Below are 57671 nucleotides of genomic sequence, written 5' to 3' on the forward strand. Positions count from 1 at the left end.
CGCGCCTATATCTATGGTGATTCTGCTTTGGTCAAAGATTATGAAGAAATGCTAAATGCTAAGCGTTTTCCGATGAAAGTTGCGTTTTACAATGGTGAAGAGATCACTGTTTCTGCAAGTAATCCATTGATTATTAAAGATAAAGAACAATGTGGCGAACTGGTTGTCTTGGTGTACGACCAGATAACCGTTGAACCGGAAGGCAAAGTAATTTGCTACACCAATGGCAGGATTGAAGCGAATGTCATTCAAGGGCTTGGAGGCGGGCCGCTGCACTTTGTCCATAAAGGGCGAGATGGAGAAATGGGTGCTCCTGGCGCGGCTGGAAATAGCGGAACGAATGGCATTGATGGTTTACCTGGTCGTAAGAAAAAAGATACCTGTGTAACTCCCCCTACACCGGGTACCGATGGAACTGAAGGTTCTCCGGGAACGAAAGGATCGGATGGAGAACCAGGTGGAGTAGCGGAGAAATTAAGTGTCACAACTGCTCATCTGGATGGAGAGGTATATTTGGTGTCTGAAGGAGGGGCTGGGGGAAATGGAGGGGGTGGCGGTGATGGTGGCGGTGGGGGGAACGGTGGAGATGGAGGCTTTTGTTATAATGGTGCCGATGGGGATTGTTCTGGTGGTCATAGTTATGTTACTACGGACCCACGTTATTTTTCTGGGAATGGGGGGGATGGAGCAAATGGAGGGGCGGGCGGGAATGGAGGTAATGGGGGGAATGGTGGAGATGGGGGTGACATAGAGTGTAACTATTCTACTGGTAATCCAAACATGAGTTATTGGTCAACAGCAGGTTTGCCAGGGGCTGGTGGTAGAGCGGGAAGGGGAGGGAAAGGCGGTGATGGTGGTTCTGCGTGGTGTGATATGAAGGATAGAATTAGAAACTTAAATTGTTCTGGAATTCCTGGTAAAAAGGGGATTAATGGAGAGTCAGGGAGGCCAGGGATGCAAGGAAAGGGGGGGCGGATATATATCAATGGCAAATTACGTTGAAGGAAAATTATGTTGAACGTTCCGTTTTCTAAACATAAACTGTTTGGAAACGATAAATATAAAATCGAAATTTTCAATTGGCATCTATTAAAAGGTAGTGATATATCACGGAAATATTTTCTATAATTAATGGAAGAAATGGTAATTTACATTAATATTTTAAATTGATAAATTCCAATATTGTATCTAATGACTTTCTGTAAAGTAAATAAATATTTACCTAATTAATTCTCGTCGCAATTATTTTTCTGGCCTGCCGGTTGTTGAAATGGTTATACCCTTTGTCAGAAAAAATCGATGTTTTTGCTCCGGCTAATCTGATGATTAGTCAGGGGCAAAATTCTGACTATTAGCTATTTAGTGACATAACCGGTAGTGATAGTAGTAGAGATTTGGAAACTTGGTCAGATGGATAATTGATATATGAAGTTATTCTAAACGTATAAATTTAAACTTAGGAGAATTTTCATGGAAAAAATAAGAACGGTTGCTGAGACGTTGGCAATATTACATCAATATCATCATCCGTTTGGTCTGGAACGACAGCTAAAGCAGCTTAAGACCGCCGACTTTGACGGGCCGGTAATATTTTCTAACGATCTGGAAACGGCCACTGTGCCGCCTGCATTTTTTACAGTGCAAACGATACAAGAGCTGAAAGCACTCAACGGTGTGCCTGATAATCAGTATAGCTCTGGAAAAATGGAATCCCATCATCCGTTACCTGAACCATTTTCTGCTGAACGGCTGGCAAATGCCCCTGATAATCATATTGATTTGTGCAAAGCCTTTAGTGCTTATATCTATGGTGATTCTGCTTTGGTGAAAGATTATGAAGAAATGCTCAATGCTAAACGTTTTCCGATGAAAGTTGCGTTCTACAGTGGCGACGAGATCACGATAAGCAAAGATAATCCGTTGATTATCAGAGATAAAGATCACAGCGGCAAACTGGTTGTCTTGGTGTATGACAAGATAACTATTGAACCGGAAGGTGAAGTGATTTGCTACACCAATGGCAGGATTGAAGCGAATGTCATTCAAGGGAACTCGTATCACTTTACCAATACAGCGGACTATGGAAAAGATGGTGCTGCTGGTACAGATGGAAACAGTGGAGCTGATGGCGCTAAGGGTAATCCTGGTATTCAGAATAAACATGAGTGTACAACGGACGCAGCACCAGGCTCTGATGGAACTAACGGTTCTTCGGGAGCGCGGGGAGCAGATGGTGAGCCTGGTAAAGCGGGGGAGAAACTAACTATCGCATGCCCTTATGTGAGAGGTACAGTAAATTTGTGGTCGGCGGGAGGTAATGGGGGTAATGGTGGTGATGGCGGTCATGGAGGTAATGGTGGTAAGGGAGGAGACGGGGGTTATGGTAGTGTTGATAAGGCTGTTGGTGATCATCATGATTATAATACTACTACCTCTCTGTGTAAGTCTGGGAACGGAGGGAAAGGAGGAGATGGAGGCGATGGAGGGGATGGGGGGAATGGAGGTCATAGTGGGGATGGGGGGGACATATATTTTAGCTATTCCGAAGGCAATCCGCTCATTAAATGTTTAGCATCACCAGGTATTCCGGGAGCTGGTGGTCATCCGGGAATGAGAGGGAAAGGTGGTGATGGTGGCTCTACATTGACTAACTCTGGGGGTGGAGGTACAACGTCGAGTATTACCGGAGAATTTGGTCAAGCGGGTACTGATGGAAAGCGGGGAGAGCCAGGAGAGCAAAAAGGAAATGTGGGGCGGATCTATGTTAACGGTAAATTGCAAGATAGCCAATAAAGAAAGTTTATTTCCGTTTCCTAAACATCAACTGTTTGGAAATGAGTGAGTTCGGGTTTTTTCGTCTGTATCGCATTAGTTTATTGGATATGGTGATATTTAAACTTGTTTTACTTAGAGAAAATTTATTGGCCAACAACACGCTATCTGAAATTTTCGATGATGCGAAAATACCCTGTTTTTTAAATAGGTTTATCAGCAACCTGATGTGTAGCCATTTCCAATGGCTACACTGTATCGGGATAATTATTGCTCCGAATCTATTGTTGATTCAGTTATTTTGATTTACTGTTTATTTCACTAGGGCTATTTTATTGACCTTTTTGTTGGTCATTTTAGGCGTCTCTTTGTAAAGTGAGTTTTTTAAAAATTGGATTTTATTGGTGAAAGAATCTTTTTCTTGTAAAGAAGAATTATTTTCTATCTTTAATTTAAATTACATTCATAATTTCATTATTCAGTAATATCTGTAGGTTTATATTTTGCTGTGATTTTTTAAAATTAAAATAATATTATTATTTCCTAATAATACAATGAGGAAAATATAGAGTTGAAGTTTTTAATTAGCATCTGTTGAAAAGTAGTGATGTATCACAGAAATATTTTCCATAATTAATGAAAAAAGTGGAGGTTTATATTAATATTTAAAATTGTGTAATTTAAATATTGCATCTAATTGTTTTCTGTAAAGTAAATAAATACTTGCCTGATTAATTCTCATGGGAGTTATTTTTCTGGCCTGCCTGTTGTTGAGGTATCCATATTCTTTGCCAGAAAAAAATCGATGTTTTTGCCTTGGCTAATTTGGTGATTAGCCAGAGCGAAATTCTGACTATTAGCAATATTAGTGACATAACCGGTAGTGATAGTAGTAGGAACTTTTCAACTTGGTCAGATGGATAATTAATATATGAAGTTATTCTAAACGTATAAATTTAAACTTAGGAGAGTTCTCATGGATAAAATAAGAACGGTTGCTGAGACGTTGGCAATATTACATCAATATCATCATCCGTTTGGCTTGGAGCGACAGCCAAAGCAACTTAAGACCTCTGACTTTGACGGGCCGGTAATATTCTCTAACGATCTGAAAACGGCTACTGTGCCGCCTGCGTTTTTTACAGTACAAACGATACAAGAGCTGAAAGCACTCAACGGCGTGCCTGACAGTCAGTATAGCTCTGGAAAAATGGAATCCCATCATCCGTTACCTGAACCGTTTTCTGCTGAACGGCTGGTAAACGTCCCGGCTAATCATATTGATTTATGCAAGGCCTTTAGTGCTTATATCTATGGTGATTCTGCTTTGGTCAAAGATTATGAAGAAATGCTCAATGCTAAGCGTTTTCCGATGAAAGTTGCGTTCTACAGTGGCGACGAAATTACTATAAGTAAAGATAATCCATTGATTATCAGAGATAAAGATAACCGTGGCGAACCGGTTGTCTTAGTGTACAACAAGATAACTATTGAACCGGAAGGCAAAGTGATTTGCTACACCAATGGCAGGATTGAAGCAAATGTTATTCAAGGTAGCTCATATGACCTTACCAGTAGAGGGAAAGATGGAAAAGATGGTGCTGTTGGTACAAATGGAAACAGTGGCGCTGATGGTGCTAAGGGTAATCCTGGGCTTCAGGATAAACATAAGTGTATAACGAACCCTTCACCAGGTTCTGATGGAACTCATGGTTCTTCGGGAGTGCGGGGAGCGGATGGCGAATCTGCTAAGGCGGGGGATAAACTAACTATTGCATGTCCTTATGTGAGAGGAACAGTAAATTTGTGGTCGGCGGGAGGTAATGGAGGTAATGGTGGTGATGGCGGTCATGGAGGTGATGGTGGTAAGGGGGGAAATGGGGGTTATGGCAGTTTCTTTGAGGTTATTGACTCTAATCATCGTCATATTACTACTAACTCACTGTGTCAGTCTGGGCTTGGAGGGAACGGAGGAAATGGAGGCGATGGCGGAGATGGGGGTAATGGAGGTCATAGTGGGGATGGGGGGGACATATATTTTAGCTATTCCGAAGGCGATCCGCGCATCAATTGTGGGGCATTCCAAGGTTTTGCGGGAGCGGGCGGTAGGCCGGGATGGAGAGGGAAAGGCGGTGATGGCGGTTCTACATTAACTAATACTGGGAATGGAGGTACAACATCGAATATTACCGGAAAGTTCGGTCAAGCGGGTGTTGATGGAAAGTCGGGGGAGCCAGGAGAGCGAACAGGAAATGCGGGACGGATATATGTTAACGGCAAGTTGCAAAACTGATTGCGATAAAGAAAGTTTGTTTCCGTTTCCTAAATACAAACTGTTTGGAAATGAGTGAGCTAGAGTTTTCGCCTGTACCGCATTAGCTTATTAGGGATAGAGTGAGATTGACTACTATTAATAGTGCAACGATTTGTAATAGTGCAACGATTTGGTTTAGCTGGCGATAAATAGCAATCTTGTTCCAGGCAATCCAATTTATTTGAACACAACGACAGAAGACTTGGTATCTATACCAGCAGATACAGTGATTGAGGTGAATAATTTGGATGATGTTGTTAGAGTGTTAAGTTAGTGTTGGAACGTGCATCGTTGATTACCTATCTAGTATTAAAACAACCGTAGTTTGTAGTTAATTCAGTGCACCATATGGTTAATGTGTGCACTGAATTCTGAACGCTCTCAAATTTTCGAGAAAAGTTATTTCAACCAACCTTTCTTCTGTGCGGTTTCCAATTGCGGCAGCAGATACTGCCATAATTCAGGATAGACATCGGCAATAAATTTATTGTGGTTAATTACTTGCTCAAAACGAATACCATCTTCTACCCAACTCTGCCCTTGATTATACAGATTCATCAGCATCGGCATGAGTCTATCCAGTGTAAGAGCAAAGCGGGCGTCTTGGCTTTCTTTGGCTTCATACTCTTGCCAAAGTGACATAAAATGACTTTTCTGTGGTTCGGGGAGTAAACCAAAAAGACGGTGGGCGGCTTTGACTTCCTGTTCATGAATGGCCTCACGGGCTGCTAAATCGTAAACCATCACATCACCCGCATCAATTTCTACAATATCGTGAATTAATGCCATTTGAATAACCCGCTGGATATCCACCCCTTTTACATAGGGCGCAAAACTCATTGCGGCGATAGCAAAATGCCAACTATGCTCGGCTGAATTTTCCCGGCGATAGTTATCCAGCAACTTAGTTCGTCGCTGAACCTTTTTCAGCTTATCCAGCTCCATCAAAAAACCGATGACATTCGTAAAAGGGCCAAAATCAACGGTAGGTACTGCTAACGACATATAAACCTCATCAATTATTTTTCTTCATCGAGAGAATAAGGCAGAGGCTGAATGGCGAGTGAATGCCCTTCATCGTCACGGACACGGAATACACTGTGGCTTTCCATATCATTATTCATGACAACTTGTACCCAGACACTATTATCATTCAGCTTAACGGCAGCCAAAACGGTACCGGTTCTCCGCCACTTATCTCCTAATTGCCATTCCAAATCATCTCCAGCCATAGGAGTTTTGGTAGCACTGCCCGCCAGCCAGTACATAGCGCGTTTATTGGCGCCGCGATATTTGGCGCGGGCCACCATTTCCTGACCGGTATAACACCCTTTTTTAAAACAGATACTTCCTGCCAATGCCTGGAGGTTAGTTGCTTGAGGAATAAATTGCGCGCTATTTGCGGCATCAATGACCGGGAAACCAGCTTCAATATCCAGAGCTAACCACTGTTCGCTGTTATTAAGCTGAGCTTGAAGTTTTTCTGTTAATTGTTCAGCGGTTGCGGTGTTTGTTACCAAGAGGAAACGTTCAGACGGCAAGGTAAAATGGAGCAAAGTCGTAGTTTCATGTTCAACGACAGCATTATCGGCATCGGGTAGTGTTGGGAAAATATTATTTAGCGCCTCGCGGCAGTTTTTACCTGCAACACCGAGCAATACCGCGTTTTCATCTTGAACTAGTGTAATTTTAGAGAATACGGCATATTTTTTCAGTTCTGTAAACTGGTTTTCCAACACACTGCGACGTTCAATATAAGCAAGGCTTTCACCACGATGGAAGAGGCGCAGATTACTCCACATTTTGCCTTTTGCATCACAATGCGCACTAAGTACATGCTGATTCGTTGCAAGTGCGGAAATATCTGCTGTAACCTGACTGTGTAGATATTTTTCTGTATCCGGTCCAGTTGCGGTTATCAGGCCCCAGTCATCCAGTGATATTAATGTCAGGGGAAGGGTTGATGAAGACGATGGAGATTGTGAAGAGAACGGAGTTTTATAAGCCATGACACATCCTGCCAGTCAGATATTTGAGCCAATGATGCATCAATGGTAAAAGAGCTGAGGCACAATGCAAGTAGTTATTATTGCTATTAGCTGGCATGATGCATGAGTTTGCCGGGCGAACTTAATGGCTAATGGCGTTAAAACTAACAATGAGAATTAAAAAGGGGATTTTCTGAACATGGATATTGATAATAAAGCACGTATTCATTGGGCATGTCGACGTGGAATGCGTGAGCTGGATATTTCAATTATGCCGTTTTTTGAGTATGAATATGACTCACTCAGTGATGATGATAAACGACTTTTTATTCGTTTGCTTGAATGTGCTGATCCTGATCTATTTAACTGGTTGATGAATCATGGACGCCCGGCAGATGAAGAGCTATTTCGCATGATTAAACTTATTCAGAATAGAAATAAAGATCGTGGTCCTGTGGAGGTGTGATCTCAGGGTATCTTGGCATACCCAGTTAATTTCCACCTGTGTTCATGGTGTAATCGCGCTTATCGTGCTACTTGCCCCGTGGCCTGCGGATGGCGCTATTTTCTGGATTTTCTGGCTTCCTTTAGTCCTGTTGATTATTGCCAGTTGGGGGCGTAGCCAGAAAAATATCCGTAAATCACAAGGGCTTTTAGTTCTGTTCAGTGATAATAAGTTGCAATGGAAGAAACACGAGTGGCGAATTATCCGGCGCCCGTGGTTATGTCGCTATGGCATATTAATTACGGCTCAATCTTTTTATAACCAGAAAAAAATCCGTTTATGGGTTGCATCCGATGGTATGTCACAGGATGAATGGAGGCATATTAATCAACTGTTGTTGCAATATCCTGATATCTGATTGAGCTGAAGTTTTTCTGAATTTAAAGTAGAGGCTCCATTTCTTGCAGGATTTGCATACACCATTGCGATAAACGATCATCAGTTTGTTCATACTGGTTTACGTCATCTAATGCCAGCCCGACAAATTGTGTGCCATTATCCGTTAATGGTTTCGGGCTGGTAAATTCATAGCCTTCGGTTGGCCAGAAGCCAATGAAATGGACACCTGAAGGGCGTAAATGGTGATATAGCATACCGAGAGCGTCAAGAAACCAATCGCTATAATCAATTTGATCGCCCATACCATACATGGCGACGATTTTCCCCTGTAAATCGAGGGAAGGAATTTGCTCCCAAATATCCAACCAATCTTCCTGTAATTCGCCAAAATCCCATGTCGGAATGCCAAGAATCAGTACAGCGTACTCTTCCATTAATTCAGGTGTTGTCTCTTTGATATTGTGGAGATCAACTAAATCTTCACCGAGGATATCGCGAATTTTCTCTGCTACCATTTCGGTGTAGCAGGTGCTGGAGCCGTAAAAAAGACCAATCTTCATCATTAATCATTATGGTTTTTGAATATCTGGATTGGCATTGTAACAGAATAATTGCTTTTTCAGGCATAATAGCCGACAGAGATGTGCAGATTTAAGGGAAGTATTTCGTGTCAAAACAACCAACTCAGTTGACTAATCCACTGATAGAACAATTTCTTGATGCTATCTGGTTGGAACATGATCTCGCGGAAAATACGCTTGCTTCTTACCGGCTGGATTTACAAGCACTGGATAACTGGTTGATACATCATGGTCATAATTTATTATCTGTCCAGACGATAGATTTGCACTCTTTTCTGGCGGAACGCATGGATGGCGGGTATAAAGCCAGTAGCTCGGCGCGTTTACTCAGTGCTATGCGCCAGTTGTTTCTCTATTTTTATCGGGAAAAAATGCGGGAAGATGATCCGACAGCGCTTTTGTCCGCACCGAAATTACCAAAGCGATTGCCTAAAGATTTGAGTGAAAAGCAGGTCGAGGATCTACTTAATGCGCCCTGTACAGATCAACCGGTGGAGCTAAGGGATAAAGCGATGCTTGAAGTGCTTTATGCCTGTGGTTTGCGAGTATCTGAGCTAGTAGGGTTGACCCTTTCCGATGTCAGCTTGCGTCAAGGCGTGGTGAGAGTGATTGGTAAAGGGAATAAAGAACGGTTAGTACCTTTAGGGGAAGAGGCGATTTACTGGCTAGAGCATTATATGGAGTATGGAAGAGCCGGGTTACTGAATGGCGCAACGCTGGATGTGCTTTTTCCTAGCAAACGGGGGCGACAAATGACCCGGCAGACTTTCTGGCATCGTATTAAACATTATGCGCTGTTGGCTGGAATCGATACTGAACGGTTATCTCCCCATGTTTTGCGTCACGCATTTGCCACACATTTGCTTAATCATGGCGCTGATTTGCGAGTTGTGCAGATGTTATTGGGGCATAGTGATCTATCCACAACACAAATATATACTCATGTAGCAACAGAACGGCTTAAATTGCTACATCAACAACATCATCCGCGTGGGTGAGCACGGATTTAAAGGAACCGAAAATGAAAAAAAGCGTGTTATGTTTCCCTCTGTTACTGGCCTGGTTTAGCGGAAATGCGCTTGCTGATGATGATGCTGTCCATAGAACGATGCAGAAACTAGGGATAAAAGCAGAAAACATCCAGCCATCGCCTATTGTTGGTTTAAATACGGTAGTGACCGAGCAAGGGATCATTTATCTCTCTGATGACGGGAAATATTTATTGCAAGGGCCAATTTATGATGTCAGTGGCAGCTCTCCTGTGAATGTCAGTAATCAATTGTTGATGAAAAAGCTGGAAGCAATGACAGATCAAATGATTATCTACAAAGCGCCAAAAGAGAAGCATGTCGTTACCGTTTTCACGGATATTACCTGTGGTTACTGCCATAAATTGCATGAAAACATGCAAGAGTACAATAAACTGGGTATTACTGTGCGTTATCTGGCGTTCCCCCGTCAGGGTATGCAGCACCAATCTGCTAAAGATATGCAATCTATCTGGTGTAGCGCAACACCGCAGAAATCATTGGATGCTGCGTTTAAAGATGGAGATGTTTCGCCAATCAAGAGCTGTAAAGTGGATATTGCTAACCATTACAAATTGGGTCTCCAGTTTGGCGTCCAGGGAACGCCGGCGATTATCCTTAAGGATGGCAGTCTGTTAGGTGGATATATGCCGCCAGAGGCTTTGGCAGCGGCATTGGCGCAACGTGGTAAATAAGTTTAGTGAATATTGAAACACAACTCCGCCGCCGCCCGGTGGTGGATGACAGTCATCTTCCACAACAGATTCATCCATTACTGCGTCGTTTGTATGCCATTCGTGGTATCCAGCAAGCGAATGAATTGGAACGTGGCGTTCAAGGCTTATTGAATTACCAGCATTTGAGTGGCGTGGAACAGGCGGTGGCGCTCTTGTTGACAGCACTTCATGAACACTGGCGTATTGTTATTGTCGGTGATTTTGATGCTGATGGGGCAACGAGCACGGCATTGGCGATCCGATCGTTACGCTCGATGGGATATCGCCATCTGGATTATCTGGTGCCAAATCGTTTTGACGATGGTTATGGTTTAAGCCCGCAGGTGGTGGAAGAGGTCGTCAAAAAAGGCGCTGACCTAATTATTACCGTGGATAATGGTATCTCTTCCCATGAAGGAGTTGCGGCTGCTCATCAGCACCGTATGAAAGTAATTGTTACGGATCACCACTTGCCGGGCGATATTTTGCCGGCTGCCGATGCCATTATTAATCCCAATTTATCCGATTGCTCTTTCCCATCTAAATCTTTGGCAGGGGTTGGCGTTACGTTTTATCTGATGTCGGCTTTAAGGGCGGCATTGAGAAAAGATCAGTGGTTTGAAAAGCAAGGAATTGCTCTGCCGAATCTGGCAGAAATGTTGGATTTGGTTGCGTTAGGTACGGTTGCCGATGTTGTACCTTTGGATGCCAATAACCGGATTCTGGTTTATCAGGGATTGAATCGCATTCGTGCAGGGCGTTGCTGTGCGGGAATTCGGGCATTATTGGAAGTTTCCAAACGTGATGCCTATAAGCTAGCAGCCAGTGACTTAGGTTTTTTTCTGGGGCCAAGACTGAATGCCGCCGGTCGCCTCGATGATATGTCCATTGGCGTCACTTTATTGCTAACTGACGACATGGCAAAGGCGCGCCAGATAGCTTGCGAACTGGACAGTCTTAACCATACCCGGCGTGAAATAGAGCAGGGAATGCAGCAAGAAGCCCTGCAAATCTGTGACAAACTTGAACGTACCAGCACTGAGCTGCCTTATGGGCTGGCGCTTTATCATCCAGAATGGCATCAGGGAGTCGTCGGCATTCTGGCTTCTCGCATTAAAGAACGTTTTCATCGGCCTGTGATCGCTTTCGCACCGGCAGGGGACGGTATTTTGAAAGGTTCTGGTCGTTCAGTGCAGGGGTTGCATATGCGTGATGCGCTTGAACGGCTTGATACGTTGCATCCGGGGTTGATACTTAAGTTTGGCGGTCACGCAATGGCTGCCGGTTTGTCACTTGAGCAGGATAAATTTGAACAATTTCAGCATCACTTTTCTGCGTTAATGGCGGATTGGTTAGATATTTCGCAACTTGAAGGTGTTATCTGGAGTGATGGTGAACTAGCGATCAATGAACTGTCGTTGGACATTGCAGAGATGTTGCGTGATGGCGGTCCTTGGGGGCAGGCATTCCCGGAGCCGGTTTTTGACGGAAAATTCAAACTACTGCAACAGCGCATTGTTGGAGAACGTCATTTAAAGGTGATAGTGGAGCCATTAAACGGTGGCCCGATGCTAGACGGGATCGCGTTCAATATCGATCCTACCCGCTGGCCGGATAACAGTGTCCGTGAAGTAGAACTTGCCTATAAACTGGATATTAATGAATTTCGTGGCAACCGTAATGTACAGCTTTTGATCCAACATCTCTGGCCTTATTAACCGCGTGATCAGTAGGTAGCCAGTTATTGTCATGTACGCTTGTATGAATGCGTGACAAATCTGTTGAAATGCTATAAACCCTGTGTCGAATCCGCTACAATATGCGGTTCGAAAATTATCCATTTATCTACGACTACACAACGTAAGACACGAAAATATGTTTGAAATTAATCCGGTAAAAAACCACATTCAGGACCTGTCTGAACGGACAACGGTTCTGAGGGGGTATCTTTGACTATGATGCCAAGAAAGAACGCTTAGAAGAAGTTAATGCTGAATTGGAACAGCCTGATGTTTGGAATGAACCGGAGCGAGCACAGGCTTTGGGTAAAGAGCGCTCTTCACTGGAAGGGATTGTTGAGACTATCGATCAGCTTGAGCAAGGTCTGGAAGATGTACAGGGCCTGCTGGAATTGGCAGTAGAAGCTGACGATGAAGAGACTTTTAATGAAGCAGTGGTAGAGCTGGGACAGCTTGAAGACAAGTTGGGTGAGTTAGAATTTCGCCGTATGTTTTCTGGTGAGTATGACAGTGCGGACTGTTATCTTGACTTGCAGGCCGGCTCTGGCGGCACCGAGGCTCAGGATTGGGCAAGTATGCTGATGCGTATGTATCTGCGTTGGGCTGAATCCAAAGGTTTTAAAACTGAAATCATTGAAGAATCAGATGGTGAAGTTGCTGGCTTGAAATCAGCGACTATCAAGATCATGGGTGATTATGCTTATGGTTGGTTGCGTACTGAAACTGGTGTGCACCGTTTGGTACGTAAAAGCCCATTTGATTCTGGCGGTCGTCGCCATACTTCATTCAGTTCTGCTTTCATCTATCCCGAAGTGGATGATGATATCGATATTGAAATTAACCCGGCGGACTTACGTATCGACGTTTATCGCGCATCCGGCGCGGGTGGTCAGCACGTTAACAAAACAGAATCTGCGGTGCGTATTACCCATATTCCAACCAACATTGTGACTCAGTGTCAGAATGATCGTTCTCAGCATAAAAACAAAGACCAGGCGATGAAACAGCTAAAAGCGAAGCTGTATGAACTGGAAATGCAGAAAAAGAACGCCAATAAACAGGAAATGGAAGAGAATAAATCCGATATTGGTTGGGGTAGTCAGATTCGCTCTTATGTTCTGGATGACTCACGCATCAAAGATTTGCGCACCGGCGTTGAAACACGTAATACACAAGCGGTGCTGGATGGCGATCTCGATAAATTCATTGAAGCAAGCCTTAAAGCTGGCTTATGAGGAACTAAAATGTCACAACAACAACAGGGTGCTGAACAGGCTCCCGATTTAAATAATGAACTGCAAACTCGCCGCGAAAAACTGGCTACTTTACGGGAAAATGGTATTGCGTTCCCGAATGATTTCCGTCGTGAAAATATTTCAGAAGATTTGCACGCCAAATACGACGACAAAACTCAGGAAGAGCTGGAAGCACTGAATATTGAAGTGACGGTTGGCGGTCGTATGATGACTCGCCGCATCATGGGTAAGGCTTCTTTTGTAACGCTACAAGATATGGGCGGTCGTATTCAGTTATATGTTGCCCGTGACGATCTGCCTGAAGGTATTTATAACGAACAGTTTAAAAAATGGGATCTGGGAGACATTCTGGGTGCGCGTGGCAAACTGTTTAAAACTAAAACCGGTGAACTTTCTATTCACTGTACCGAACTGCGTTTGCTGACAAAAGCGCTGCGCCCATTGCCGGATAAATTCCACGGTTTGGCTGATCAGGAAACTCGTTACCGCCAGCGTTATCTGGATCTGATCGCCAACGAAGAATCGCGCAAAACTTTCCAAATTCGCTCTCAGGTCTTATCGGCCCTGCGTAGCTTTATGGTCAGTAAAGGATTTATGGAAGTGGAAACGCCAATGATGCAGGTTATTCCTGGCGGCGCCTCGGCACGTCCATTCATTACTCACCACAATGCGCTGGATATTGATATGTATCTGCGTATTGCGCCGGAACTTTACCTGAAACGTCTGGTTGTTGGTGGTTTTGAGCGTGTGTTTGAAATTAACCGCAACTTCCGTAATGAAGGCGTATCTCCGCGCCATAACCCTGAGTTCACCATGATGGAACTCTACATGGCGTATGCGGATTACAAAGATCTGATCGTCCTGATAGAAGAGCTGTTCCGCACGCTGACGCAGAATATTTTGGGGAATACTCTGGTTAAATATGGCGAGCAGGAATTCGATTTCGGTAAACCATTTGCCCAAATGACCATGAAAGAGGCCATCTGCAAATATCGTCCTGAAACCAACATGGCTGATTTGGATGATATGGATAAAGCGGTGGCTATCGCTGAATCTCTTGGCATTGAAGTGGAAAAAGGTTGGGGTCTTGGTCGTGTTCAGTGTGAAATCTTTGAAGAAACGGCTGAAAGCCATCTGATTCAACCAACATTTATCACTGAATATCCGGCAGAAGTTTCTCCGCTAGCGCGTCGTAATGATGCAAATCCATTTATCACTGACCGTTTTGAATTCTTTATTGGTGGACGTGAGATTGGCAACGGCTTCTCAGAGTTGAATGATGCCGAAGATCAAGCGGAACGTTTTGCTGAACAGGTTCGCCAGAAAGACGAAGGCGATGACGAAGCCATGTTCTACGATGAAGATTATGTAACGGCTTTGGAACACGGTATGCCGCCAACAGCTGGCTTGGGTATTGGTATTGACCGTATGATTATGTTGCTGACAAATAGCCATACCATCCGTGACGTCATTCTATTCCCGGCAATGCGCCCGCAGAAATAACAGCTTGAATTAAATTTTAAATTCCAACTCCCCTGTAGCATAACTGCCAGGGGAGTTTTTATTTTCAACTGCCTTAAATATAGACAACTGAAACAGATAATGGCTTGCTGATGCCAACGAAGTCGCTATAATAATTTATGTTATCCTTAAGCGAGCGTAGTTCAATGGCAGAACGAGAGCTTCCCAAGCTCTATACGAGGGTTCGATTCCCTTCGCTCGCTCCAGTTCTGTATTCTTTCTAGAAAATGCTGTCGCATTGAAAATATACCTTTTGATATGATGTAAATTAAATCAAAAGAATTTAAGAATGATAATCAATATAAGTTAATAATTAACGCATCGTTTAATATGAAAAGAATCCCGTTATTAAATCAACCTCGAATCAGCTGGGCGTGATGTATTTTGAGTGCGAATACATCACCATAGAAAGCATTCTATGGTAAATAAATAATTAATAGAGATTATTTACCATGAAAGAAAAACATTGGTCGAAAACCCAATTTTTACATGAAGCTATAACTAATCAAAGTATTGTCATCAAAGGAACCCATAGCTATTATAGCGATTGCTGGAGTGGCGGTTTTGAAGAATCTGTCGTTCGCTATTTGTATGGTGATAAGATCAGTCTTCAATGGGAGTCTAAGTGGCCAATTGATAAATTGTATATTGGCGATTATGTTTGCATCGGCGCTGAAACTATCATTCTTATGGGTGGAAACAATACACACAGAGCAGATTGGTTCTGTTTATATCCATTCATGGAATATATTGAAGAGGCATATGTAGGCAAAGGTGACACGCATATTCATGATGGCGTGTGGCTTGGTATGCGTTCAATGATTATGCCCGGCGTTACTATTGGAGAAGGCGCTATCGTTGCTGCTAATAGCGTTGTCACTAAAGATGTTGAGCCATATAGTATTGTTGCTGGAACGCCTGCGAAATTAGTTAAATATCGCTTTGAGCCGCACATTATCAATGAGCTACTTGCGTTAAAAATATATGATTGGTCAGAAGAGAAATTTAATGCTTTAAAACCTTATCTCTGTGCTTCGGATATTAATGCATTAAAATCTGCTGTAAGGTCATATTGATGGGAATAGTTAATTAGTTCCGTAGAATAATTAATTAGGCTTGATTAGACTAATTAAATGTGATTTTTAAGATGTTCTATTATTGAATTATTTAACTGAAATACATTAATTGTTAGTTTAAATACCGTTTCGGCATTCAAGCCGCAAACGGTATTTATTTAATATTCCTTCAATATAAAAGAAAATATGTTACTATCCTCTTATGAAAAGAAAAAATACACCGACGCCACATGATGCGATTTTTAAAAAGTTTTTAAGTCATATTGATACCGCCAGAGATTTTCTAGAGATACACTTACCTGCGACATTACGGGCAGTTTGTGATCTTGATACACTGCGACTGGAATCGGGATCATTTATTGAGGACAATCTGCGAGTACATTATTCCGACGTCCTGTATTCATTAAAAACTACGCAGGGTGAGAGTTATGTGTATTGCGTGATTGAACACCAGAGTTCCCCAGATAAGATGATGGCATTCCGTCTGATGCGTTACAGTATTTCAGCGATGCAATGGCATCTGGAACAGGGACATGAAAAATTGCCGCTGGTTATTCCGGTGTTGTTCTATCACGGAAAAGTGCGGCCGTATCCGTGGAGTACCAACTGGTTCGACTGCTTCGATGCTTCGGCTCTGGCGGAAGAGATCTATTCCAGCGCGTTTCCGCTGGTAGATGTGACGGTAATCCCGGATGATGAAATCTTGACGCACAAACGGGTCGCACTACTGGAAATAGTACAAAAACATATCCGGCAACGTGATATGGCGGAGTTACGGCAAAAGCTGGCTATGTTGTTTGCGTATGATTACTATACAGATGAGCTGCTAAAAAGCATGCTAAACTACATATTACTGGTGGGAGATACCGCCGATCCAGAAGGTTTTATCCGGCAACTGGCAGAACAGTTCCCGAAGTATGAGGAGGTACTGATGACAATAGCGCAGAAATTGAAACATAAAGGACTTCAAGAAGGACTTCAAAAATGCCAAGAAGCACATCAAGAAGGATTGCAGAAAGGTAAAAAACAGGCGATTCTGGAAATCGCCTGTAGAATGATGAACAATGGTATCGATCGTGAAACAATAATGAAAAGCACAGGGTTGAGCCAGAACGAACTTGAACAAATACATCACTGATTCGTGCTGAGAGCCGTAATCGGTATTTAAAGATTCGTGTTAGAAGAGGGGCTTGTCCAGCGAGTAACGGGACCGTCCCCTAGAAATATGAGGAGGTAATTGATGACAATAGCGCAAAAACTGGAGCAGAAAGCGTTCCAAGAAGGATTTCAGGAAGCATACCAAGAAGCATATCAAGAGGCATACCAAGAGGCATACCAAGAAGGATTACAGATAGGTGGAAAACTGGCGCTTGTGAAAATCGTGTATGCAATGATAGACAATGGTATAGACCATGAAACGATAATTAAAATCATTGTGATGAGCCGGAGTAAGATTGAACAAATAGCCGATTAACTTATGCTGACACCTTATTGGCATGAAAATTCGTGTAATATAATAAGTGCACAAAACTTTACATAGAAGCGGTATATTATTTGGATAAGTTTGAAATCATACTTTTTCTGTCGGGTATTAAGCTTTTTAATTGAAATAGTATTTGAATAATTAAACAACACTCTTCAAATAAAACATTTGAAACATCGTAATTCAATAAATTTTCTCTTGGAAGCGGCAACCGGATTAGTTGCCTATACCGTTTAATCTAAAAAACAAATCTGAATCTATGTACCTCTGAGTTAGACGTTCTTAGAATAGGAAATATTTCCGTTATTGGTAAATAATCGAATGCTGAAACAGGTTGAATTAAGCCATCATACGAAAATAGATTCAGTAGATATCTGATATTCTCTTGGCGCTTTTAATTAAGATTTCTTTGTAATCAGGCGTCTGTTTTTCCACATTGGAAAATATAGCTTGAAGCGTGGCATGAGTTATTTCTTTGCCGGCGAATTCTGGCATGCCGCTATTGAACGGGGGTTCTGGGCTATATTGCATTGCCAATTGGACTGCTTGTGCATATTCTTCCCCTTTGATTTTAGCAAGTAATGTTAAACCGAAATCAATACCTGCGGTGACTCCACCTCCAGTAACCCGGTTTCTATCAATAACGACTCTTTTATTAACCGGTATTGCACCGAATTCGTTGAGATCGTCTATCATCGACCAATGAGTCGCCGCCTGATACCCTTTTAGCAAGCCTGCGGCTCCTAATAGGATAGATCCTGTACATACACTTGTTACCCAAGACGCTTTATTTCCCACTTTATGCATCCAATCAAGCATGTCTAATTCGGCAAGCAAAGCATAAGGATTTCCTGTACCGGGAACACATAAAATATCCACTTTATCTAATTGCTCAAATGTAGTGCTCGGCGAGAATGATATATATTCCAGCTCAGTACGCACCGGAAGTAAATCGCGCCAAACATATTCAATATTTAACCATCCTCCTACTTCAAGAACTGTTGCGGGACCAATCATATCAAGTGGCGTCATGCCTGGGAAAATGACAAAGGCGAGAGTGGGTTTTTCTCCAGACGATGTTTTCATTAACGAAGATAATGCCGCAGGATGTTCCTTAGATGTATTTTTCATGGAGAAGTTTTCCTTATCGAGATTGAAAAGAGAACTGAAATTCATATGCCGCTATTTTTAGCGATCGCTGAATATCTGTATTCCCGGTAGTAAATTGATGGAACAACTGTAACCGTAAACTAATTGGCGTATATGCCAATATTGCGACGATTTACGCCAACTGCCATAATCGCCCTATGGACATTAAAACTCTCTATTTTCTAATCTTCCCCAACGTAAATCTGCTGGACCTTTCAGGGCCATTGCAGGTCTTTACCACAGCTAATGAACTGGCAGAGAAGGCTGGTCACAGGCGGCCTTATGCCATAAAAGTCGTGGCTTGTGAGTCCGGGCAGGTAATGACGCAAGCCGGAATAACTGTGCAGGCAGAACCCTTACCTAAGTTGGATTCTCCCGCCGATACTCTGATCGTTGCCGGGGGCATTGGCGTTGAATCAGCGTCGAACCATTTGCCATTACGTGATTGGTTAAAGGGGCATGCATCGCTGGCCCGGCGTATTGTGTCTATATGCAGTGGGGCATTCATTCTGGCTGCTTGCGGGTTGCTTGATGGTCGCAGAGTCGTCACACACTGGAGTAGTTGTGCCGAGCTGGCCCGGCGTTACAGTAAATTGCGGGTAGAATGTGATCCTATTTTTATTCAGGATGGCCCGGTGTGGACTTCTGCTGGCGTCACCGCAGGAATCGATTTGGCTCTGGCATTGCTGGAGGAAGATTTCGGTCATAAATTGGCGCTGGATGTTGCACGGGAACTCGTTATGTTTCTCAAACGTCCCGGTGGGCAGGAACAGTTTAGTGCTCCACTGGCATTACAAAGCAGTACGAGTAAATTTGCAGATTTGCACGCTTGGATGACCAACAATTTGGCGGGAGACCTCTCAGTAGCCGCTTTGGCCGCCCGGGCCAATATGAGTGAGCGCAGCTTTGTGCGCCACTATGGCCAACATGTAGGAATTACGTCAGCTAAGGCGGTGGAGCGATTCCGCTTGGAAGCGGCGCGTCAACTTTTAGTTGAATCTACGCTATCGCTCAAGTGCATAGCCTCCCGTTGTGGTTTCGGCTGTGAAGATACTTTGCGTCGTAGTTTCTTCCGGGCATACGGTAGTACTCCACAGGATTATCGTAAGCATTTCAAAACGACGTTTTAAATCACGTTTTCGTTAACGTTCGTTCCTTCATTCCCGGCCAATTCTTGTTTCAGTCGTCGCCACAATGTAGTGCGGCTAATCCCCAGATACTCCGCGGCGGCTTGGCGATCGCCAGAAAACCGTTTCAAGGTTTCATGGGCTGAAAGTGGCGCAGCAAGTGAGGATTGCCCAGTCAACGAAGGTTTTATACTTTTTTCTGCCAGCTTGAGTGTAGATTTACGTTCCGGTGAAAGGGCCAATATCAATTCTGGTGCTAAGGTATGCTCAGGATGAGCACTGAGATATAACGTTACCCGTTCCATGAGATTACGTAATTCTCGGACATTGCCGGGCCAATGATAGGTTTGCAATGCTTCCTGACAGGCAGCAAGCTCTTGCACTCTTGATTGTGATACCGGCAAGTTCAATGCAGCAAATGCTCGTCGCAGATATTCCAGCGCCAATATACCAACATCGTTGCCCCTTTCTCTGAGGGCTGGAATATTGATCCGTAATACACTCAGACGATAGAACAGGTCTGTTCGAAAACGCCCCTCTTGCACCCAAGTATCCAAATCGCAATGTGTGGCGCAAATGATCCGAACATCAACGGCAATGGGGCGGTGCCCTCCTACTCTGACAACGGATTTTTCTTCTAGTACCCGCAATAGCCGCGTTTGAAGGGGCAGTGGCATTTCACCAATTTCATCCAGAAATAACGTGCCTCGATGAGCAACTTCAAAAAGACCCGCACGTCCTCCACGTCGTGAACCGGTGAAAGCCCCTTCCTCATAACCAAACAATTCAGCTTCCAATAGGGATTCAGCAATGGCGCCGCAGTTAACGGCGACAAACGGGCGTTGGTGTTTACCTGCAATCTGACCATACCGCAGGGCATATTCATGGTGAATGGCTTGTGCCACCAGTTCCTTCCCTGTACCACTTTCCCCTTGTATTAGCACTGTGGCAGGCGAGCGGGCGTATAGCATAATAGTGTTGCGCACATGTTCCATTACCGCTGAATCTCCCCGGATATCATTGAGAGTATGACGGGTACGCAAACTATTCTCGGTTGGATAAGCAGAAATTGAGGCTTGGTTGAGTTTGGTCATTCTGGCGATATCCAGAGCATCACGGAATGCCTGGCGGATAGAATTAGCGGAGTAGACAAAAACACCCACCAATTCAGCTTCATAGGCAAGATCGGTAATCAACCCGGCACCGACAATCACTTTAATGCCGATGGCTTTTAGTGCATTGACTTGGGCCCGTGCGTCTTCTTCCGTTACGTAACTGCGTTGTTCAATTCGCAAGTTGAACCGTTGCTGAAATTCTTCTAGCGCGGGTAACGTGTTCTGATAGGTGATAACACCAATACGAGAGCTGATTTGTCGTGCACGGGCTAATGCCTGCATAAAATCAAATCCGCTGGCTTTGGCGATAATAACGGGCACTGACAAACGGCTTTTAAGATAGGCGCCATTAGAACCGGCACAGAGCACAGCATCACAACATTCAGTTGTTAACCGTTGACGAATATGCTGAACCGCATTTTCAAAACCGAGTTGGATAGGCGTGATATTGGCCTGATGATCGAACTCTGGTGTGATATCACGGAAGAGATCAAAAAGACGGGAAACAGATACTGTCCAAATGACCGGTTTATCACGTTCTGTTGACGGTATTTCTGCCATGCTATTCCTCTATCTGTACGCTGCTTTCGTTTTTTCCACCACAATAGTTCAATGTTTCGCAATTGTTTCATTCGTGTTTCGTGAAACGTAATTGATTCATTATGAAACAGGTGTGTTTTTCTATCAATGGTACTTTCCTACAAACTAATAAATATTTTTATCGCCATTTTTCAATTAAAAAACAAAATATTAACTTTATTTTGTGTTTGTTTTTTAAAGTCGCCAGTCATTTTTTATTTTATTGGTACATATATTGCTAAGTAACAAGTGTGTTTCATTATAATAACAACGAGGTCCTAACATGGTGCTTTCCTCTGCTGGTTTGGCATTGCGTCAGGCTATAGAAGCCGAATCTCCACTACAGGTCGTTGGCGCCATTAATGCGAATCATGCGTTGCTGGCTAAACGGGCGGGCTATAAAGCCATCTATCTTTCTGGTGGTGGTGTATCGGCGGGTTCATTGGGGATGCCTGACCTGGGAATTTCAACGCTGGATGATGTGTTAATAGATATCCGTCGTATTACGGATGTATGTGATTTGCCATTGCTGGTGGATGCTGATATCGGTTTTGGCTCTTCTGCCTTTAATGTGGCACGTACAGTGCGCTCAATGATCAAAGCAGGGGCGGCGGGGTTGCACATTGAAGATCAGGTCGGTGCGAAGCGCTGCGGTCATCGTCCGAATAAAGAGATTGTATCCAAAGAGGAAATGGTTGATCGCATTAAGGCCGCAGTCGATGCTCGTACTGATAAGCATTTTGTCATTATGGCCCGCACTGATGCCTTGGCTGTTGAAGGATTAGCTGCGGCTCTTGACAGGGCAAAAGCCTATATCGAAGCCGGGGCAGATATGCTGTTTCCTGAAGCGATCACTGAATTACACATGTATCAAGCATTTGCGTCAACAACCGGGGTTCCAATACTAGCCAACATCACCGAATTTGGTGCGACTCCACTTTTCACGACTGAGGAGTTGAAAAGTGTGGATGTTTCCATCGTGCTATACCCGCTTTCTGCTTTCCGAGCAATGAATAAAGCAGCCGAGCAGGTTTATGCCACACTCCGTCGCGAAGGGACGCAGAAGAGTGTGATCAGCATGATGCAGACTCGCAATGAGTTATACGAAAGCATCAACTACTATGATTTTGAACAAAAGCTGGATGTGCTTTTCTCCCAGAAAAAGTCTCAATGATGGACAGTTCCACCTAATTTCATCGTTTTATATGGCATAAAAACAGTAGAGGTGATACCCATGAGCGAACAGAACACGATGACTGAGTTAACCACTTTCAAGCCTAAAAAATCGGTAGCCCTTTCTGGCGTCAGTGCGGGTAACACAGCGCTTTGTACCGTTGGAAAGACCGGTAATGATCTGCATTACCGTGGTTACGATATTCTTGATCTTGCGACCCAGTGTGAATTTGAAGAAGTTGCATACCTACTGATCCATGAAAAATTGCCTTCCTGCGCTGAACTGGCTGCCTATAAAACGAAATTAAAAGCATTACGGGGTCTGCCGAGTAGCGTAAAGGCAGCACTGGAAACATTGCCCGCAGCTGCCCATCCGATGGATGTTATGCGTACAGGCGCCTCTGTTCTTGGTTGTACATTGCCTGAGAAAGACGATCACAACCTTGCGGGAGTGCGTGATATCGCTGATAGATTACTGGCCTCTTTCAGCTCCATGTTGCTCTATTGGTATCACTATAGCCACAATGGGCGTCGTATTGAGGTGGAAACGGATGATGAGTCGATAGGCGGGCATTTTCTGCACCTCCTGCATGGTAAAAAACCCAGTGAATCGTGGGAAAAAGCCATGCATACCTCCCTAATTCTTTATGCGGAACACGAATTTAATGCTTCGACATTTACCAGCCGGGTTATCGCAGGAACTGGTACGGATATCTACTCTGCCATTATCGGAGCGATTGGTGCGTTGAGAGGACCAAAACATGGTGGAGCAAATGAAGTCTCTTTTGAAATTCAACAGCGTTATGAAAATCCTGATGAAGCAGAGAGGGATATCCTGGCGCGATTAGAAAGAAAAGAGGTCATTATCGGCTTTGGTCATCCGGTTTATACCATCTCTGATCCCCGTCACAAAGTGATTAAAAATGTGGCTCTGCAACTTTCCAAACAGGCAGGAACAACCAAAATGTTTGATATCGCGGATCGAATAGAAACGGTGATGTGGGCTAATAAAAAAATGTTCCCGAACCTTGATTGGTTCTCTGCGGTTTCTTATCACATGATGGGTGTGCCAACTGCGATGTTTACACCATTGTTTGTGATTGCTCGCACTGCGGGATGGGCTGCTCACATCATTGAACAGCGTATTGATAACAAAATTATTCGCCCAGCAGCCAACTATACCGGGCCAGAAAATCAAGTATTTATGCCAATTAGTAAACGTGGGTAACGCTATTTTCAATGCAGAGATCCCTGTATACGTGTTTTTTTAACAAGGAATTATTATGTCTACCTCTGTTGTAAGCAATTGCCCTGAATATGATCAGGTGATTGTGGATATTGTGGATTATGTTATGGAATACGCCATCACATCATCCATCGCCTATGAAACGGCTTATTACTGTTTTCTGGATACGTTGGGTTGCGGGTTGGAGGCACTGGAATACCCGGCTTGTAAGAAATTGCTAGGGCCGATTGTGCCGGGGACAGTGGTACCTAATGGCGTGCGTGTGCCGGGAACGCAGTTTCAACTCGATCCGGTACAGGCGGCATTTAACATTGGTGCGATGATCCGCTGGCTAGACTTCAATGACACATGGCTTGCCGCTGAATGGGGGCATCCATCCGATAACCTCGGTGGCATCTTGGCAATAGCTGACTGGCTATCAAGAAATGCCGTTGCTGGTGGGAAAAAGCCTCTTACGATCAAAGGTGTTTTGACGGGTATGGTTAAAGCGCATGAAATTCAGGGATGTCTTGCACTAGAGAATGCATTTAATAAAGTTGGTTTAGATCATGTCGTGCTGGTAAAAGTGGCTTCGACCGCTGTTGTTGCTGAAATGTTGGGGTTGAATCGGGAAGAGATCCTGAGCGCGGTATCGCTGGCTTGGGTTGATGGACAGTCGCTGCGAACTTACCGTCATGCTCCCAATACCGGTTCACGCAAATCTTGGGCTGCCGGCGATGCGACATCCCGCGCGGTGCGTTTGGCTTTGATGGCGCAAAAGGGTGAAATGGGATATCCCTCGGTATTAACCGCAAAAACGTGGGGATTCTATGATGTTCTGTTCAATGGTCAGCCTTTTAAATTCCAGCGTGCCTATGGCTCTTATGTGATGGAAAACGTGCTGTTCAAAATCGCTTTCCCGGCAGAATTTCATGCACAGACCGCAGTGGAAGCGGCAATGAGCCTGCATCAACAATTGAAAGATGCAGGTAAGACTATCAATGACATTACCAAAATCACCATTCGTACCCATGAGGCTTGCATTCGGATTATCGATAAGCAAGGCCCGTTAAACAATCCTGCGGACAGAGATCACTGTATTCAGTATATGGTGGCGATTCCTTTGATTTTTGGCCGCCTTACTGCGGCGGATTACGAAGATAGCGTTGCGGCAGATCCCCGCATTGATGCGCTGCGGGAAAAAATAGTGTGTGTTGAAGATCTTGATTTTACCCGTGATTATCACGATCCAGAAAAACGCTCTATTGCTAACGCATTAACTGTTACGTTTACAGATGGCAGCCAGCTTGATGAAGTTAAAGTTGAATTCCCCATCGGCCATGCTCGCCGCCGTAAGGAAGGTATTCCATTATTGCTGAAAAAATTCAGCACCAACCTGGCACGCCAGTTCCCTGAGACACAACAGAAAAAAATCCTGTCTGTTTCCCTTGACTGTTCGTTACTGGAAAACATGCCGGTAAACGAATATCTCGATTTGTACGTTATTTAAATTTGTCATGCTATCAGCGGCCGCTCTCCCAAGTGCCGCTCTATCATCTACGGCAGCACTAGGAGAGATTATGTCATTCAACGCTTTTTATCAGCAATCTATTGATGATCCCAATGCATTCTGGGCTGAACAGGCGCAACGTATTTTCTGGCAACACCCGTTTGAGCAAGTGCTGGATTATAACAATCCTCCCTTTGCTCGTTGGTTTTGCGGAGGAAAAACTAACTTATGTTACAACGCGTTGGATCGCTGGCTGGAAAGCCAGCCTGATGCTAAAGCGCTCATTACGATTTCAACAGAAACCAATAGTGAGAAAATATTTACTTTCAGGGAATTACATCAGGAAGTGAATAGAACGGCGGCTATGATGCTCTCTTTGGGGGTTAAAAAAGGCGACAGAGTTCTGGTTTATATGCCGATGGTTGCCGAGGCGCTGTTTGTTTTGCTCGCTTGTGCCCGTATCGGTGCTGTTCACTCTGTTGTCTTTGGTGGTTTTGCTTCTCAAAGCCTTGCTACTCGGCTGGATAATGCTGAGCCAGTGTTGGTGGTGTCTGCTGATGGAGGATCGCGCGGCGGCAAAGTTATTCCTTACAAGCCATTGTTGGATGAGGCTATCGAACTGGCAAACCACAAACCCCGCCATGTGTTGATGGTTAACCGCGGACTATCGGAAATGGTTTGGGTGCCGGGGAGAGATGTCGATTTCGCTACATTGCGGCAAGAGCACTTTGATGCTGATGTTCCTGTAACCTGGCTTGAATCAAATGAAACCTCTTGTGTGCTCTATACATCCGGCACGACGGGTACGCCAAAGGGAGTACAGCGTGATGTTGGCGGTTATGCCGTCGCACTGGCAACGTCTATGGATATTATCTTTGGTGGTAAAGCGGGGGAGGTGTTTTTTAGCACCTCAGATATCGGCTGGATCGTTGGGCATTCTTATATTGTCTATGCGCCTTTAATTGCTGGAATGGCGACGATTATGTATGAGGGGCTGCCGATACGGCCAGATGCGGGTATTTGGTGGAAAATAGTAGAAAAATATCAGGTAACACGGATGTTTTCAGCGCCGACGGCGATTCGTGTGCTGAAAAAATATTCAGTTGAATGTATTGGTAAATACGATATTTCATCACTTAAGACATTGTATTTGGCGGGAGAACCGCTAGATGAGCATACCGCCCGCTGGATTGCTGAGGCTATCAATGTCCCGGTCATTGATAATTACTGGCAGACCGAGACCGGTTGGCCGATTATGGCTATTGCCCGCCCGCTGGATGACAGGCCGAGTCGATTTGGCAGTACTGGTTTCCCGATGTATGGCTTTCATGTCAAGCTCATCAATGAACTGACTGGCAAAGCGTGTGGTGATAACGAAAAAGGAATGCTCGTTATTGAAGGACCTTTGCCCCCAGGTTGCATCCAAACTATCTATGGTGATGATACACGTTTTCTCAACACCTATTGGCGACACTTTGATCATGCTGTTTATTCCACATTCGATTGGGGTATCCGTGATAGTGATGGCTATTATTTTATTTTGGGGCGTTCGGATGATGTGATTAACGTGGCCGGGCACCGTCTGGGAACAAGGGAGATAGAAGAGTGTATTGCCGGCCATGAAGATGTTGCCGAAGTGGCTGTTATTGGCATTAAAGATGTTATTAAGGGACAAGCCGCGGTTGCCTTTGTTGTCCTTAAGGAGGGGAAGGAGATCCAGAATGCTGAGCATTTTGCTGTTTTGGAAAAAGTTTTGATGGATTTGGTCAATAAGCAAATTGGCAGTGTAGGCCGCCCGGCACGGATCTATTTTGTCTCTCAGCTTCCCAAAACACGTTCAGGAAAAATGTTGCGTCGAACCATGCAGGCAATATGTGAAGGACGTGAACCCGGTGATCTTGCCCTGATTGAAAATCCTGCTTCATTAGACGTCATTCGAGAAGCTGTTTTTCAGTGAATAGCTTTTCATAATATTGCGGCGCTTTGATTTTTCCTTGTTGATTTTCTAGAAGCGGGATACTGCCTCCATAAACTGCTTTATTAACAATTATTATATACCCTATGGATTTCAACATGCAGGTTGGCCCTTTCTCGAAGCCTTGCCGCGTTAGTTTCAGCACTGAGGGAAACAAGTGTGATTTTTGGCATTATTTTCAGTGCATGGATTCTCAAAGAGAAGATAGGGCTGGTAAGACTGATTTGTACTTTGATAGTCATGGTTGGCATTTTTTTAACCATTTTAAAGTAAAATAGTATCTTGTGCTTTACCGGATATATATGGCGAGCTGAAATTTTGGTCGAATTTAATGAAAAAATTCCATTGGTTTTAGAAAAATAATAAATTTTGCCGCTAAAGCGACATTCCTGCATAAAGTGTTTTAACATTTGGTCGTTAAATACGTACAATCCCGTCCCTGAATGTGTTCTCTACAGAATAGGCTTAGTTTGTCACTGATCCAATTTTATACATCGCGAAGCCGCTTGCCAGCTTGGCTCGGTATATTCGCGATACTGATGTTGTTCATTGCGCCAGTGATCTCCCGGTCACTGGAACATGTGCGCATTGGTGAGGCTCATTCATCGAGAGTGGTCGATTGCCATGTGGCGATGTCATCTGACGATGATATGCCTCGGAATATGTCTCATTCTGACGTTTCTTCCGCATCATATGTTGCTAACCATCATGATGGCATGCAGATGGGTATGCATGGTGGTGGTATGTCGATGTTGGAGGATATTGCCTGTGGATACTGCGTTTTTCTGATCCATGTACCTATGCTGGATTTGGCGAATATACCGCTATTTTGGTCAACTTCGCTGACTTCACGGCCACCACCGATTCAAACTGTAGCTTCCTTCCTGCCGCATTTCATCTTTTCTGATTCGTTGCCTCGTGCTCCGCCTGAACAGATCTCATCTCATTAATTTAAACATAATGAAATGTCTTGTCCTGCTCATTATTGAGTCAGGAAAAGTTTGTTCATACCAAAAACACTTTGGTTGGATTCTATAACGTATTCCGCTTTTGATAGAAATATCACTTTGGAAGGTGGATTTACATTTAAGGCAAGATGATGATATTCGAAAAAAATATTTCTCATAAAAAAAATACGCTGTCCCGTTGTATTAATTCGGCAATGCCGCTTTTTCTGTTAGCTGCTTTTAATGGCTATACGGCTGAAACTTCACCTGATTCACGCGACCATGTGCACGGTTTAAAAACCAATGATGGTGATGTGATCACGGTAACAGCACCTCTGCATTCTCCTTTGTCAATTGTCACCTCGCCAAAAACGCCTCGTCAGCCGGTTCCGGCCAGTGACGGCTCTGATTATTTGAAAACCATACCGGGATTTTCTCAAATCCGTAACGGTGGCACCAATGGGGACCCGGTATTTCGCGGAATGTTTGGTTCAAGGATTAAACTTCTGACTGATGGCGCAGAAATGCTAGGGGCTTGTCCCGGCAGAATGGATGCCCCTTCATCTTATATTTCGCCAGAAAGTTATGATTTGCTGACAGTCATTAAAGGACCTCAAACTGTATTGTGGGGACCCGGCGCTTCCGCTGGGACCGTAAGGTTTGAACGTGAACATCCGCGATTTGATGAGCCGGGAGCAAAAATCAATGCCAGTGGACTGACGGGTTCAAATGACCGTTGGGATGGCAATGTTGATGCGAGTATCGGCAGTGAATTGGGATATTTACGTTTAATGGCAAATAAATCCCGTTCAAATGACTACAAAGATGGCGATGGGTATCGCGTTCCTTCACGTTGGGATAAATGGAATAGTGATCTTGCGTTAGGATGGACGCCGGATAAAGATACATTGCTTGAGTTGACCGTTGGAAAAGGTGATGGCGAGGCCCGTTATGCTGGACGTGGCATGGATGGCTCGCAATTCAAACGTGAAAGTCTCGGTTTACGTTTTGAGAAATCCCACCTTAGTGAAGTGCTTGATAAGGTTGAAGCCCAAGTTTATTACAACTATACCAACCATATTATGGACAATATCACTTTGCGTTCTCCGAATAGTCCCATGTCGATGGGGATCTCTTCTTCGGGTTGTAAGCATGGATGTGGTATGCACATGAATATGAACCACGGTATGTCGATGCAACTGGATCGTCGCGTTGTCGGGGGGCGAGTCATGGGCACTTGGCTATGGCAAGACGTTAAATTGGAAAGCGGCGCAGATACACAAACCAATACCCACCGTAATAAAGCAGGTAATGGCTGGCAAAAGGATGCTCAATTTTATAACTATGGCCTGTTTAGCGAGCTAACTTGGTATGCCACAGAACAGAGCGAATTAATAACCGGCGCCCGTCTTGATCGCAGCCGAGTAAAGAAATTTGCTGGTAATAGTGAAAAAGAGCGTAATGATACTTTACCGAGTGGTTTTATGCGCTTAGAGCATACTCTGGCTGATATGCCAATGATGTTTTATGCCGGTATCGGTTACACCGAGCGTTTCCCTGACTATTGGGAACTGTTTTCGCCTAAATATGGTCCGGCGGGGAGTGCCAGTGCTTTTGATGGGGTAAAAAGCGAGAAAACCACCCAGCTTGATATTGGCGCTCAATATACCGGGGAACGTTTTAATGGTTGGGTATCCGCTTATATAGGGCGTGTAAATGATTTCATCTTATTTAGATATAGCCCGACAAACGCCCGTATTAGCCAGGCTGATAACGTTAATGCCAATATTATGGGAGGGGAAATGGGCTTTGGTTATCAATTGACAGATCATTGGAAAACGGACGCCAGCCTTGCCTATGCTTGGGGAGAAAACAGAACGGATGGCAAACCGATGCCTCAGATCCCGCCTCTGGAAGCCCGCTTCGGATTGACCTATGAACGTGGTGATTGGAGCAGTACCGGTTTGTGGCGATTGGTTAGCAGCCAGCATCGGATTGCCGAGGGGCAGGGTAATGTTGTCGGTAAAGATTTCCAAGATAGTTCAGGTTTCGGCGTACTTTCTGCAAATGCTGCCTATAAGATTAATAAAAATATAAAAGTGAGCGCGGGTATCGACAATATTTTGGATAAAGAATACAGCGAACACCTCAACCTTGCTGGTAATAGCACCTTTGGTTATTCAGCGAATACCTCAGTGAATGAACCCGGCCGGACAGTGTGGGCGAAAGTAGATATAAAATTCTAATGGAAAAATGGCGTCCAATTATTGGGCGCCAATTATTTGCTTTCCTTTTTCCTGATCGATGATTATTTCTTATTACCGATATACGGATAAACTTTTACATAATCTACATCGAATGTTGCGGTTGTTGTATTTATCGGGCCATAACCTTGAGCTGGATAACTGCGCGGTACTTCGGAGCTTAAAATAATATATTGGTTGGCGATTGAAATTGGAACTTGATCTAGCCCCGACAGATTTTGAGGAATATTATCAACATAAAATGTGTAACCTTTTGGTGTCCATGCTACAGCAAATTTATGGAACTTACCGTCAGCAAGTTTACTGGTAGACGATCTCTTTGACCACTGCTTATGAGCGCTGCTATAACCATTCCAGTGAATAGCGTGATCATATTGATCCTGTGTCGCTTCGGCTAAATGTTCAAATACATCAATTTCGACACCTGATTTTTCTGGATTTGTTAAATCGAGGCCCATTGTCGGTGATTGAACCCAGAATGCAACTTGATTACCTTCCGCACGATTAAATCTGACAGCGGCTTCCCAATAGCCATATGATTGTAGGAAACTTTTTTGTGTTGAAATCATGCCGCAATAATTCTGTAGCTTGCCGGAAGAACTATCGGAATAGGTTTTTATGGTTAAATGACCATTTCGCACGATAACCGCTGATTGAGTATTAATACAATTTTTTCTGACACCCAAGCCACGGTAATCCCATTTTTGGGTATTAAGCGTTGTGCCATCGAAATTATCTTCAAATGACGGTGTAGGGCTGAATTCATTGGGGATTTGTGCTAGAGCATATCCACTGAACAATGTGCTTAATAACAACGTATAGGCTAACTGAGTTTTCATCTATTTTCCTTGTATATTTGACGTGAATAATCGTTATTTATCCGAGAGCTATTACCGATTTCTATTCGAGCTCTTGGGTTTTATGGATATAAAGCTAAAAAATGAGTGCTATTGATTTCCCCTTTTTGTCACGGAAATATGAGTTACTTTATCGAATATTGGCGACGGAGTTACCGATTTAATTTATTACCCCTATGCTTTTCGTTTTAGTCATTCAATATGGTTTTAATATTGATTAATAAAAATGAAAGGTAATTAAAGTCGACAACATGGATTAGGAAAAAATAATTGAGATAGGTAGAAAAAAACAGTGAGGATCGATGAATAAGACCCCGTTCGTGAGAACGGGGTATATACCCGTCATCTTTCAAGTTGCCTCTTTGTTGGCTGCACTCACTCACCCCGGTCACATAGTTTTCTATGCTCCCGGGGATTCGCTCCCTTGCCGTCGCGATGCATCTTGAAATCCATAGGGTATATGACAACTTTAAATTATTTCGATGCATCCAGAGCTTGGGCAAGATCAGCAATAATATCGTCGATATGTTCAATGCCGATAGATAAGCGAATCATATCCTGTGATATGCCAGCTTTAATTAACTCCTCATCATTTAATTGGCTATGGGTTGTTGACGCTGGATGACAGGCGAGTGATTTAGCGTCGCCAATATTAACCAGCCGCACAATCAATTTTAGTGCGTCAATAAATCGCGCGCCGGATTGTTGCCCGCCTTTAATACCAAAAGAGAGGAGCGCTGATGGCTTCCCATTCACATACTGTTGAGCCAGTTCATGTTCTGGATGGTTTGGCAACCCGGCATATTTCACCCAACTAACTTGAGGATGATCTTGCAGATAATGGGCGACTCTCAGTGCATTTTCAGTATGACGTTCCATTCTTAATGCCAGTGTTTCCAATCCTTGCAAGATAAGGAAAGCATTAAAAGGCGACAATGCAGCGCCCATATTACGTAGCGGAACCACACGGCAATGCCCGATAAATGCCGCTTTACCGAATTGCTCGGTATAAATGACGTTATGATAGGAGGGATCTGGGGTAGTCAATACAGCAAACCGTTGCTTATATTTTTTCCAGGGGAAATTGCCGGAGTCCACAATGATACCGCCAATAGAGTTACCATGCCCTCCCATATACTTGGTTAAAGAGTGAATAACGATATCAGCGCCATGCTCGAAGGGGCGACAAAGCACAGGCGTGGCGACGGTATTATCAACAATTAAAGGGACGCCATGACGATGAGCGACTTCGGCAAATTTTTTCAGATCAACAATATTACCGGCCGGGTTACTAATAGATTCACAAAATACCGCCTTGGTACGATCATCAATCAGTGACTCCAGTGCTGTAATATCATCGTGTTCAGCAAACCGTGTCTCAATCCCGAATCGCGGCAATGTGTGAGCTAGCAGGTTATGAGTGCCGCCATATAACTTAGCAACAGATATAATGTTATCTCCAGCGCTGGCGATGGATTGAATCGCACAGGTGACAGCCGCCATGCCAGATGCGACCGCTAAAGCAGCGATGCCTCCTTCAAGTAGAGCAACCCGTTTTTCTAATACATCATTAGTTGGGTTCATAATGCGGGAATAGATATTGCCTTCAACCTTTAAATCAAATAGGTCGGCGCCGTGTTGGGTATCGTCAAACGCATAGGATGTCGTTTGATAGATAGGAACGGCAACGGCTTTGGTTGTTGGATCAGGGGAATATCCGCCGTGGATAGCAAGAGTTTCTGGTTTCATTTTCGATCTCTTTTTTTACGGTAAGATGACATATATCTTTCATTAATAGGTGTAAGCGGCTGTTGTTAAAACCATAGCTTTACTTACTATTGCTCAAAATTGCTCACAAAAAACTTGATTTATATCTCTTTTTGATTAATGAACTATTACTGCCTATCCCAATAGGGCTATTTTATTTGCCATTTTGAACCTGGGCAGTGCTCAAAATCCTCACGTACTACGTGTACGCTCCGGTTTTTCCGCGCTGTCCGTGTTCAAACTGCCTGCAACAATTACGTCTAATTGGAACAGGCACTTAGAATAGATATCTGTATAGACATGATATTTCCGTTAATTATTTATTAATTAAAGAAATGATTTGAAAAAGTTACTAATTATCTACTTTAGCTATGCTGGTCTCTTTATTTTTTAATAATGTGAGTGTTATCACAAAATACTTCAATAATTTCAGCCAAGTAACATTAACTATTAAAATATAAAATTGAAACAAAATACTTAAATAAATATTCAATCTTTTATAAAGATCACAAAAATTTCTGTGAAATAGTTAGTTTTCGTTAGATTGCTTTAATTTATTTATTCGCTGTTGCCTGAGCGAAAATAGAAGGTATACTCGTAATTCTAATTTTTTCAGACTTTTTTAAATGATTTTGGTCGTAATTTATTGTTAGTATGATCAATTATTGGAACTAACCAATAAATTAGTGGGATTCTTATGGCTAAGTTTTCAAACCGGCGGGAGTTAAAACAACTTTTATTTTTCTCTTTCCCTATCATTGTTAGTCAGATAGCACGTACAGCAATGAGTTTTGTTGATATTGTGATGTCTGGTCACTATGCTACGGCTGATTTAGCAGCAGTAACATTAGGAAGTAGTATTTGGTTTCCTATATTTGTATTAGGGTATGGGACGATTATCATGCTGGCGGCAGATGTCGCAAAGCAGAAAGCTCAACATGATGACGAAGGGATTAAAGACAGCCTTAAAAATTACTTGTTTCTGGCGGTGATACTTTCGATACCAATAATTCTTTTATTAATGTTAGTGAGCTGGCTACTTTCGTTCATAGGTATCGATGAGCATATTTTAGACATTACACAGGGCTATGTTATCGCTTTGGCGTGTGGTGTTCCTAGTGTTATGATATTTAATGTTTTTCGTTCATTTCTACAAGGATTGGAAGATACAAAAATCGCAATGTATTTGTCTGCGGGTTCCTTATTATTGAATATACCATTAAATTACATATTTATTTATGGAAAACTAGGTCTGCCAGAAATGGGAGGCATTGGCGCGGGTATTACAACTGCAATTATTAATAATCTAATTGCTGTATTCTTGATTATCTATTTCTTGCTAAAGAAAGAATATCGTCGATATAGGCCAGATTTTAGTTTGCCGAAATATAATGCTTTGATTAGGACTTTTTATATTGGTATGCCAAGTGGATTAGCTCTTTTTGTTGAAATGGTTTTTTTAGATGTGATTGCGATAACCGCTGCTCCTTTAGGTGCTCAAGTCATTGCTGCGCATAATATTATGCTTAATATTACCTCTATCATCTATACCATAACTGGGGGGATTGCGGCCGCTGTGACTGTAAAAGTCGGTTCCTATATTGGGAAGGGAGATAGAACAGTATTAACAGGCACTATAAAGATCTCAATTACTTTGATTTTATCTATTTCCGCAGTTATTGGCGTTTTAATCTACTATTTCGCCGGTTCATTTATTTCACTCTATACTAACGACAACGGCGTCATAGTAATTACGCTTAACATAATCTTCCTATTATGCCTGTTCCAATTCTTTGACTCTTGTCAGGCGGCTTTATCCGGTATTTTACGGGGCTTTCATGATACCCGATCGGTATTTTACGCGCCGTTATTCGGTTATTGGCTAGTTGGTTTGCCATTAGGGTTTGTTTTGGCTTTGACAGACTGGGTAACCGAGAGTATGGGAATTATAGGGTTTTGGTATGGATTGGTTTTGGGTCTCTTTGTGAATGCTATTTTGCTGTTTGCCATATTAAAGGTTAGACAGAGAGGAATGATTTCTCGGTTAATTTCATATTAATCGAAGAGCTATCGTATCTACATAAATTCCCTGTCGAAAGGTAGGGGATTTTTCTGAATTTATTTAAATAACTTAATTCAACTCTTTAATCTTGGAGCTAAAAGAGTATCAATTTTTTTTATTTAATTATTTATTTTATAAAAAATTACAGTGAATGAAAATTTACTCTCTAAAATTGTGGTTATTTTTTTTCATCAATGGGAAATGATATTTAGTTATAATTTAAGTCATGTTGGTAATATTTTTGTTTTAGTGAATTTAATAATTGATATATTAGTGATCATTCTCGGAATAAATATATTTATATCTGTAGGGATAATTTTTCTATTTAAATCATTTAGATGAAATATATATTTTTGATTTTCATTTCTCATTGTTAAATGTTTCTTAATTAATACGGAATGGCTAATTTTATATCAAATAGTTGCTATTGTAATAATAATATTTATGTTAATTTACAATTGAAATAATTTCTTATTCATCTATCTGTGTGTATTGATTTTTTTTACGCTCATTATTGGTGATTCACCTAATATTATATCCATCATTATATTAAGGTTATAGTGAATATTTATTTAATAATTAAATAGTTAGCTGAATTAATTGCCATTCTATACAAATAGATACAATTGTTTTATGATAATGATTATCATTTCATTTTTTATTAAAAGTACGTTAATATGCGCGCCAGTCTTCGGACGGTACTAAAACTATGTAATTAAGCAATACTCTAACATTTAATTAGTTAACATAAGGAATATGCTATGAACAAAGTTAAAGTGTTAATTGCAGTATTAGGTACATGTGGATTAGTAACACAGGCAATAGCTGATCCGGGTTTTGGGCAAACTCAAGATTTTAATGAGCAGAAACAAAGTATTCGAGTAGGTGTGACTGATCCACGTGGTGGCGGTCATCCGACTCCGGGTGGAGAACCGGGAATAGGGGTTCAGTCTATTGCGGGCGGTAAGATTACTAGCTTCTCAAATCTTGTAAGTTATGCCGCAGCGGATGCAAATGGAATTCACAAAATTTCTATGCCTAGATCGGGTAGCCACAGTGGGATGGGGGTGTTCAATTTTAGTAAAGTGGCGAATGCTGATGTCTATTTTGGTGAATGGTCACAAACCGGCAATATAGATGATACTACCCATACCGCCTATTATTCCGGTAAAGATGTAACAACTAATTTACCTACCGGTGGCATAGCGACTTATACAGTTAAGGGAATTAACCAATATAGTGGTAGTAATGCCCTACATGGGACATTTACTGCTGATTTCGGTCAGAAAAGGCTTACTGGTTCAATAGCGAATAGTGCATTGACCGTTAATATTAATTCCAGAATTAGAACAGATGGTTCATTTTTGGGTAGGGCAACTGCTGGAAATGTTGTCGGTACAAACAGCGGCCATTTCTTTGGTGATAACGCAGCTATTTTAGCAGGAACGGCTACGTTTGCTTCGGACCATAGCAAAGATACCGCCTTTGGCGGAACTAAGAACCCATAGTATGAGTTTGTATTGATTGAATAAGGCAAAGTTCATATGGGCTTTGTCTTATTTTGTTTATTTATCGGCTCGATTATGAAGCAGTGATATTCCGATGTTAAATATACCCATTATCCGTTTTTCAATATTAATCAATTGTTTGTTTATTTATCCCTCTTTGGTTCTGGCAGATGAAGATACCGGTAGAAGATTGTGGCATAACGTACAACGAAATTTACAGGATCAAGAAAAAGCGCTGGTTACGGATGAAACTGTAAATAAAAAAACGGATCATTTATCGATAGTACTTAATGGTCAAACGTTCAGTGTTGAGAATAATGTAAATGATATCGGCCAGGCGCTCTATTTAGCCATTAATCATCAACAAGTGAAGGATGTCGAGCGCTTTTTGTTGATATACCAGAAGTTACCTGGACATGATACCCAATTGGTCCATTTTGCTCAGGCAAATCTGGCGCGTTCTCAGGGTGATTTGGTAGCAGCAGAACAACATTATCAGGCCATCTTGCAGCAACAACCTGATTTTACCCGGGCTAAGTTAGAGTTAGCTAGGGTCTATTATGAGAATCAAAAAAATAGAGAAGCTAGCTTACTATTTAATGAGATTTCAGCGGTTAGTCGCGATAATGAAAATAAATTACCACCAGCAGTCATTAAGAATATAACTAATTATCAGGAGGCGATTAATTTGCGCAATTCTTGGCGTGGATCTTTTTCTGTGGGATATATCTTTAACGATAATACGAATATGTCGCCAGATAAGCCCCCTGCCTGCACTGAATATTATAAAGGTGTTGGTTGTATAACTGAACGCAAGTTGCCTATGGCAAAGAAGGCAAATGGTATTAGTTATGATGCTACGTTACGTAAGATATATCCGGTAAATGGTCACCACGGTGTTTTTTTACGCTCGATGACTTATGGAGAAAGTTATCGTCATCATAGTGAGGAGGATGAAAATACCACTTCTGCTTATTTGGGTTATAGCTATAAAGCCCAAAGAGATGATTTCCTAATGGGGCCAGTTGTTGAATTTAATTATGTTGGTAATCATTCCCGTTATCGTACTACGGGAATAAAATCAGAATGGATAAATATTCTATCTAAAAATCTGGTATTGAATTTGGAAGGTGAATATAAGCAGTTTCGTTACCATAAACTTTATAATCATAATGACGGTAATATGACTTCTGTTTATGCTACCGTATCTTATTATTTAACTGATCACACCATTACCTTTGCGGGTGGTGATTGGGTTAATAAAACCAGTGTTGAAAAAGCGGATGATTATCAGCAAAAAGGTGTGCGGGCAGGCATTTCCACTCAATTATATCCGGGAATTAATGCAGTAGTATTTACTGCATTACGCCAGCGGCAATTTGGTGATTACAGTGTACCTCTAAATGCACGTCGTAAAGATAATGAACAATTCTATGCGGCAATTGTGAGTATGCCTAAATTTGAAGTTTTCGGTTTAACCCCGGTAATCACATATCGATTTAGAAAAAATAGTAGTAATGTTGATTGGCTCTATTCCTATAATAAGAATGAAGTGTTAGTCAAGTTTGAAAAGTATTTTTGATACTGGTTGAAGTAACAAGTTATTTCAATCCACACTATGGCAGATAATGATTATGTATAAATTAAATAATAAATATAGCAAAATAACATTCATGCTGGCATTGGCCTACAGTATGATGCCTTATCGTTCTGATGCAGAAACATTAATAACTTCGGCTCAATCATCTGAACAGCCCGCTGAAAATAAGGCTGACCTCGGTAAAATTAACGTTTCAGCGACCAGTGAAAAAGATGAAGCAGGTTATGATGCGGTTTATGATAAAGATATTACTAATATTTACTTGGGTAGGGATTTGGTAGAACGCTATAAGGGTGCTTCACCGGCGGATGTTTTAAAAAGCGCAGTCGGCGTATTTAGTGGTGATTCGAGAAACAGTGGCGCATTAGATCCTAATATTCGTGGCATCCAAGGGCAGGGACGGGTTCCTGTTACCATTGATGGTACTGAGCAGGCAATTACCACCTGGCGTGGTTATAACGGTGCGAACAATCGTAACTATATTGACCCTAACCTGATCAGTAGTATTGAAATAGAAAAGGGTCCATCATTGACTCGTGGAGTAAAAGGTTCGATCGGTGGGGCGGTAATGATCAAAACTCTGGGGATCGATGATGTGGTACCAATAGATGAGCGATTTGGTATTAACTTGAAATTGGAAACCAGCAGTAATGCCGTTAAGGAACGAGTGCCGCACTTGGAATTGGGACAAGATTATCGAGATATTCCCGGTTTTAATCAGGGGTTTAATTATGTTGATCCCGCGTTAGAAATTACCCCCAAAACTTCAAAAGATAATAAATTATTGGGTCTGAAAGATAATGCGATACGTTTAGCGATAGGTGCCCGACAGGAGTATTTTGATTTAATGGCAGCTTATAGTTATCGCAGTAAAGGAAACTATTTTGCCGGTAAGGGCGGTGCTCATCGCTATAATGATCCCATCAGTAAAAAGGATATAGAGATCCTTGATGGTGGTACCCGGTCATATGATCCTTATCTGCCTTTTGTCGCACGTATATATCGCCCTGGAAATGAGGTACCTAATACTTCCAGTGAAATGGAATCCTGGTTGCTTAAAAATAACTGGTACTTGGCTAATCAACAGACGATTGGGTTTGGTATTCGCGATACTAAAACGATTTACGGGGAGATTATGCCTTCGCGTCTGGGGTGGGTTCGGGCTGAAAATAATGTTGTACCACAGTGGCCGCTGGCAAATGTACATCAGCAGGCATTTAATCTGGATTATAAGTGGAAACCTGACGGGAACAAATGGGTTGATTTTGATATGAAGTTTTGGATTACCCGTACTATCAGCGATACCAATACTGCCGGGGGATATCCACGTGAACCGCGAGAGCGGGATGAAGCTTGGGATGTGGGTAGTCAGGAAAGAAATCCGAATAAAGATGGTCGTCTGGTCGATACTGCTTCTACCAATGCTCATAATAATCGTTGGGGTGTTGATCTCTCTAATGCTTTCGAATTGACTTCAAATTTAGATTTAACCTTGTCAGCCAGCCTACAACAGGAACGTTTAGGTTCCCATGATGATTATGAAGGGAAGAATTTTTCTAGTTTTCGGTCGCCACCAAGAAAAGGGCGCCGTCAGGAAAATAATATTGCCTTTAATTTTGACTGGCGTCCTACTCCGTGGCTGGCATTAAGTGCCGGTGCTAGACGGGTAAGTTATTGGTCTAAGGATGATTTTTTAAATGAACGTTTAGCTGCCCGTGATATTGGTTATAGTAAGGATAAAAAGCTGGTTGGCCAAGGGTTACGATATTTGAGAACACTTACTGACCGGGAAGCTGAACTGTATAAAAAGTTTGATGAATGTTTTGAGTGTCTAACCGATGATGAATTTGACGAATATAACTCAAAGAATTTTACAACATCAAAAGAACGAGATTCAATTCTCCGCCCTATGGTACCGGTAGAGGTGCTTTGGAAATATCATGGCGATGGTAAGTTATATAAGCAAGATAACCCTTATTTCAATGGGGAACTTGATATGAATGAGCGTCTTATTGATCCTGTGACGAATAAAGAAGTGTATAAATATGAATACAGTGCTGCTCAACAGAATAGCCGTTATATTGATGATTCTGGAGAAATATTGAGTACTGGTGGTAGTGGCATTTATAAAGCAAAAAGTGAACAGGAACGTTGGTCTAAACAACCTAAACGTAAGGATCATGCTTGGGCGCCGGTATTTTCCGCAACGGCCTATGTGAGTGATAATGCACGTATTTATACCCGTTATGCCGAAGCGGTACGTATGCCGAGTATTTTTGAGGATACTGTTGGTTTCTCTTCCGGTTTAACTGATAAACCTACACGTGCTTTTAAACCTGAACGTAGTAAAACTGTTGAGGTAGGTTATGTGCATGATTTAAGTCAGTTATTGGGCGCGGAGCGTAATGCGGACATTAAATTCGCTTATTACAATACCATCATTGAGCATGTTTTTGATCGTGATAGTAATTTTGTATTTACTCAGCTAGATAAACAGAAATTATCCGGTTTAGAAGTACAAGGACGTTATGATAACGGTAGTTTCTTTACCCATTTTGGCCTATCTTATAATCTTAAGAATAAAGTTTGTGATAAAACCGCATCGCTGATGTTAGATCCAAGAAACCAGTTTGGTGTTCCTGAATGTATTGATGGCGGCTTTCCCGGTGGTTTTTTAAGGACAACTATTCCACCTCGTTATTCTCTTAATCTAAATATCGGTGGCCGGTTATTAGATGAAAATTTAGAAATCGGTAGCAGAATATTATACCACAGCAGTGTGGAGAATAAGGATGAAAAATGGTTAATGAAAAAAATGCCCGGCGTTTATAAAGGAATAAATAATAATCCAATGCGCTGGAATTCAGTAATGACTGTAGATGCTTATATTAATTATCAGGTTACGCCAGATGTGGTTGTCGAATTATCCGGCACTAACTTAACCGATCGTTATTATCTGGACCCATTAACGCGTTCCATGATGCCGGCGCCCGGACGGACGTTTAAGCTTAGTGTCACCAGTCGGTTCTGACTCTTTAAGGGGGATTCGCCGGTTGCCGTTAAGAGCGCTGGCAATCTCCACAGATAACGAACGGAAAGATGGCTTGAAGTTATGATAAAAAATCGTTTTTATATTGGTTTGTTTGCTTCCTTACTGTTACACGTGGGTATTGTTGGGCTTATGGCGCGGCATTTACTGCGTGATGACAGTGCGAATAATCAATCAGTGAATTCGCCAATAATCAGTATGTCAATAGAAATGGTTGCTTCGGCAGCATCGGCCGGACAGGAACAACCTGTAGAACCGGAACCTATTCCGCCCCCGTTACCGCCAGAGATAGTGGTAGCGGAATCACCACATGAGGCAAAAATAGTACTCAATAAGCCAGCGGATAAGCCACGGAAACAGGAACGCCCAGAAAAACGTACGGATGCTAAACCGAAGAGCAAGCCTCAGCCACAGAAAGAACCGGTAGAAGATCCTCAACCAAAACTGGCAGAGCGTGGGCGTAAACAGGGAGCAGAGCAAAATCAGCCAGAGCAAACGGAAGGCAGCGCTCAATTAGCAGGGAGAGATGCTGCGGATTCACAAGCTGGCGCCCGTCAGGCGACGACCAGTCAACCAATGACTGGCGTGGGAGCTGATGAGTTACAAAGCTATCAGGCTGCCCTGCGTCGTGAAATTGAAAAACATAAACGCTATCCGCGTCGGGCTAAGAAGATGAAGCAGCAAGGGATAGTTCAGGTCAGGTTTAGCTTGCTGGATAGCGGCGATTTGGCGAATCACCAATTAGTGCAGAGTTCAGGCGCTGATGAATTGGATCGGGCTGCCCTTACGGCGATCCAACAAGCTCGGTCGGTAGGGCTGAAACCGGCCGGTTTGCCAAGGGAGCTGACTTTAGCGATAGAGTTTAATTTGAAATAAATATAGGTTTGGGCAGCGAAGAGATTGTCGCTGCCTCGATAATAGTAACGTTATGTGGGGAAAGTGTGAGTTAGGTGGCTTCGGCGTTCGGCCGTTCAATTCGCATATGTAATAACGGAAATGGATTACCTTGACCGTCAATTTCTGAGCGGTTGAAAACTTCAAACCCCAAGTGCTGATAGAACCCCACTCCTTGAATATTTTGTTCATTAACATCAAGTTCATTGATACCTAGTTCGCTAATAGCAAAATTCAGCAACGCTTTGCCGATGCCTTTACCTCGGGAATCCGGGGATATGAATAGCATTTCAACTCGATGCTGATCAACACTAATAAAACCCTCAATTTCGTGTTTGTCATTTATCGCTTTATAAACAGTCAGCGCTGGTAAATAAGTATGCAGAATTAATGGGCGCAATTCATTAATCTGTTCGCCAGATAAAAAGTCATGTGTTGCTCGTACCGAGGCTTCCCAGATTTCGATCAGCTTATTGAAATCGGCCTTTATTGCTTGCTGAATTCTCATATTCATTCTTCTTAATATTTTACTTTGCTAAACCGATGATGAATTAACACTATCACGTTTATTGTGATGGATCGATTCAGATATTAATTAGATTTAGCCATTATTCTTATCAGAATCTTCTTCTGTCTGTTTTGTGATCTATTTCATGAAACAAAGGAGAGAATTCAATCTATTTGGTCTAATATTACTTCTTATAGATAGTTGAATTTTAACCGATTTGATTAATTGAACAATCAAGCAGCACTACACTTTAAAATCTAAAAAAATAATGCGGGATTCTCTCTGTTACTAACTATAATGAGGTATTGGCTAATCAAAAAAGGAATTGCGTCATATCTCATTAACGTAGTTTCTATTTGGATTGATCATTTCAGTTGAACGGCTAGTTCAATGATAAATATAAAATAACTTCTTGAGGATCATATTAATGAAAAGGGCATTTATATTTACACCAGGCATGTTAGCACTTTCGATAAGTGCAATTTCGAATGCACACACTTATGACCATCTATATGTTTTTGGTGATAGCTTGAGTGATGGTAGAAAAGGTCATCGATACATGATAAATGGTAAAACCAATGAGTTGTATAACGATCTTATTGCTCAACATTTAGGGACTAAACTGGTGCCTTTCGATGAAGGTGGGACTAATTACGCCGTGGGTGGATCGACTGCTGTTCCTGATTTGAACAAAGATAACAATACTCAAAATCAAGTAGATAATTATTTGGCAAGCCACGGTGGTCGTGCTGATCCTAATGGCATGTATGTTCACTGGATTGGCGGTAATGATCTTAAAGCTGTCATGTTAGGGGGAGATCCGAGAATTGTTGGAAGTAGCGCGATGGAAGCCTCGGCACAGGTGCATAAACTTCTTGATGCGGGAGCTGGGATCGTTATTGTACCTACTGTTCCTGATATCGGTAAAACACCAATGATTATGAAAGCCGTCGTTTCTCAGGCACTCACTAAGCTCCCGATTTCTCTCACTCCTGACCAGGTTGAGGAATTAAAGGATATGATCCGTGCGAGCACTAATGCATATCCAACGATAAATGAAGATACTCGCTCTCAAATTATCCAAGGGATCTTTGAAAATCTTGCGGCCAAGGCTTCAAAGGGAGATGCTAAAACAGCGGAAGAATATAAGCGACAATTACTTGATAAGTATAACGAAACAAGCAGCAAAGCCTCTGGATTGGTTAACGAGTACAATAAATTAGAAGATACCGCACTTAGCAAGAAGGGCGGCAATATTGTTCGGGTTGATGTTAATGCACTTTTGCATGAAGTCATTGATAATCCTTTACGCTACGGTTTTTCCAATACCTTAGGCTATGCTTGTGTTCGGGATAAGGAGGCTAATTCTTGTAGTTCTGATGATCCCGGTTTTGATGCCAGTAAATCCTTTTTGTTCTCTGATGATTTTCATCCGACTCCAGCCGCACAGCGTATGATTGGTGAGCAGACTATTTCAATCCTTAATGCCCCACATCAGGTTATGTCACTGACGAATACCAACAATGTGCCGGTAAAAGGAGCGCTTGCCTCTCTTGATAACCGTTTGCAACAGCTACGTAGCGTAGGTAACGAGCAGGGTAAAATAGGCGTATTCGGTGGTTATAGTGGTAATCACAACAGCACATTGACACTGGGTAGTGACTATCAACTCACAGATAATATTCTGTTAGGGGGAATGATCTCGCGTTATCAGGATAAGCGCTCAGTTAATCATTTCCGCGCTGATGGTCGTGGTTATGTATTCACCACTTATGGCTTATGGCGTTACTACGATAAAGGTTGGGTTAGCGGCGATCTTCACTATTTGGACATGAAATATGAGGATATTACGCGCGGTATCGTGCTCAATGAGTGGTTGCGCAAGGAGCATGCTTCGACTACCGGTCATCAGTGGGGAGGGCGCATTACAGCAGGTTGGGATATTCCGCTGACATCTACGGTTATGACCAGCCCGATTATCCAGTACGCTTGGGATAAGAGTTATGTTAAAGGTTATCGTGAATTGGGTAATAGCAGCACGGCTATGAATTTCGGTGATCAACGTTACGATTCTCAGGTCGGAACATTAGGCTGGCGTCTGGACACCAATTTGGGTCGTTTTAACCCCTATGCTGAGGTTCGATTTAACCACCAATTTGGCGATAGGCGCTATCAGATTAGTAGTGCCATTAACTCAACTCAGACATCTTTCGTTAGTAAAAGCCAAAAGCAGGACACCAACTGGCGTGAATATGTTATCGGTATGAATGCTGCTATGACAAAAGATTGGGGCGCTTTTGCGTCAATATCACGTAATGATGGTGATGTTCAGAATCACACTTATGCTTTCAGCTTAGGTGTTAACGCCAGTTTCTAATTTCTGGTTAAAAGATACAAGTTGATAAAACAGTAGCTTCCTGTTTATCGCAATAGTGTGGCTATTGTCGTAGTAATGCCCGACTACCTTGTCGGGCATTTTTCATGACTAATTGATATGGTTGCTTTATCTCTTAGATTGCTTATAAATATCTGGTCGAACAAGTTGCCAAACAAAGTTTTCTTCGTTTACCGGGGAATAACCCATTTTTTCATATAGCCACGGCGCCATAGAAGTGACCAGCATAATATGACGAAGTTGTGCTATTTGGGGATGTTCCAGGCAACATGTCATTAGCCAACGTCCTAATCCCAATCCGCGATAATCATCCAAAACAAAAACATCAATAAGATAACCAAAGGTTGTGAAGTCAGTCACGATACGAGCAAATCCTATTTGCTGAGTATTTTTATACAGACCAAAGTTCAAGCTATTTTCGATCGACAACTTAACCGTCTCCTTGTCGATTCCTTCTGCCCAAATCGATTTCGTCAGAAACCGCTGTATGATCGTAATATCTAATTTATTCTTATCTGTAGAGACAACATATCCATCCTTTTCCCAACGATGCAATTTTTCCATTCTGACTTCCTCTGAAATAAAATGATAATAATTGATTATGATATCTCTGCGCTTGAATGCGTTGTTGAGACTTTTGTAATGGGAAGAATACAGTGATTTGAATGAATAACACCATAGGGCCGTATGTTGTCTTATCAAGTTTTCGACTATATAGACAGGCCCTACTGTACAGAACAGACATCCATTTCTTCATATTTGCTTGACATTAGACAGACTTAATTTTGTCTTCCGGTATATACCATCGGAGAGAATTCTTAATGGGAGACGGAGTGACCATAACTAATCCTTTGTTAGCCAGTTTCAATAACAGATAACGCGCCTTGTAGATGGTGAAATCGCATTGTTCTGCTACATCACGCGTGCTAGGCCATGATTCTGGTGGGGGAGCCGTTTGCATTTTCCGAATAGTGCATAATTCGGATATGACATTGAGTACTTGATCCGTCTGGGAAGGTTGAGTCGAATCTTTCCGGTTTTCCATATTAACTCCAGGCTTTATTGAACCCAGTTGGATATCTTGAGCAATTCGGATAATCCAACGATTAATTTCAACACATGAGGGCAATCTGAACGCTCCTCTATTCAGACATAAAGAATTTCCGAGTCTATATCCTGTTTTGTCAAGGTTGGTTTTTGTACGATGCAGATCAATTATATCGAAAAATTAAAATTTTAGATCTTTTAATTTGAAAAACAAACTTTATAAAGTATTTTATACTTATATAGATATAATTTGCGACACTATAGATCGCAAATGATCGTATTGAAATGTTATCTAAGTATTTTGTTGTGAAATTATTTGAATTTGTATTTTTTGTTTTTATTAATTGAATTATTCTGTAATACTTGAAAGGTCGATAAGGTCATTGTTCATATGTAAATATTTTTTATGATTTATTCCTTGTGTCAAATTTTTTCTAATCCTCATAAGGTTAAAATAGGATTGACAATGAAATTATTTATTTAAAATATTTTGTTGTTTTATGCTGATGTTAATCGTTATTAGATAATCGTAATAATTGGAAATGAAACTGAATAAAATTATAATAGCGACCATATTAATATTGGGTATTGTGTCTATTATAAATAAAGCCGATCGAAGTTATATCACAGTGACCTTTAATGGCGCTATTATTGCTGTGCCTTATTTTACTGATCAGGATCTTCTTGGTAAAACTATCAACCCGGGGGGAGTTTCCAACGTGATATTGAAAAAGGCGAGGGCTTCAACTCACAATAATCTTGAGAACCGTTTGGTAAATTGCAGATTACAGCCAGTAGTTCATCAGTTATTATCCCGGGCAACATTGAAAATATTGCTGGCTTTACCTTGGGTGACTAACAAGACTGATAAATCTCCGAAATTGTGTCAGCGGAAGAAACTTCATATATTTAGATTAATGATAAATTTTACTTTTTAATGGCTATTTCTTGGTTATGGGACAGATGAAATCTGATTATTTTCAATAAAATTTTGATGCTTAAGTGATCCCTACTATATAATTCTTATTTTATTATATCTCCCAATATTGAATTATTTATTGATAAAAATAATTGATTTATCTGATATTATATTGTGTTTTTTTCGTGCAATAACATTGATATTTTCAATAAATTAATTTTTTTGTATAAATAAGTAATATGTTTGTTATATCAATATCAGGAGATATTAATTGAGAAAGATGCTTATAATACGTCATTTGTAAATAAAATTAAACATTAATAAAGTGACTTTATTGTTGATTTATGTTAACAATTATAGAAATAAGGCTTCTACTTTAATGTTAATTTTTCCTTGTTAATTGTTATCGAAGAATGAATATAGGCTTTAACCGTTTAATAACGTTGTAAATACCTGCTTTCCTTTAGTATTGATTGTTATCTGTTCTGTTAAAATAGTGATTTTGGTTTTGTATTTTCTAACGAAAAAAGCATGAAAAATAACAAAAACGTGAACAAACATGGCAAAACATCGTTTTTCGGACAACATTTTTTTGAGCTGTATATGGATCATGTGGAGCATTGCTCTGGGATTCTATCTGGCTGGTAATCTTTTGGGCTGTGCAGTGACAGCGATTCTCTCTTTTTTGGCGCTAATATTTTGCTTTATTCACATGAGGTCGAGATTAAAAACTATGTTTGGAAAAAAATCAGAGGCAGCGGCTGTTGAACCCATGTCTCAATTTGTTGATGATAAAAAGAACGCCAGTGCGGAAGCTCGCCGTTGTACTATTGTTGCTAAAAGCTCGGTATTTAAGGGTGATATTGATGTAGAAGGTGATATACAGATCTGGGGCAAAGTGATTGGCAATATCCGAGTGAAAGAGGGTGCGATCCGTATTATGCACGCTGGACGGGTTGAAGGTGAACTTAGTGCGCCGGAAATCATTATTGATGGTAATGTTGAAGGGACTTGTTGTGCAGCGACGTTGGATATTCTTGAACATGGTGAGCTGCGTGGGATCAGTCGTTGCAGCAGTATGTCTATCAAGCGTGGAGGCTTGTTTTTTGGACAATCGGAACAGGTTGAAAACAAAACTGCGTCTGAACGTGTTGTACCGATGATAAAAGATACCAATAATGATAAATCTAAAGATAAGGCCACGGTAAAAACAAGTGCCTGATAAAACAGGCCCGTGTGATATCTGATTCAGATCCTGCCGGCACGGGCCTTTCCTTTTAGTTTCTAACGAGTTGTTCTATACCCAATGGATTTCAAGATGGATCGCGACGGCAAGGGAGCGAATCCCCGGGAGCATAGATAACTATGTGACCGGGGTGAGAGAGTGCAGCCAACAAAGAGGCAACTTGAAAGGTGACGGGTATATTTCCTCTTTAGTTTTGTTTACTATAACAATCTACCTATTTAACTGTTTTAATTACTCTGATTAAAGTATGTGGTTTGTCGCATGGTAGGTATCCTGTTTATTAATTAATATTGGGAAGAGAAGAATATGACTGTGGTGTTGGAAACAGATAGATTAATCATGCGTGCATGGAGAGAAGAAGACAGATTACCATTTTGCCATTTGAATAATAACGCAGAAGTCATGGAATATTTTCCTGCCACTTTGACGGCTGAACAGAGTAATACGATGGTGGATACGATTATCCAGAGATTTGAGCAACAGGGAGGTTGGGGATTATGGGCTGTGGAGCCGAAAGAAACCGGGGATTTTATTGGTTTTGTCGGTTTGAATATTCCTGTGGCGGAATTACCTTTTTCACCTTGTGTCGAAATTGGATGGCGTCTTGATAAGCCATTTTGGGGTAAAGGTTATGCCAGTGAAGCCGCACGTAAAGCTTTGGATTTTGCCTTCACCCAATTAAAACTTGAGGAAATAGTTGCATTTACGACAATTTCTAATTTTCGATCTCAAAAAGTTATGGAGCGGCTTGGTATGGTGAAAGATGAAAATACTTTTTTACATCCTTTATTACCGGATGGGCACCCGCTTCATGAACATGTGCTTTACCGGATTCGTCAATAATAGCGCGATTCTCTTTTCTGGTTTTCGTTACTTTGATGTTTTATACTATCGTTGCATAGATTGTATCTTGGAAATTCAAATGAAATATGAATTAGCTGTTATGGCGGCCTTGACGAAGTTAAATCATCCTAACACGCGTTCAATTGTAGAAGCGACAGGGATATCTGAACGTAAGGTACAACAGGTCTTGCAAATATTGCAACAAGACTTAGAAGTAAAAATTAACCGTATTAGGGATGGGAAGGTCAGTTATTTTGAAGTTATTTCTTGGGGGATATTTGAAAGCGGTCAGGCGATTAACTGTAAATTGAGCGATTTGGACCTGGCTAAATTTAAATATTCCCGTCAGCAAGAGAAAGGTATTAGAAACCAAAAGAATAGAAAAACAATAATGACAACTTATAATGAAAAAAAACATTATTTTGACAATGTAAAATTAAAAAACTATAGAGACAGTATGCGTCTTGAAGGAATGAATATTGTTATGAATAGTTTGCCTGAAACGTCGAAAGAGCAAAAAAATCTTAAAGATAAACTCATTAGAAAGTATAGTTTACAATTGAGGTAATTATGGTAGATAAATATGGAGCAGGGCAAGATCCCTACACATATCCGGGTATCGACACACTTATTAATAAATTAGGTATTCGTGATTCTGTTGTGCTTGAACAGGCAGAAAGGGAACTCACTGAACTTGCTATATTGAATATTTCATTCCAGGAACCGCCTTACGATTTGCTCTTTTGGCGTCAACTCCATAAACAGATATTTTCTGATTTATATGACTGGGCTGGTCAGCTAAGGATAATTGATATATCTAAAGGGGATACCCGTTTCTGTCATGCTAAATGTATTGAGATAGAAGGGAATAGGATATTTAATATGTTAGAGAATGAAAATTATCTTGTGGGATTAAACTATAAAGAGCTTATTAAAAAGCTTGCTGAATATTATGCAGAATTAAATGTGATTCATCCTTTTAGAGAGGGAAATGGGCGAACCCAGCGGCTGTTATTTGAATATATTGTTATAAACTGTGGCTATAAAATCTCTTTTGAATCTATAAATGTTAAGCAATGGATTGACGCTAATATTTCTGCTTATCAATGTAACTATCGGCCATTAATAAGGATTTTCGCAGATTGTGTTTCTATTTAATATTTCTTGCTATTTTATTGATTATTTATGGGTATGGCTTTAAGAAGTAATAAGCTTAAATAGGCAGAAAAATAGCTTTAATTATGGACTTATGTTAGTTGCTATTAGATTATATCTTATAATGAAATTTTCTCATCTAAAATAGTTCCCTATAGATAATTTTATATTTTATTCGATTTAATAATTGTGCAAATCACTTAATTTGGATTAGATTTATTTAGTGTGCTGGATGATTAGAATAATTGAACTGTGTAAAGATATATCATTATGAATAAGAGTAATAACCACATGATAAAGTGACAAGAATAAAATTATTCCTGTCACTTTTGCTTGCTATTGGTTGATTTAAAAGCAAGCCATTGAGAAAAAAATACTATAAAGAGCTATCGGTCCGCATATTTGAGTACATTTGATCAGTGGCTTATCGCTTTGCAAACAGATAGTTGCGAACACCGGATTGGAGGAGAAAGTGGTAATACTTAACGCTAAAAGGCAAGCTGACAACTTCTTCATCGTTGGTACCTCATCAGGGGTTTATTAGAGTCAAATAATTTATCTGAGTTACTAATTATTGTTCAATAAAAGGTAATAAGTTCCCTTTTTGTATAATTTTTTATTGTTTTGTTGAAAATCTGTTGAAGTAGTGTTGGTGGTTTTGTAGCAAAAGATGGGGAAATAATTGTTATTTATTAATAATAATGAATAATTCAATGCCGATTTATTGATGTTTTGTATTTAAATATATTGTTTTTATTATTTTTTTGCATGGCAATACATTCATTTCATATTGATATTGTGAGAATTATGATAAATTTTTCTTTTTTATACTGCTGCGTCCATATTTATGTGACAGGTACATGGGACATCACGCAGGGAAAACGGTAGGAAGTGGGAAGGTAGCTTCCTAATATTATTAATAAATAGCTTTGTATATTTTTTGTCTTCAAAATTATTTATTAATATTAATTACTCCGTAATGGTTAATCACTATTAGCGATAAAAATAATTCATCATACTTCATTTAATAACTACTATAGTTAAAGTGTATTATCAATGCATGATTTATGAAATTAAATCTATTGCATTAAATGATTTAGTCGGTAGATCTCTTTTGAAGAAAAGATTAATTATTAATACTAAGGAGAACCCATGAGTAATCTCATTCAAAACACCGCCTTAAGAGCCGCAAACGGTTGGTGGAAATGTGGCGATACCGGAATAATTTATCAGTGGGGGTATAATCCGAATGGGGGAGCTGGAAGAATTACAGTAACATATCCAATACCTTTTCCCAATGTATGCTTATCTATGCAAGTTAGTGTCTATGCCAATGGGGTTCCTTCGGATAACTATTCAGTAGTTTATGGATTTAATTCTACCAATGCTACAATTGGGCGTGACCAATTAGGCTCATATTGGTTTGCAATAGGATATTAATTAATACGTTATTACAGGGGGGAATTAATATACTCTAGCCTTGGAGTTGAAGAAAAATTATATTGAAAGCTACTTAATGAACTGCTTCCATAATCTTGGATATCAATCTATACATCGGGAGCAGTTTTTGTAGAATGTTCGTTGGGAATTAAATTAACCATTGTCTGTTATTATCCGGTTTAGCTTATTTTATCGGGTGTTGGCTAATATAATTTAGCATAGTTTAAAGGTGTGTTTTTTTGCATATTTCATCAGTATATAAACGATGAGTATCCCACGGAAGTATAAGTGTATCTGTGATTATCGAGAATGGAAGGTCTATCAGGCTTGAAAATGGGTAGCCTTCCTTAATACCTTGTATATCAAATTGAGTTGCTGGGTAGACTTTGCATTCATAGCCGTGAGTTACACGAGAGCCAAAAGTTCCACATCCTGTTAAAATAGCTGAGATTAAGACAACTCCAATAGGTTTTAGCATTGGTAATACTCCTAATATAATTGAGTCAATATATTGAATAGTAACATCCCGATTTCAAATTGAAAATACAAGATTAACAGATTCATCTTGACCAGTTTGATTCATTACAGCATTGAAATATAAATATAACTAAAGTTAAAGGATAATTATTGCAAAAAGCAATTGATGATGCATTTGAATTATGTATCAATTCCATAACATTATTATTGTCATTGACGAATGGTCAAAGTATCCAGAGATGAAGCTACTATGGTTGATGTTGATAAGTTTGAGAACATTGCCTATCAATAAGATTTTTAGCTTACAATATTAATTTCCTTCCGATCCCGTTAATCCTTTTTTAGGTCGTTAACGGGGTAACTGATTGATAATTTATTCTATTATGATTTTCATTGAAACGTCCTTTATATACATGAAAAATATAAAAACGTCAGGTGTCGTTATGATATTACCAGGTTTATAATTTTTGCTGTGAGATAAAGCCCTAATCCATAAGAGTGTGAGTTAATAGGCTCATCGTTCGTGATTTCATGGGGACTGGGGTTTTTGACGCAGCCAGACCGAATCCAAATGCCGGCTGCATAATCAGAAATGGGACAAACAAACTTATCAAGCCAGCAAACAATCCTGTCGCTAGTGTGGGCTGATAAAACCAGCTCTGGCTAGATAAAATTAGCGGGATGATGGCGAATAAAATACCTGTCAGATAGTGTATTACCCTTCAAGATAGTTTGAATATCTATGGGATTGAATTTCATCGCCATTTATTATTGCGTAATGATATTTATTATCGAAAGTCTTAATGTCAACCTCTATATATATATTTTTCACCGTTTCTAATAACTTGTTAGCATCATGCTAGCCTTTAAATCTCAGCGCTTGACCAAGTTTAGTTAATGTAAAGGGATATTATGTTAAATGTTAAGAGTGTTGGAGGTGCAAAGTAGCTATGTGATGATAATTTGTTCAGATTCGTTGACCCGAGCGGATGTGTGAGAGTTATATAATCTCTTTAGGCAACTAATCTTTCATAGAGTCTTCTGGATTTGTTTTTGTATCCACTGAGCAGTCCCTTCAACATCGAAAGCTCTTAATCCGTATCCCTGAGTGAGCAATGCTTCGGGTAGATATTGGTCATATTTCTCAAGGTATTTCTCCGGAACACTTTCGGCAAGACGGGTTTCGGATGGCAGACCTTCACGAAGCATGCTGGTTAACGCTTGTATAACCTCCGCCACAGTGGTCTTTTCAACCTCAATAACACCAGAAAACGCTCCAGCTTTGAAACCACGATGAATCAGCAATGCCGATAACGTGTTTACGATTCGATCTCCTAGCCAAGGGAAAATGCAAACATTCTGCCCTTGTTGAATAAGGCATTCTGATGCAAGGTTATTGCTACAGAAACTATACAGGCCTTCTTCAAAGAGATTTCTGGCAGCGGTATCGGCAAAGTCGGCTTTACGTTCACCAACTGTAATCCTGTAGTCGCCCTCCCGATAGATGGTGAGCATTTCCTGCCGGACGACATCATGTATGGACATGCCTTCACCGCCAAATAGAGGCGGCTGTCCTCCTTTCGTTGCTTCGACGTAAATCACCTTTTTATCGCTGTCGATATCAGTCACTTTCCAGCGTCGTCCACCGAAAATAATATGCTGTTCAGGTATTAATGGCGAATCCACAGGAATCGAACCTAACGTTTTATTGCCTGCGACAATACGAAACTCTTCAGGTGTGCGGAATACGGCATAGAAAGTGTACTGATTAACCTGTTGTTCGCCTTCAAGACCTAGTACTAACTCGCCGCTGGAGAGTTGTGTTAAAAAATTGTGTTCCCCCATATGCCGCAACAGCATTTTAAAATCATCAGTACTGATATTCTGAAACGGTCCGTGCTGGCAGAGATGCGACCAGAGCTGATCCACGCGCACGCCACCCCACTGCGCGACGATTGCCAGAATCTGATGAAACAGTGTGGAATAATGCATCTGTCGGGTATCGGCCGGTTCAAACCATTTGTTGCCGATGAGTAAACGTATCATTGCCAGCGATTGGACTAGCTGTAACCTCAGTTGATCAATAATGCCTGACGTCGGCGTCAGTTCATGTTCGGGAATCAACATTCTCAGCACTGCGGCAGAGCCGCGCCTGCCAGAACGCCCCATGCGCTGACGCAGGCTGGCAACAGAATGTGGCGCAGTGACCTGTACTACGGAACTGACTTTACCGATGTCGATGCCCAGTTCCAGCGTCATCGTACAGATGGCGGTGGTGGGCAGGTTGCCTTTCTGAAGCCGTTGCTCAAGTGTTTCGCGCAGATCTCTGGACAGGGAGCTATGGTGAGGAAAGAACTCGTTGGGAACGATGTTCGCTTCACTGAGATCGCTGAGCGTAGCGGCAATACTTTCGGTACGCTTACGGCTGTTGGCGAACACCAGATGGGAATCACCACGGCAGAATCGAAAAATATCGTGACAGATTTGTGTCTCTGCCGGAAGTAGCTGTTCTTTCCCGGTGGTTGATAACGGCTCTTGATAACCTTTTACTTGAAGTTGTAATGTGGCATGGCTCTGAGTGTCGGTGATGATATCGCAGGGCAGGCACTGATTCGGCCGCAGGGATAATGGTACTTTTCCCAGCTCTCCCAGCGTCGCGCTTAATGCTACTCTGGGAGTCGGATTGTTCACCTTTTTTCCCAGTAAATGATCGATCCGGTTCAGCAGAGAGAGGAGCTGCATACCTCGCTCAGAGCCGATGAAGGAGTGGAATTCATCAATGGCTATATAGGCAAGAGGCGCGAAAGCCTGTTTTAACCAGCCAGTGTTGCGGATCAGCATCGCTTCCAGCGACTCCGGGGTAATAAGCAGAATGCCGGAAGGATTTTTCTTTGCTTTTAGTTTTTTACTTTGTGCCACATCTCCGTGCCAGGGTGTGACAGACATCTCCAGTGCATCTCCTAGGCTTTCCAGTCGCCGGTGCTGATCGTTAATTAAAGCTTTAAGCGGGCTAATGTATAAAATACCGAAACCGTCCTGAATATCCGCGATAGCAGAGCAAGCGGGCAGGAAAAAGGCTTCCGTTTTACCCGCAGCGGTGGCGGCGCTGATCAGCACATCCCGATCCCCCGCTAATATCGGTGGGATCGCTTTTTTTTGCAGAGATCGGAGGTCAACCCATCCCTGTCGATATATCCACTTCTGTATGCGTGGATCCAGCCGCTGGTATTCATTCATCATAATCTGAAATCGGCCAGACCGTCCTCGTCGGTATCATTTCCTGAAGATATTTCATCCATATCACAGGGTTTTTCTTCTGAGATAGCTACGCTGGTAATTAGTTGCGACCAGTGAATGTTCGGGTTTTGTTCCAGCACGGCGAGCATATCTAGAAATGCTTTAATCGTATTTCGCGGTGTGCGGAAATAGGCATCGCCGATGGTATTACTACAATGGTGTAAAAATGCTGTCAGCGCATCATCGGGAACCAGATAGTTATCCGTTTCACCGCTAGCATAAACGTGACGAAGATTTTTCAACAGAATGTAGAGTTCTTCCGGCGTCAGGCTGGCTAAATGCAGAGAAGGGGATGAATAGTCAATCACTCCTGCTCGCTGAGCAAAGCTGTTTTCCGCCAGCCGCGACTGGAGAGCTTCGTAGCTGTATAACCCTTTACGCGGATCAAATAGGAACTCCGGTGTGCCGCCAAGCAGAAAACCAATATGCTCTGCCGTTCCTTGAAGGCAATCATTCAGGATACGCAGTATTTGCTCATAATTAGCGACCCGGGCCTGTCTGTTATTGAGCTTGTACAGATTCACCATTTCATCCAGATTGACCAGCAGACCGGCATACCCGGCTTGGCGGACAAACAGGCTCATCAGCTTTAACGAATCGTAGAAAGAGGCGTCAGAAATAATGGCGCGTACGCCCAGATCGTTCCGTGCGTCGGTTTTTGTGGTATATTCGCCTCGCAGCCAGCGAATAGCATTCGATTTTAAAACCTCATTATCCTGCTCATGACCCTGCCAGTAACACTCAATTACTTTAGCGAAATCATAACCGCCAACCATTTCGGACAGTGTGGTGAGTTTTTGATGAATAATGACCGGAACCGGTGTGTTTGTGCTTTCTGCTTTCTTTCGGGCTTCCGTAATAAAGCGCTCAACCACGCTTAGTAAAGCATTGCCATCCGGTTTATTTCGGGTGGATAAATTTTTCATCAGCTCAGAATAGAGGCTCCGCGCCTGCCCGCCTGAAGCATGGATACGGCGATCCGGGGATAAGTCGGCGTTTACCGTCACCAGCTTTTTTTCTAAAGCAATTGATCGAACGACGCTTAAAAAGAATGTCTTACCTGAACCATATTCCCCGATAATCAGACGGAATACTGCACTGCCATTGGCGATGCGTTCGATATCCTGATACAACGCTTTTATCTCGTTGACCCGGCCAACCTGAATATGCTGAATACCTATTTTAGGTGTAACACCTGACTTCAGTGACTGAATAATAGCGTCTCTTTCTTTAAGACGGATGCGAATGCCAGACATAAATTATCCTTTGAGTTCTTGTACGATTTCCAGGTCAACGTAAATATCATCGTCGTCATCGAGAACCGGGGCGTCAACCAGTTCATATGACCAGTCATTAATGACTTCAATTGCGCCGCCCACCATCAGGTTAAATTGCTGGCATAGTTCAGCAACTTCGTTTCGCGCCCAGCGTTCTTTTTCCAGCAAACGTTGGTACAGTTGGTTATGCGCTTCATCAAGGCCAGTGGTCGAGTGTGGCGGAATGTCTACTGGTGGTACTTCTTCGGGATCATCTTCGACAAAGATTGTGCTCAGCAACTGACGAACGTCTGTCGTGTCCGATTCATGGCGGGCAAGAATATTCTCATTGAGAGAAAATGAACTTTTCACACTTGACGTGACCTGCGATGTTTTTTCTGCTGTTGACAGACGATGGATATCACTGGTAACGGTACTGCTGTCCAGCCCAAGGCTGGAGTAAATTTTTTCCAGCTGTTTAATCTCTCCCGGATCAATTTTACCGTCGGCGCAGGCGACGTTGATAATAACGTTGCCGATAGCCGATTTCTCTTTATCGTTAAGCTGCTCGATTCTGGCTTTTAGGCCCGCCATACTGGCAGGAGTATTAAGTCGCCAGATCAGGTAAGCGTGCAGCGAGCGTTTTTCTGTTGGCGACAACGTGTTGTTATGCTCAATCGCTTTTTCCAGTGCAGCTTGCTCAGCGACGTCAACATTCTTATCCATTTGCGCAACCATTGCGCCTAACCGGAGCGCCACAGAAACGGACATGAATTCTGTGGAAGGTGTGAAGAATTCACCGTGTCCCTCTGCAAATAAAACAATATTACCGTCTGGTTCCGGTTTGACATAATGATAACGCATATCTGGTACTATGCCGTAACCTGCCCGCTGAGCGAAATTCTGCATCAACTCCGCTTCTTTTTTATTGATCTTGTCTGGCACTGACATATCCAGACGGGCCCAGAA

At 41.8% G+C, this 57671-nt stretch carries 47 protein-coding genes and 1 tRNA gene (2 of these 48 only partly in view); 33 read left to right on the forward strand and 15 right to left on the reverse strand.

Annotation, left to right across the window (positions count from 1 at the left end; genetic code table 11):
- The 3 genes from EAE93_RS05460 to EAE93_RS05470 form a co-directional block, all read left to right on the forward strand.
- Positions 1-1002 carry the 3' portion of a collagen-like protein gene (locus EAE93_RS05460; protein WP_036777618.1) on the forward strand. The gene continues 324 nt to the left of window position 1, outside the view, so only the last 1002 of its 1326 coding nucleotides appear in the window; the start codon falls outside the window, past its left edge; it ends in the stop codon at positions 1000-1002.
- A 468-nt stretch (positions 1003-1470) separates the two neighbouring features.
- A complete protein-coding gene (locus EAE93_RS05465; protein ID WP_105395552.1) occupies positions 1471-2793 on the forward strand; it encodes a collagen-like triple helix repeat-containing protein in 1323 nt (440 codons plus the stop codon).
- Positions 2794-3748: 955 nt separating this feature from the next.
- Entirely contained in the window at positions 3749-5065 is a 1317-nt protein-coding gene (locus EAE93_RS05470; protein ID WP_214039249.1) for a collagen-like protein, read from the forward strand.
- 420 nt (positions 5066-5485) lie between these two features.
- Here EAE93_RS05470 and EAE93_RS05475 read toward each other — a convergent pair whose 3' ends face one another.
- Complete coding sequence (locus tag EAE93_RS05475) at positions 5486-6091, reverse strand: HD domain-containing protein (protein WP_036777613.1); 606 nt, start codon at positions 6089-6091, stop codon at positions 5486-5488.
- Positions 6092-6105: 14 nt separating this feature from the next.
- Positions 6106-7095, reverse strand: coding sequence for a tRNA-modifying protein YgfZ (gene ygfZ / locus EAE93_RS05480; RefSeq protein ID WP_036777612.1), 990 nt, complete (start codon positions 7093-7095; stop codon positions 6106-6108).
- Positions 7096-7273: 178 nt separating this feature from the next.
- Between ygfZ and sdhE the strand changes: the two genes are divergently transcribed.
- Positions 7274-7540 (forward strand): FAD assembly factor SdhE, encoded by a 267-nt coding sequence (gene sdhE, locus EAE93_RS05485; RefSeq protein ID WP_036777610.1) that lies wholly within the window; start codon positions 7274-7276, stop codon positions 7538-7540.
- Positions 7521-7937, forward strand: a complete 417-nt coding sequence (locus tag EAE93_RS05490; RefSeq protein WP_036777609.1) for a protein YgfX — start codon at positions 7521-7523, stop codon at positions 7935-7937. Before sdhE ends, EAE93_RS05490 begins: the two co-directional genes overlap by 20 nt.
- A gap of 22 nt (positions 7938-7959) precedes the next feature.
- Here EAE93_RS05490 and fldB read toward each other — a convergent pair whose 3' ends face one another.
- Positions 7960-8478 carry a flavodoxin FldB gene (fldB, locus tag EAE93_RS05495; protein ID WP_036777608.1) on the reverse strand — a complete coding sequence of 173 codons (519 nt, stop codon included), beginning with the start codon at positions 8476-8478 and terminating at the stop codon, positions 7960-7962.
- A 107-nt stretch (positions 8479-8585) separates the two neighbouring features.
- Between fldB and xerD the strand changes: the two genes are divergently transcribed.
- From xerD to EAE93_RS05540, 9 genes are all read left to right on the forward strand, one after another.
- Positions 8586-9497 (forward strand): site-specific tyrosine recombinase XerD, encoded by a 912-nt coding sequence (xerD, locus tag EAE93_RS05500; protein ID WP_044467195.1) that lies wholly within the window; start codon positions 8586-8588, stop codon positions 9495-9497.
- Between the two features lie 23 nt (positions 9498-9520).
- Positions 9521-10222 carry a bifunctional protein-disulfide isomerase/oxidoreductase DsbC gene (gene dsbC / locus EAE93_RS05505; RefSeq protein ID WP_105398497.1) on the forward strand — a complete coding sequence of 234 codons (702 nt, stop codon included), beginning with the start codon at positions 9521-9523 and terminating at the stop codon, positions 10220-10222.
- A gap of 5 nt (positions 10223-10227) precedes the next feature.
- A complete protein-coding gene (gene recJ / locus EAE93_RS05510) occupies positions 10228-11961 on the forward strand; it encodes a single-stranded-DNA-specific exonuclease RecJ (RefSeq protein ID WP_040153762.1) in 1734 nt (577 codons plus the stop codon).
- Between the two features lie 157 nt (positions 11962-12118).
- Positions 12119-13217, forward strand: a protein-coding gene (gene prfB, locus EAE93_RS05515; RefSeq protein ID WP_105395549.1) for a peptide chain release factor 2 whose coding sequence is annotated in 2 segments (ribosomal slippage) — positions 12119-12193 and positions 12195-13217 — 1098 coding nt in all. Because the reading frame shifts where the segments join, the coding sequence is not laid out codon by codon here.
- Between the two features lie 9 nt (positions 13218-13226).
- The gene (gene lysS / locus EAE93_RS05520) at positions 13227-14741 is read left to right on the forward strand and encodes a lysine--tRNA ligase (RefSeq protein WP_036777602.1); all 1515 of its coding nucleotides are present in this window, start codon (positions 13227-13229) and stop codon (positions 14739-14741) included.
- A 150-nt stretch (positions 14742-14891) separates the two neighbouring features.
- Positions 14892-14965, forward strand: a tRNA-Gly gene (locus EAE93_RS05525).
- A gap of 246 nt (positions 14966-15211) precedes the next feature.
- Positions 15212-15835, forward strand: a complete 624-nt coding sequence (locus tag EAE93_RS05530; RefSeq protein WP_065389086.1) for a CatB-related O-acetyltransferase — start codon at positions 15212-15214, stop codon at positions 15833-15835.
- Between the two features lie 202 nt (positions 15836-16037).
- Complete coding sequence (locus tag EAE93_RS05535) at positions 16038-16973, forward strand: Rpn family recombination-promoting nuclease/putative transposase (RefSeq protein WP_214039250.1); 936 nt, start codon at positions 16038-16040, stop codon at positions 16971-16973.
- A gap of 102 nt (positions 16974-17075) precedes the next feature.
- Positions 17076-17309, forward strand: a complete 234-nt coding sequence (locus EAE93_RS05540; protein WP_214039251.1) for an RpnC/YadD family protein — start codon at positions 17076-17078, stop codon at positions 17307-17309.
- A gap of 372 nt (positions 17310-17681) precedes the next feature.
- Here the strand turns inward: EAE93_RS05540 and EAE93_RS05545 are convergent, their stop codons facing one another.
- A complete protein-coding gene (locus tag EAE93_RS05545; protein WP_214039252.1) occupies positions 17682-18449 on the reverse strand; it encodes a DJ-1/PfpI family protein in 768 nt (255 codons plus the stop codon).
- A 176-nt stretch (positions 18450-18625) separates the two neighbouring features.
- Here EAE93_RS05545 and EAE93_RS05550 point away from each other — a divergent pair, with 176 nt between their 5' ends.
- Positions 18626-19597, forward strand: coding sequence for a GlxA family transcriptional regulator (locus tag EAE93_RS05550; RefSeq protein WP_214039253.1), 972 nt, complete (start codon positions 18626-18628; stop codon positions 19595-19597).
- Here the strand turns inward: EAE93_RS05550 and prpR are convergent.
- Entirely contained in the window at positions 19594-21270 is a 1677-nt protein-coding gene (gene prpR, locus EAE93_RS05555) for a propionate catabolism operon regulatory protein PrpR (protein ID WP_214039254.1), read from the reverse strand. The two genes, EAE93_RS05550 and prpR, sit on opposite strands and share 4 nt — an antisense overlap.
- 301 nt (positions 21271-21571) lie before the next feature.
- On the opposite strand from prpR, the gene prpB reads away from it, so the two are divergent.
- From prpB to EAE93_RS05590, 7 genes are all read left to right on the forward strand, one after another.
- Entirely contained in the window at positions 21572-22462 is an 891-nt protein-coding gene (gene prpB, locus EAE93_RS05560; RefSeq protein WP_214039255.1) for a methylisocitrate lyase, read from the forward strand.
- 60 nt (positions 22463-22522) lie between these two features.
- A complete protein-coding gene (gene prpC, locus EAE93_RS05565; RefSeq protein ID WP_214039256.1) occupies positions 22523-23689 on the forward strand; it encodes a bifunctional 2-methylcitrate synthase/citrate synthase in 1167 nt (388 codons plus the stop codon).
- A gap of 55 nt (positions 23690-23744) precedes the next feature.
- The gene (locus EAE93_RS05570; RefSeq protein WP_214039258.1) at positions 23745-25196 is read left to right on the forward strand and encodes a bifunctional 2-methylcitrate dehydratase/aconitate hydratase; all 1452 of its coding nucleotides are present in this window, start codon (positions 23745-23747) and stop codon (positions 25194-25196) included.
- Between the two features lie 7 nt (positions 25197-25203).
- Positions 25204-27153: a propionate--CoA ligase gene (locus EAE93_RS05575; RefSeq protein WP_269468824.1), complete on the forward strand. Its 1950-nt coding sequence runs from the start codon at positions 25204-25206 to the stop codon at positions 27151-27153.
- 123 nt (positions 27154-27276) lie between these two features.
- Positions 27277-27444: an EamA family transporter gene (locus tag EAE93_RS05580; RefSeq protein WP_250150892.1), complete on the forward strand. Its 168-nt coding sequence runs from the start codon at positions 27277-27279 to the stop codon at positions 27442-27444.
- A gap of 233 nt (positions 27445-27677) precedes the next feature.
- Entirely contained in the window at positions 27678-28121 is a 444-nt protein-coding gene (locus EAE93_RS05585; protein WP_250150893.1) for a DUF2946 domain-containing protein, read from the forward strand.
- 149 nt (positions 28122-28270) lie between these two features.
- Positions 28271-30364, forward strand: a complete 2094-nt coding sequence (locus tag EAE93_RS05590; RefSeq protein WP_250150917.1) for a TonB-dependent copper receptor — start codon at positions 28271-28273, stop codon at positions 30362-30364.
- A 62-nt stretch (positions 30365-30426) separates the two neighbouring features.
- Here the strand turns inward: EAE93_RS05590 and EAE93_RS05595 are convergent, their stop codons facing one another.
- Together EAE93_RS05595 and EAE93_RS05600 are read right to left on the reverse strand one after the other, a co-directional pair.
- Complete coding sequence (locus EAE93_RS05595) at positions 30427-31221, reverse strand: glycoside hydrolase family 16 protein (protein WP_036810618.1); 795 nt, start codon at positions 31219-31221, stop codon at positions 30427-30429.
- A gap of 492 nt (positions 31222-31713) precedes the next feature.
- Positions 31714-32988: a bifunctional O-acetylhomoserine aminocarboxypropyltransferase/cysteine synthase gene (locus EAE93_RS05600; protein ID WP_214039261.1), complete on the reverse strand. Its 1275-nt coding sequence runs from the start codon at positions 32986-32988 to the stop codon at positions 31714-31716.
- A gap of 715 nt (positions 32989-33703) precedes the next feature.
- Here EAE93_RS05600 and EAE93_RS05605 point away from each other — a divergent pair.
- The 5 genes from EAE93_RS05605 (at position 33704) to EAE93_RS05625 (ending at position 42101) form a co-directional block, all read left to right on the forward strand.
- Positions 33704-35065, forward strand: coding sequence for an MATE family efflux transporter (locus tag EAE93_RS05605; RefSeq protein ID WP_214039262.1), 1362 nt, complete (start codon positions 33704-33706; stop codon positions 35063-35065).
- Between the two features lie 764 nt (positions 35066-35829).
- Positions 35830-36576 (forward strand): Slam-dependent surface lipoprotein, encoded by a 747-nt coding sequence (locus EAE93_RS05610; RefSeq protein ID WP_214039263.1) that lies wholly within the window; start codon positions 35830-35832, stop codon positions 36574-36576.
- 94 nt (positions 36577-36670) lie between these two features.
- Positions 36671-38158: a surface lipoprotein assembly modifier gene (locus EAE93_RS05615; RefSeq protein WP_214039264.1), complete on the forward strand. Its 1488-nt coding sequence runs from the start codon at positions 36671-36673 to the stop codon at positions 38156-38158.
- 52 nt (positions 38159-38210) lie between these two features.
- Complete coding sequence (locus EAE93_RS05620; RefSeq protein WP_214039265.1) at positions 38211-41207, forward strand: TonB-dependent receptor domain-containing protein; 2997 nt, start codon at positions 38211-38213, stop codon at positions 41205-41207.
- 81 nt (positions 41208-41288) lie between these two features.
- Positions 41289-42101, forward strand: coding sequence for an energy transducer TonB (locus EAE93_RS05625; RefSeq protein WP_214039266.1), 813 nt, complete (start codon positions 41289-41291; stop codon positions 42099-42101).
- Positions 42102-42171: 70 nt separating this feature from the next.
- Here the strand turns inward: EAE93_RS05625 and EAE93_RS05630 are convergent, their stop codons facing one another.
- The gene (locus EAE93_RS05630) at positions 42172-42627 is read right to left on the reverse strand and encodes an acetyltransferase (RefSeq protein WP_214039267.1); all 456 of its coding nucleotides are present in this window, start codon (positions 42625-42627) and stop codon (positions 42172-42174) included.
- Between the two features lie 427 nt (positions 42628-43054).
- On the opposite strand from EAE93_RS05630, the gene EAE93_RS05635 reads away from it, so the two are divergent.
- Positions 43055-45004 carry an autotransporter outer membrane beta-barrel domain-containing protein gene (locus tag EAE93_RS05635; RefSeq protein WP_214039268.1) on the forward strand — a complete coding sequence of 650 codons (1950 nt, stop codon included), beginning with the start codon at positions 43055-43057 and terminating at the stop codon, positions 45002-45004.
- 126 nt (positions 45005-45130) lie between these two features.
- Here EAE93_RS05635 and EAE93_RS05640 read toward each other — a convergent pair whose 3' ends face one another.
- Positions 45131-45586 (reverse strand): GNAT family N-acetyltransferase, encoded by a 456-nt coding sequence (locus EAE93_RS05640; RefSeq protein ID WP_036810591.1) that lies wholly within the window; start codon positions 45584-45586, stop codon positions 45131-45133.
- 205 nt (positions 45587-45791) lie between these two features.
- Positions 45792-46067 (reverse strand): FaeA/PapI family transcriptional regulator, encoded by a 276-nt coding sequence (locus tag EAE93_RS05645; RefSeq protein WP_214039269.1) that lies wholly within the window; start codon positions 46065-46067, stop codon positions 45792-45794.
- A 1654-nt stretch (positions 46068-47721) separates the two neighbouring features.
- Here EAE93_RS05645 and EAE93_RS05650 point away from each other — a divergent pair.
- The 5 genes from EAE93_RS05650 (at position 47722) to EAE93_RS05670 (ending at position 51672) form a co-directional block, all read left to right on the forward strand.
- Positions 47722-48210, forward strand: a complete 489-nt coding sequence (locus EAE93_RS05650; protein WP_229001700.1) for a bactofilin family protein — start codon at positions 47722-47724, stop codon at positions 48208-48210.
- Positions 48211-48540: 330 nt separating this feature from the next.
- Entirely contained in the window at positions 48541-49077 is a 537-nt protein-coding gene (locus EAE93_RS05655) for a GNAT family N-acetyltransferase (protein ID WP_214039270.1), read from the forward strand.
- A gap of 79 nt (positions 49078-49156) precedes the next feature.
- A complete protein-coding gene (locus EAE93_RS05660) occupies positions 49157-49645 on the forward strand; it encodes a YhfG family protein (protein WP_214039271.1) in 489 nt (162 codons plus the stop codon).
- A 2-nt stretch (positions 49646-49647) separates the two neighbouring features.
- Complete coding sequence (locus tag EAE93_RS05665) at positions 49648-50235, forward strand: putative adenosine monophosphate-protein transferase Fic (RefSeq protein ID WP_214039272.1); 588 nt, start codon at positions 49648-49650, stop codon at positions 50233-50235.
- A 1149-nt stretch (positions 50236-51384) separates the two neighbouring features.
- Complete coding sequence (locus EAE93_RS05670) at positions 51385-51672, forward strand: gp53-like domain-containing protein (RefSeq protein WP_036777560.1); 288 nt, start codon at positions 51385-51387, stop codon at positions 51670-51672.
- 223 nt (positions 51673-51895) lie between these two features.
- Here EAE93_RS05670 and EAE93_RS05675 read toward each other — a convergent pair whose 3' ends face one another.
- The 5 genes from EAE93_RS05675 to EAE93_RS05695 form a co-directional block, all read right to left on the reverse strand.
- Positions 51896-52150: a YceK/YidQ family lipoprotein gene (locus EAE93_RS05675; RefSeq protein ID WP_214039273.1), complete on the reverse strand. Its 255-nt coding sequence runs from the start codon at positions 52148-52150 to the stop codon at positions 51896-51898.
- 484 nt (positions 52151-52634) lie between these two features.
- On the reverse strand, positions 52635-52865 hold the full coding sequence (locus tag EAE93_RS05680; RefSeq protein ID WP_332008442.1) for a DUF2938 family protein: 231 nt from the start codon (positions 52863-52865) through the stop codon (positions 52635-52637).
- A gap of 313 nt (positions 52866-53178) precedes the next feature.
- Entirely contained in the window at positions 53179-55389 is a 2211-nt protein-coding gene (locus EAE93_RS05685) for a DEAD/DEAH box helicase (protein WP_214039274.1), read from the reverse strand.
- The gene (locus EAE93_RS05690) at positions 55386-56702 is read right to left on the reverse strand and encodes an ATP-binding protein (protein WP_214039275.1); all 1317 of its coding nucleotides are present in this window, start codon (positions 56700-56702) and stop codon (positions 55386-55388) included. The genes EAE93_RS05685 and EAE93_RS05690 overlap by 4 nt, the downstream gene beginning before the upstream one ends.
- Before the next feature lie 3 nt (positions 56703-56705).
- On the reverse strand, positions 56706-57671 hold the end of the coding sequence (locus EAE93_RS05695) for a tellurite resistance TerB family protein (RefSeq protein ID WP_250150894.1). The gene runs 1194 nt beyond the window's last position; the window shows 966 of its 2160 coding nt (coding positions 1195-2160); its start codon lies off the right edge, out of view; it ends in the stop codon at positions 56706-56708.

Source organism: Photorhabdus akhurstii, assembly GCF_018448925.1.
In the GTDB taxonomy this organism is placed as follows: Bacteria; Pseudomonadota; Gammaproteobacteria; order Enterobacterales; family Enterobacteriaceae; genus Photorhabdus; species Photorhabdus akhurstii.

What these genes read in the sequence shown, in the direction of transcription:
- EAE93_RS05535 (WP_214039250.1), top strand. Translation starts at nt 16,038, where the DNA reads ATGAAAAGAAAAAATACACCGACGCCACATGATGCGATTTTTAAAAAG.
- EAE93_RS05655 (WP_214039270.1), top strand. Translation starts at nt 48,541, where the DNA reads ATGACTGTGGTGTTGGAAACAGATAGATTAATCATGCGTGCATGGAGA.
- EAE93_RS05605 (WP_214039262.1), top strand. Translation starts at nt 33,704, where the DNA reads ATGGCTAAGTTTTCAAACCGGCGGGAGTTAAAACAACTTTTATTTTTC.
- EAE93_RS05530 (WP_065389086.1), top strand. Translation starts at nt 15,212, where the DNA reads ATGAAAGAAAAACATTGGTCGAAAACCCAATTTTTACATGAAGCTATA.
- sdhE (WP_036777610.1), top strand. Translation starts at nt 7,274, where the DNA reads ATGGATATTGATAATAAAGCACGTATTCATTGGGCATGTCGACGTGGA.
- EAE93_RS05660 (WP_214039271.1), top strand. Translation starts at nt 49,157, where the DNA reads ATGAAATATGAATTAGCTGTTATGGCGGCCTTGACGAAGTTAAATCAT.
- EAE93_RS05570 (WP_214039258.1), top strand. Translation starts at nt 23,745, where the DNA reads ATGTCTACCTCTGTTGTAAGCAATTGCCCTGAATATGATCAGGTGATT.
- EAE93_RS05670 (WP_036777560.1), top strand. Translation starts at nt 51,385, where the DNA reads ATGAGTAATCTCATTCAAAACACCGCCTTAAGAGCCGCAAACGGTTGG.
- EAE93_RS05470 (WP_214039249.1), top strand. Translation starts at nt 3,749, where the DNA reads ATGGATAAAATAAGAACGGTTGCTGAGACGTTGGCAATATTACATCAA.
- EAE93_RS05545 (WP_214039252.1), bottom strand. Translation starts at nt 18,449, where the DNA reads ATGAAAAATACATCTAAGGAACATCCTGCGGCATTATCTTCGTTAATG.
- EAE93_RS05600 (WP_214039261.1), bottom strand. Translation starts at nt 32,988, where the DNA reads ATGAAACCAGAAACTCTTGCTATCCACGGCGGATATTCCCCTGATCCA.
- EAE93_RS05465 (WP_105395552.1), top strand. Translation starts at nt 1,471, where the DNA reads ATGGAAAAAATAAGAACGGTTGCTGAGACGTTGGCAATATTACATCAA.
- EAE93_RS05665 (WP_214039272.1), top strand. Translation starts at nt 49,648, where the DNA reads ATGGTAGATAAATATGGAGCAGGGCAAGATCCCTACACATATCCGGGT.
- prpB (WP_214039255.1), top strand. Translation starts at nt 21,572, where the DNA reads ATGGTGCTTTCCTCTGCTGGTTTGGCATTGCGTCAGGCTATAGAAGCC.
- EAE93_RS05645 (WP_214039269.1), bottom strand. Translation starts at nt 46,067, where the DNA reads ATGGAAAACCGGAAAGATTCGACTCAACCTTCCCAGACGGATCAAGTA.
- EAE93_RS05650 (WP_229001700.1), top strand. Translation starts at nt 47,722, where the DNA reads ATGTTTGGAAAAAAATCAGAGGCAGCGGCTGTTGAACCCATGTCTCAA.
- EAE93_RS05595 (WP_036810618.1), bottom strand. Translation starts at nt 31,221, where the DNA reads ATGAAAACTCAGTTAGCCTATACGTTGTTATTAAGCACATTGTTCAGT.
- EAE93_RS05635 (WP_214039268.1), top strand. Translation starts at nt 43,055, where the DNA reads ATGAAAAGGGCATTTATATTTACACCAGGCATGTTAGCACTTTCGATA.
- EAE93_RS05540 (WP_214039251.1), top strand. Translation starts at nt 17,076, where the DNA reads ATGACAATAGCGCAAAAACTGGAGCAGAAAGCGTTCCAAGAAGGATTT.
- EAE93_RS05590 (WP_250150917.1), top strand. Translation starts at nt 28,271, where the DNA reads ATGATATTCGAAAAAAATATTTCTCATAAAAAAAATACGCTGTCCCGT.
- prpC (WP_214039256.1), top strand. Translation starts at nt 22,523, where the DNA reads ATGAGCGAACAGAACACGATGACTGAGTTAACCACTTTCAAGCCTAAA.
- EAE93_RS05620 (WP_214039265.1), top strand. Translation starts at nt 38,211, where the DNA reads ATGTATAAATTAAATAATAAATATAGCAAAATAACATTCATGCTGGCA.
- EAE93_RS05575 (WP_269468824.1), top strand. Translation starts at nt 25,204, where the DNA reads ATGCTATCAGCGGCCGCTCTCCCAAGTGCCGCTCTATCATCTACGGCA.
- prpR (WP_214039254.1), bottom strand. Translation starts at nt 21,270, where the DNA reads ATGGCAGAAATACCGTCAACAGAACGTGATAAACCGGTCATTTGGACA.
- EAE93_RS05550 (WP_214039253.1), top strand. Translation starts at nt 18,626, where the DNA reads ATGGACATTAAAACTCTCTATTTTCTAATCTTCCCCAACGTAAATCTG.
- EAE93_RS05615 (WP_214039264.1), top strand. Translation starts at nt 36,671, where the DNA reads ATGTTAAATATACCCATTATCCGTTTTTCAATATTAATCAATTGTTTG.
- EAE93_RS05675 (WP_214039273.1), bottom strand. Translation starts at nt 52,150, where the DNA reads ATGCTAAAACCTATTGGAGTTGTCTTAATCTCAGCTATTTTAACAGGA.
- dsbC (WP_105398497.1), top strand. Translation starts at nt 9,521, where the DNA reads ATGAAAAAAAGCGTGTTATGTTTCCCTCTGTTACTGGCCTGGTTTAGC.
- ygfZ (WP_036777612.1), bottom strand. Translation starts at nt 7,095, where the DNA reads ATGGCTTATAAAACTCCGTTCTCTTCACAATCTCCATCGTCTTCATCA.
- EAE93_RS05475 (WP_036777613.1), bottom strand. Translation starts at nt 6,091, where the DNA reads ATGTCGTTAGCAGTACCTACCGTTGATTTTGGCCCTTTTACGAATGTC.
- EAE93_RS05685 (WP_214039274.1), bottom strand. Translation starts at nt 55,389, where the DNA reads ATGATGAATGAATACCAGCGGCTGGATCCACGCATACAGAAGTGGATA.
- EAE93_RS05630 (WP_214039267.1), bottom strand. Translation starts at nt 42,627, where the DNA reads ATGAGAATTCAGCAAGCAATAAAGGCCGATTTCAATAAGCTGATCGAA.
- fldB (WP_036777608.1), bottom strand. Translation starts at nt 8,478, where the DNA reads ATGAAGATTGGTCTTTTTTACGGCTCCAGCACCTGCTACACCGAAATG.
- EAE93_RS05625 (WP_214039266.1), top strand. Translation starts at nt 41,289, where the DNA reads ATGATAAAAAATCGTTTTTATATTGGTTTGTTTGCTTCCTTACTGTTA.
- EAE93_RS05610 (WP_214039263.1), top strand. Translation starts at nt 35,830, where the DNA reads ATGAACAAAGTTAAAGTGTTAATTGCAGTATTAGGTACATGTGGATTA.
- EAE93_RS05640 (WP_036810591.1), bottom strand. Translation starts at nt 45,586, where the DNA reads ATGGAAAAATTGCATCGTTGGGAAAAGGATGGATATGTTGTCTCTACA.
- EAE93_RS05690 (WP_214039275.1), bottom strand. Translation starts at nt 56,702, where the DNA reads ATGTCTGGCATTCGCATCCGTCTTAAAGAAAGAGACGCTATTATTCAG.
- lysS (WP_036777602.1), top strand. Translation starts at nt 13,227, where the DNA reads ATGTCACAACAACAACAGGGTGCTGAACAGGCTCCCGATTTAAATAAT.